The 56,955-nt window shown below is 37.6% G+C and carries 65 protein-coding genes and 3 pseudogenes (1 of these 68 cut by a window edge); 30 read left to right on the forward strand and 38 right to left on the reverse strand.

The annotated features are described in order from the left end of the window. Window positions 1-50: 50 nt before the first annotated feature. From L6410_RS09245 to L6410_RS09265, 5 genes and pseudogenes are all read right to left on the reverse strand, one after another. The gene (locus tag L6410_RS09245) at window positions 51-1,010 is read right to left on the reverse strand and encodes an ROK family glucokinase (protein ID WP_237395382.1); all 960 of its coding nucleotides are present in this window, start codon (window positions 1,008-1,010) and stop codon (window positions 51-53) included. A gap of 12 nt (window positions 1,011-1,022) precedes the next feature. Next, a complete protein-coding gene (locus tag L6410_RS09250) occupies window positions 1,023-1,937 on the reverse strand; it encodes a sugar phosphate isomerase/epimerase family protein (protein ID WP_237395383.1) in 915 nt (304 codons plus the stop codon). A gap of 31 nt (window positions 1,938-1,968) precedes the next feature. After that, window positions 1,969-2,745 carry an HAD family hydrolase gene (locus L6410_RS09255; protein ID WP_237395384.1) on the reverse strand — a complete coding sequence of 259 codons (777 nt, stop codon included), beginning with the start codon at window positions 2,743-2,745 and terminating at the stop codon, window positions 1,969-1,971. A gap of 12 nt (window positions 2,746-2,757) precedes the next feature. Then, a complete protein-coding gene (locus L6410_RS09260) occupies window positions 2,758-4,638 on the reverse strand; it encodes a PTS sugar transporter subunit IIABC (protein ID WP_237395385.1) in 1,881 nt (626 codons plus the stop codon). Between the two features lie 438 nt (window positions 4,639-5,076). Further along, window positions 5,077-5,535 (reverse strand): annotated as a pseudogene (locus tag L6410_RS09265) (ATP-binding protein); the annotation flags it as partial. Window positions 5,536-6,272: 737 nt separating this feature from the next. Here L6410_RS09265 and L6410_RS09270 point away from each other — a divergent pair. Next, a complete protein-coding gene (locus tag L6410_RS09270; protein ID WP_162841060.1) occupies window positions 6,273-6,434 on the forward strand; it encodes a hypothetical protein in 162 nt (53 codons plus the stop codon). Between the two features lie 213 nt (window positions 6,435-6,647). Here L6410_RS09270 and L6410_RS09275 read toward each other — a convergent pair whose 3' ends face one another. From L6410_RS09275 to L6410_RS09315, 9 genes and pseudogenes are all read right to left on the reverse strand, one after another. Further along, the gene (locus L6410_RS09275) at window positions 6,648-8,777 is read right to left on the reverse strand and encodes a heavy metal translocating P-type ATPase (protein ID WP_237395386.1); all 2,130 of its coding nucleotides are present in this window, start codon (window positions 8,775-8,777) and stop codon (window positions 6,648-6,650) included. A 19-nt stretch (window positions 8,778-8,796) separates the two neighbouring features. Then, window positions 8,797-8,934 (reverse strand): annotated as a pseudogene (locus L6410_RS11030) (CopY/TcrY family copper transport repressor); the annotation flags it as partial. 8 nt (window positions 8,935-8,942) lie between these two features. Beyond that, window positions 8,943-10,385, reverse strand: coding sequence for a multicopper oxidase family protein (locus tag L6410_RS11035; RefSeq protein ID WP_272877325.1), 1,443 nt, complete (start codon window positions 10,383-10,385; stop codon window positions 8,943-8,945). A 17-nt stretch (window positions 10,386-10,402) separates the two neighbouring features. Then, entirely contained in the window at window positions 10,403-10,852 is a 450-nt protein-coding gene (locus tag L6410_RS09290; protein WP_018381135.1) for a CopY/TcrY family copper transport repressor, read from the reverse strand. Window positions 10,853-11,309: 457 nt separating this feature from the next. Then, entirely contained in the window at window positions 11,310-11,648 is a 339-nt protein-coding gene (cadX, locus tag L6410_RS09295; protein WP_000711078.1) for a Cd(II)/Zn(II)-sensing metalloregulatory transcriptional regulator CadX, read from the reverse strand. A gap of 12 nt (window positions 11,649-11,660) precedes the next feature. Next, window positions 11,661-12,275, reverse strand: a complete 615-nt coding sequence (locus L6410_RS09300; RefSeq protein WP_237395387.1) for a CadD family cadmium resistance transporter — start codon at window positions 12,273-12,275, stop codon at window positions 11,661-11,663. Window positions 12,276-12,316: 41 nt separating this feature from the next. Beyond that, a complete protein-coding gene (locus L6410_RS09305; RefSeq protein WP_236659596.1) occupies window positions 12,317-12,565 on the reverse strand; it encodes a CpXC domain-containing protein in 249 nt (82 codons plus the stop codon). 674 nt (window positions 12,566-13,239) lie between these two features. Beyond that, the gene (locus L6410_RS09310; protein WP_237395388.1) at window positions 13,240-14,064 is read right to left on the reverse strand and encodes a protein kinase domain-containing protein; all 825 of its coding nucleotides are present in this window, start codon (window positions 14,062-14,064) and stop codon (window positions 13,240-13,242) included. A gap of 83 nt (window positions 14,065-14,147) precedes the next feature. Then, window positions 14,148-15,038 carry a cation diffusion facilitator family transporter gene (locus tag L6410_RS09315; RefSeq protein ID WP_024383347.1) on the reverse strand — a complete coding sequence of 297 codons (891 nt, stop codon included), beginning with the start codon at window positions 15,036-15,038 and terminating at the stop codon, window positions 14,148-14,150. A 100-nt stretch (window positions 15,039-15,138) separates the two neighbouring features. Here L6410_RS09315 and L6410_RS09320 point away from each other — a divergent pair, with 100 nt between their 5' ends. After that, a complete protein-coding gene (locus tag L6410_RS09320) occupies window positions 15,139-15,909 on the forward strand; it encodes a MerR family transcriptional regulator (RefSeq protein ID WP_018368558.1) in 771 nt (256 codons plus the stop codon). A gap of 177 nt (window positions 15,910-16,086) precedes the next feature. Here L6410_RS09320 and L6410_RS09325 read toward each other — a convergent pair whose 3' ends face one another. From L6410_RS09325 to L6410_RS09355, 7 genes are all read right to left on the reverse strand, one after another. After that, complete coding sequence (locus L6410_RS09325) at window positions 16,087-16,779, reverse strand: PHP domain-containing protein (protein WP_181460275.1); 693 nt, start codon at window positions 16,777-16,779, stop codon at window positions 16,087-16,089. Window positions 16,780-16,811: 32 nt separating this feature from the next. Then, window positions 16,812-17,105, reverse strand: a complete 294-nt coding sequence (locus L6410_RS09330; protein WP_024391377.1) for a DUF5960 family protein — start codon at window positions 17,103-17,105, stop codon at window positions 16,812-16,814. Further along, window positions 17,098-17,460, reverse strand: a complete 363-nt coding sequence (locus L6410_RS09335) for a hypothetical protein (protein ID WP_024391376.1) — start codon at window positions 17,458-17,460, stop codon at window positions 17,098-17,100. The genes L6410_RS09330 and L6410_RS09335 overlap by 8 nt, the downstream gene beginning before the upstream one ends. Beyond that, window positions 17,460-18,875, reverse strand: a complete 1,416-nt coding sequence (locus L6410_RS09340) for a Y-family DNA polymerase (protein ID WP_024391375.1) — start codon at window positions 18,873-18,875, stop codon at window positions 17,460-17,462. The genes L6410_RS09335 and L6410_RS09340 overlap by 1 nt, the downstream gene beginning before the upstream one ends. Before the next feature lie 4 nt (window positions 18,876-18,879). Next, complete coding sequence (locus tag L6410_RS09345; protein ID WP_024391374.1) at window positions 18,880-19,566, reverse strand: LexA family transcriptional regulator; 687 nt, start codon at window positions 19,564-19,566, stop codon at window positions 18,880-18,882. 234 nt (window positions 19,567-19,800) lie between these two features. Beyond that, window positions 19,801-20,595: an MBL fold metallo-hydrolase gene (locus tag L6410_RS09350; protein ID WP_237395390.1), complete on the reverse strand. Its 795-nt coding sequence runs from the start codon at window positions 20,593-20,595 to the stop codon at window positions 19,801-19,803. A 147-nt stretch (window positions 20,596-20,742) separates the two neighbouring features. Continuing rightward, a complete protein-coding gene (locus tag L6410_RS09355; protein ID WP_024391372.1) occupies window positions 20,743-21,081 on the reverse strand; it encodes a helix-turn-helix domain-containing protein in 339 nt (112 codons plus the stop codon). 608 nt (window positions 21,082-21,689) lie between these two features. On the opposite strand from L6410_RS09355, the gene L6410_RS09360 reads away from it, so the two are divergent. The 19 genes from L6410_RS09360 (at window position 21,690) to L6410_RS09450 (ending at window position 36,667) form a co-directional block, all read left to right on the forward strand. Then, the gene (locus tag L6410_RS09360) at window positions 21,690-21,929 is read left to right on the forward strand and encodes a hypothetical protein (protein WP_237395391.1); all 240 of its coding nucleotides are present in this window, start codon (window positions 21,690-21,692) and stop codon (window positions 21,927-21,929) included. Between the two features lie 30 nt (window positions 21,930-21,959). After that, a complete protein-coding gene (locus L6410_RS09365) occupies window positions 21,960-22,253 on the forward strand; it encodes a hypothetical protein (protein WP_000588994.1) in 294 nt (97 codons plus the stop codon). A gap of 41 nt (window positions 22,254-22,294) precedes the next feature. Continuing rightward, window positions 22,295-22,741 carry a hypothetical protein gene (locus tag L6410_RS09370; protein ID WP_001151271.1) on the forward strand — a complete coding sequence of 149 codons (447 nt, stop codon included), beginning with the start codon at window positions 22,295-22,297 and terminating at the stop codon, window positions 22,739-22,741. Beyond that, window positions 22,738-24,405, forward strand: coding sequence for an FtsK/SpoIIIE domain-containing protein (locus L6410_RS09375; RefSeq protein WP_237395392.1), 1,668 nt, complete (start codon window positions 22,738-22,740; stop codon window positions 24,403-24,405). The genes L6410_RS09370 and L6410_RS09375 overlap by 4 nt, the downstream gene beginning before the upstream one ends. Window positions 24,406-24,635: 230 nt before the next feature. Beyond that, window positions 24,636-25,871, forward strand: coding sequence for a replication initiation factor domain-containing protein (locus tag L6410_RS09380; protein WP_095456119.1), 1,236 nt, complete (start codon window positions 24,636-24,638; stop codon window positions 25,869-25,871). A 12-nt stretch (window positions 25,872-25,883) separates the two neighbouring features. Next, window positions 25,884-26,120, forward strand: coding sequence for a hypothetical protein (locus L6410_RS09385; protein WP_000418738.1), 237 nt, complete (start codon window positions 25,884-25,886; stop codon window positions 26,118-26,120). Further along, window positions 26,117-26,590 carry a hypothetical protein gene (locus L6410_RS09390; RefSeq protein ID WP_237395393.1) on the forward strand — a complete coding sequence of 158 codons (474 nt, stop codon included), beginning with the start codon at window positions 26,117-26,119 and terminating at the stop codon, window positions 26,588-26,590. The genes L6410_RS09385 and L6410_RS09390 overlap by 4 nt, the downstream gene beginning before the upstream one ends. A 19-nt stretch (window positions 26,591-26,609) precedes the next feature. Then, the gene (locus tag L6410_RS09395; RefSeq protein WP_017648206.1) at window positions 26,610-26,882 is read left to right on the forward strand and encodes a hypothetical protein; all 273 of its coding nucleotides are present in this window, start codon (window positions 26,610-26,612) and stop codon (window positions 26,880-26,882) included. A gap of 9 nt (window positions 26,883-26,891) precedes the next feature. Continuing rightward, window positions 26,892-27,155, forward strand: coding sequence for a hypothetical protein (locus L6410_RS09400; protein WP_237395394.1), 264 nt, complete (start codon window positions 26,892-26,894; stop codon window positions 27,153-27,155). 13 nt (window positions 27,156-27,168) lie between these two features. Continuing rightward, window positions 27,169-28,113 (forward strand): conjugal transfer protein, encoded by a 945-nt coding sequence (locus tag L6410_RS09405; RefSeq protein ID WP_237395395.1) that lies wholly within the window; start codon window positions 27,169-27,171, stop codon window positions 28,111-28,113. Beyond that, on the forward strand, window positions 28,110-28,328 hold the full coding sequence (locus L6410_RS09410) for a TcpD family membrane protein (protein WP_000175077.1): 219 nt from the start codon (window positions 28,110-28,112) through the stop codon (window positions 28,326-28,328). Before L6410_RS09405 ends, L6410_RS09410 begins: the two co-directional genes overlap by 4 nt. Window positions 28,329-28,337: 9 nt before the next feature. Beyond that, entirely contained in the window at window positions 28,338-28,754 is a 417-nt protein-coding gene (locus tag L6410_RS09415) for a TcpE family conjugal transfer membrane protein (RefSeq protein WP_000348517.1), read from the forward strand. Further along, window positions 28,738-31,236 carry an ATP-binding protein gene (locus L6410_RS09420; protein WP_237395396.1) on the forward strand — a complete coding sequence of 833 codons (2,499 nt, stop codon included), beginning with the start codon at window positions 28,738-28,740 and terminating at the stop codon, window positions 31,234-31,236. The genes L6410_RS09415 and L6410_RS09420 overlap by 17 nt, the downstream gene beginning before the upstream one ends. A 48-nt stretch (window positions 31,237-31,284) precedes the next feature. Continuing rightward, complete coding sequence (locus tag L6410_RS09425; protein ID WP_000141834.1) at window positions 31,285-31,473, forward strand: hypothetical protein; 189 nt, start codon at window positions 31,285-31,287, stop codon at window positions 31,471-31,473. Then, entirely contained in the window at window positions 31,466-32,077 is a 612-nt protein-coding gene (locus L6410_RS09430; protein WP_181460291.1) for a Fic/DOC family protein, read from the forward strand. Before L6410_RS09425 ends, L6410_RS09430 begins: the two co-directional genes overlap by 8 nt. 66 nt (window positions 32,078-32,143) lie before the next feature. Then, a complete protein-coding gene (locus L6410_RS09435; RefSeq protein WP_237395397.1) occupies window positions 32,144-34,045 on the forward strand; it encodes a DUF4013 domain-containing protein in 1,902 nt (633 codons plus the stop codon). Window positions 34,046-34,047: 2 nt separating this feature from the next. After that, window positions 34,048-35,151, forward strand: coding sequence for a CHAP domain-containing protein (locus L6410_RS09440; protein WP_095456127.1), 1,104 nt, complete (start codon window positions 34,048-34,050; stop codon window positions 35,149-35,151). Between the two features lie 19 nt (window positions 35,152-35,170). After that, window positions 35,171-35,437 (forward strand): helix-turn-helix domain-containing protein, encoded by a 267-nt coding sequence (locus L6410_RS09445; protein ID WP_001196078.1) that lies wholly within the window; start codon window positions 35,171-35,173, stop codon window positions 35,435-35,437. Between the two features lie 12 nt (window positions 35,438-35,449). Further along, on the forward strand, window positions 35,450-36,667 hold the full coding sequence (locus L6410_RS09450; protein ID WP_237395398.1) for a site-specific integrase: 1,218 nt from the start codon (window positions 35,450-35,452) through the stop codon (window positions 36,665-36,667). Between the two features lie 106 nt (window positions 36,668-36,773). Here L6410_RS09450 and rpsI read toward each other — a convergent pair whose 3' ends face one another. The 7 genes from rpsI to rlmB form a co-directional block, all read right to left on the reverse strand. After that, window positions 36,774-37,166 (reverse strand): 30S ribosomal protein S9, encoded by a 393-nt coding sequence (gene rpsI, locus L6410_RS09455; RefSeq protein ID WP_002942223.1) that lies wholly within the window; start codon window positions 37,164-37,166, stop codon window positions 36,774-36,776. Window positions 37,167-37,185: 19 nt separating this feature from the next. Beyond that, complete coding sequence (rplM, locus tag L6410_RS09460) at window positions 37,186-37,632, reverse strand: 50S ribosomal protein L13 (RefSeq protein WP_024391353.1); 447 nt, start codon at window positions 37,630-37,632, stop codon at window positions 37,186-37,188. A 230-nt stretch (window positions 37,633-37,862) separates the two neighbouring features. Further along, window positions 37,863-38,288, reverse strand: coding sequence for a GNAT family N-acetyltransferase (locus tag L6410_RS09465; RefSeq protein WP_272877336.1), 426 nt, complete (start codon window positions 38,286-38,288; stop codon window positions 37,863-37,865). A gap of 96 nt (window positions 38,289-38,384) precedes the next feature. Continuing rightward, entirely contained in the window at window positions 38,385-38,561 is a 177-nt protein-coding gene (locus tag L6410_RS09470) for a hypothetical protein (RefSeq protein WP_237395400.1), read from the reverse strand. Window positions 38,562-38,646: 85 nt separating this feature from the next. Then, window positions 38,647-39,510 carry a DegV family protein gene (locus L6410_RS09475; RefSeq protein WP_024391351.1) on the reverse strand — a complete coding sequence of 288 codons (864 nt, stop codon included), beginning with the start codon at window positions 39,508-39,510 and terminating at the stop codon, window positions 38,647-38,649. Further along, window positions 39,507-40,028, reverse strand: a complete 522-nt coding sequence (locus L6410_RS09480) for an NYN domain-containing protein (protein ID WP_024391350.1) — start codon at window positions 40,026-40,028, stop codon at window positions 39,507-39,509. Before L6410_RS09480 ends, L6410_RS09475 begins: the two co-directional genes overlap by 4 nt. Continuing rightward, a complete protein-coding gene (rlmB, locus tag L6410_RS09485; protein ID WP_024391349.1) occupies window positions 40,029-40,757 on the reverse strand; it encodes a 23S rRNA (guanosine(2251)-2'-O)-methyltransferase RlmB in 729 nt (242 codons plus the stop codon). 134 nt (window positions 40,758-40,891) lie between these two features. Between rlmB and L6410_RS09490 the strand changes: the two genes are divergently transcribed. Then, window positions 40,892-41,281, forward strand: a complete 390-nt coding sequence (locus L6410_RS09490) for a DUF1761 domain-containing protein (RefSeq protein ID WP_024391348.1) — start codon at window positions 40,892-40,894, stop codon at window positions 41,279-41,281. Window positions 41,282-41,303: 22 nt separating this feature from the next. Here L6410_RS09490 and L6410_RS09495 read toward each other — a convergent pair whose 3' ends face one another. Next, window positions 41,304-43,295 carry a KUP/HAK/KT family potassium transporter gene (locus L6410_RS09495; RefSeq protein ID WP_237395401.1) on the reverse strand — a complete coding sequence of 664 codons (1,992 nt, stop codon included), beginning with the start codon at window positions 43,293-43,295 and terminating at the stop codon, window positions 41,304-41,306. A gap of 157 nt (window positions 43,296-43,452) precedes the next feature. Between L6410_RS09495 and L6410_RS09500 the strand changes: the two genes are divergently transcribed. Beyond that, window positions 43,453-44,412, forward strand: a complete 960-nt coding sequence (locus tag L6410_RS09500; protein WP_024392623.1) for an aromatic acid exporter family protein — start codon at window positions 43,453-43,455, stop codon at window positions 44,410-44,412. 257 nt (window positions 44,413-44,669) lie between these two features. Beyond that, on the forward strand, window positions 44,670-45,257 hold the full coding sequence (locus L6410_RS09505; RefSeq protein ID WP_032512129.1) for a cadmium resistance transporter: 588 nt from the start codon (window positions 44,670-44,672) through the stop codon (window positions 45,255-45,257). A gap of 74 nt (window positions 45,258-45,331) precedes the next feature. Here the strand turns inward: L6410_RS09505 and ltrA are convergent. Further along, window positions 45,332-46,608, reverse strand: a pseudogene (gene ltrA / locus L6410_RS09510) (group II intron reverse transcriptase/maturase). A gap of 593 nt (window positions 46,609-47,201) precedes the next feature. On the opposite strand from ltrA, the gene L6410_RS09515 reads away from it, so the two are divergent. From L6410_RS09515 to L6410_RS09530, 4 genes are read left to right on the forward strand one after another with little or no spacing between them, the layout of a single operon-like run. Beyond that, window positions 47,202-47,387: a hypothetical protein gene (locus tag L6410_RS09515; protein WP_024404060.1), complete on the forward strand. Its 186-nt coding sequence runs from the start codon at window positions 47,202-47,204 to the stop codon at window positions 47,385-47,387. Next, entirely contained in the window at window positions 47,368-47,718 is a 351-nt protein-coding gene (tnpB, locus tag L6410_RS09520) for an IS66 family insertion sequence element accessory protein TnpB (protein ID WP_024407179.1), read from the forward strand. The genes L6410_RS09515 and tnpB overlap by 20 nt, the downstream gene beginning before the upstream one ends. Window positions 47,719-47,768: 50 nt before the next feature. Continuing rightward, the gene (locus L6410_RS09525) at window positions 47,769-47,975 is read left to right on the forward strand and encodes an IS66 family transposase (protein WP_105126552.1); all 207 of its coding nucleotides are present in this window, start codon (window positions 47,769-47,771) and stop codon (window positions 47,973-47,975) included. Next, a complete protein-coding gene (locus tag L6410_RS09530) occupies window positions 47,929-49,281 on the forward strand; it encodes an IS66-like element short variant transposase (RefSeq protein WP_172006064.1) in 1,353 nt (450 codons plus the stop codon). The genes L6410_RS09525 and L6410_RS09530 overlap by 47 nt, the downstream gene beginning before the upstream one ends. Window positions 49,282-49,692: 411 nt before the next feature. Here L6410_RS09530 and L6410_RS09535 read toward each other — a convergent pair whose 3' ends face one another. From L6410_RS09535 to L6410_RS09565, 7 genes are all read right to left on the reverse strand, one after another. Next, window positions 49,693-50,823 carry an ABC transporter ATP-binding protein gene (locus tag L6410_RS09535; RefSeq protein WP_024392618.1) on the reverse strand — a complete coding sequence of 377 codons (1,131 nt, stop codon included), beginning with the start codon at window positions 50,821-50,823 and terminating at the stop codon, window positions 49,693-49,695. Between the two features lie 109 nt (window positions 50,824-50,932). Beyond that, window positions 50,933-51,787 carry a helix-turn-helix domain-containing protein gene (locus L6410_RS09540; RefSeq protein ID WP_024392617.1) on the reverse strand — a complete coding sequence of 285 codons (855 nt, stop codon included), beginning with the start codon at window positions 51,785-51,787 and terminating at the stop codon, window positions 50,933-50,935. Between the two features lie 301 nt (window positions 51,788-52,088). Then, on the reverse strand, window positions 52,089-52,277 hold the full coding sequence (gene rpmB / locus L6410_RS09545; RefSeq protein WP_001140948.1) for a 50S ribosomal protein L28: 189 nt from the start codon (window positions 52,275-52,277) through the stop codon (window positions 52,089-52,091). Between the two features lie 202 nt (window positions 52,278-52,479). Next, window positions 52,480-53,118 (reverse strand): tRNA (guanosine(46)-N7)-methyltransferase TrmB, encoded by a 639-nt coding sequence (gene trmB, locus L6410_RS09550; protein ID WP_024392616.1) that lies wholly within the window; start codon window positions 53,116-53,118, stop codon window positions 52,480-52,482. Continuing rightward, window positions 53,115-53,909: a cell cycle regulator CcrZ gene (ccrZ, locus tag L6410_RS09555; RefSeq protein ID WP_024392615.1), complete on the reverse strand. Its 795-nt coding sequence runs from the start codon at window positions 53,907-53,909 to the stop codon at window positions 53,115-53,117. Before ccrZ ends, trmB begins: the two co-directional genes overlap by 4 nt. Before the next feature lie 49 nt (window positions 53,910-53,958). Next, complete coding sequence (locus L6410_RS09560; protein WP_237395402.1) at window positions 53,959-54,999, reverse strand: ABC transporter permease; 1,041 nt, start codon at window positions 54,997-54,999, stop codon at window positions 53,959-53,961. Then, complete coding sequence (locus L6410_RS09565; RefSeq protein ID WP_024392614.1) at window positions 54,996-55,730, reverse strand: ABC transporter ATP-binding protein; 735 nt, start codon at window positions 55,728-55,730, stop codon at window positions 54,996-54,998. Before L6410_RS09565 ends, L6410_RS09560 begins: the two co-directional genes overlap by 4 nt. Before the next feature lie 62 nt (window positions 55,731-55,792). Here L6410_RS09565 and L6410_RS09570 point away from each other — a divergent pair, with 62 nt between their 5' ends. Next, window positions 55,793-56,206, forward strand: coding sequence for an HIT family protein (locus L6410_RS09570; protein WP_024392613.1), 414 nt, complete (start codon window positions 55,793-55,795; stop codon window positions 56,204-56,206). 1 nt (window position 56,207) lies between these two features. Beyond that, window positions 56,208-56,510, forward strand: coding sequence for a hypothetical protein (locus tag L6410_RS09575; RefSeq protein ID WP_024392612.1), 303 nt, complete (start codon window positions 56,208-56,210; stop codon window positions 56,508-56,510). 141 nt (window positions 56,511-56,651) lie between these two features. Here the strand turns inward: L6410_RS09575 and lytR are convergent, their stop codons facing one another. Further along, window positions 56,652-56,955: the 3' portion of a glycopolymer--peptidoglycan transferase LytR gene (gene lytR, locus L6410_RS09580; protein WP_024392611.1), read on the reverse strand. Its footprint extends 872 nt past the window's final position; 304 of the gene's 1,176 nt are visible here — the last part of the coding sequence; its start codon lies off the right edge, out of view — the gene reads right to left on this strand; the stop codon is at window positions 56,652-56,654.

The raw sequence follows: 56,955 nt of genomic DNA on the forward strand, positions 1-56,955 counted from the left end.
TTATTAAGTATATTAAAAGCTGAGATCATATCTTCTCAGCTTTTTGAATATTATTTTCGAATCACAAGTGATGCTGCCCCTAAGACACCTGCATCATTTCCTAAAGTTGCTAACTTAATTTTTGTAGTTTCCTTCATGCTAGGAAAAGCGGTTACCTTGAAATACGTTTCTACTTGACTACGAAGAAATTCTCCTGCCGCAGACACACCGCCTCCTAAAATGATACTTGATGGATTCAAAATGTTAGCAATATTTCCTGCTGCTGTTCCAAGATAATCACAAACTTGATTAACAACTCGTTTACCAAAAGGATCCCCTGCTTCAGCAGTCTGAAAAATATCTTTACTTGTTACTGCTAGGCCTTCATCAATATCTCTTTTCAATTGTGAATTACCAGCAAAACTCTCCGACATCTGACGAGCCAGTTTCACAATACCTGTTGCAGATGCGACAGTTTCTAGACACCCCTTATTTCCACAAGTACAAGTAAATCCATCTTTATCTACTCCGATATGCCCGATTTCTCCCGCGCTACCAAGCAGACCATGGAGTAATTGACCATTTGCTACAATACCTCCACCAACACCAGTCCCAAGCGTAATAAAAACAACGTCCGGTTCATTATTTCCTGCTCCACGCCACTGCTCCCCAAGTGCAGCAACGTTCGCATCGTTATCCAAGTACAACTCTAGTCCAAATGCTTTATTAATTTGATCTCGGACAGGTTGTTGTTTTTTCCAATTGAGATTAAATGCACCACTGACGGTCCCATTTTTTCTATCAACAGTACCTGGAGTTCCCATTCCTATGCCGACAAAGTCTTCAGTTGTAAGACCATATAACTCTAAACGATGCTGTATCGAACTAATAATATCTGGTACAATTCGACTCCCCTCCTCGGAAATATCTGTTGCAATACTCCACTGTTGAAGAATTTCACCTTCCAGACTAACGATAGCCATTTTAACTGTCGTTCCACCTAAATCAATACCAATGACTTTTTGGCTCATTGAATCCTCCCATCAAATAACAAAATTACGTAGGTATTTTGTGCTCAATGTAATAGACTTCTTAACATCATCGTAACTCTTCTCAAAAGCCTTGTCTTCTACCTCGATACAAGAAAATCCATCATAGCCAATATCAGTTAATGCAGAGACATATTTTCCCCAGTCCACATCTCCAAGTCCTGGTAATTTTGGACTCATGTATTGAAGTGGCGTTGCCATAATACCTACATCCTTAAGTTTATCTTTGTAAAGCTTGATGTCTTTATAATGAACATGGAAGATTTTATCTTTAAATTCATATAGCGGTGCAATGTAATCAATCTGTTGCCATACAAAGTGTGATGGATCATAGTTGAGACCGAGATTGTCAAATGGAAGGGCTTCAAATACTCGACGCCAGATAGCTGGTGTTGTCATCATGTTTTGTCCCCCTGGCCACTCATCTTCCGTGAAGAGCATTGGGCAATTCTCAATAGCGATTTTAACTCCCTTATCCTGTGCATATTCCAAGATTGGTGTCCAAACTTTCACCGCTTCTTCGATGTTTGCAGAAACAGTTTTACTTGGCATACGTCCAATGAAGGTTGTCACCATGTTGACTTCAAGGAGAGCTGATGCATCAATTACTTTATATAAATGGTCAATCACTTCCTTGCGTTTTTCCAAATCTTCATCTAATGGATTTGGATAGTAGGCAAGAGATGAAATTTCAATCCCTTTACCAGCGGCATAATCTGTCAGCTCATCAGCTTCCTCAGCTGTTAGGTTAGCTACATCGATGTGAGAGACACCAGCATAGCGTCGAGCTGCTTTCCCTTGTGGCCAGCAAGCTACTTCCACACATTCTAATCCATTTTCAGCAGAAACATCAATCAATTCTTTAAAATCTGATTGGTCCAAAATCGCTGATACAAGTCCTAGTTTCATAATAGTATCCTTCTTTCTTTTTAAATGAAATTTATATTAGTTCCAATTTTTGTAAAGCTACGGCAATACCATCTTGGTCATTACTGGCTGTTACCATATCCGCAACAGCTTGAACTTCTTCTGAGGCATTTCCCATAGCCACTCCTATGCCAGCTGCTGCTAGAATTTCTTTATCATTCATTCCATCACCAAAAGCAATGATATTATTTTGTGAAATTCCTAGTTTCTCAGCTAATTCCAACACCGTTACAGCTTTTGACATATCTTTATCAATTATATCCACACAATCATCGAGCCATCGGACAAAACGTAGTTGAGGGAAATTTTCTTCAAACGTACCATCTCGATCGGACTGATAAAAGCCTAAGCCTTGGTAAACATCAACTTTTTCAATAAAATCAATCTGGAAATCCAAATCCTCTTTTCCTAAACCATGCATGACTTTTTCAAACGTTTCCGCATGATTGTCTGTCACACGGGCCATCTGATCTATACCGGTTACAGCCAAATCCATCCCAGAAACTTCCATAAAAAACTGTAAATCTTTCATTAGTTTTCTATCCAATCCCTTGTTGATAAGTCTTTCATTTTCATGAAAAGCAACAGCACCATTACAGAGAACGTAAGTGGATAGTCTTAGTTGATCAATAATATCTTGGACCAAAAACCGACTACGTCCTGTTGCAATGGTCACTATATGCCCATCTGCCTGTAGTTTTTGAATCGCTTTAATCGAGGTTGGCAGGATTTGGTTGCGAGAGTTTAGTAGAGTACCATCAATGTCAAATGCAATCAATTTTTGGTTCATAATCCCTTCCTCCTAATCGTCGTAGACGCTATCATCAAAGCCAAGCATCCATGTAGCTACAAATGTCACTACAATGACCACAATAATAGTGATAATAGCTGAGATAAAGTTACCTGAAGTTCCATCTGGATTCATAAAGATTGGCAAAGTGAAAAATGATGGCGGCGCAAATGAGAAAATCTTAATTTGGAAGATAATACAACAAATCGCATTCGCTATACAGCCAATAAACGTAGCATAAAGTGGCCGTTTCATTTTTACTGAAATACCATATAGAGTTGGTTCCGTCACACCTCCAAAGAATGCGGTGAGTCCACAGCTAATCGCCAAATTCTTAAGTGTTTTATTTTTTGTTTTAAAAAATGTAGCCATTGCAACTGCAAATTGTGAAAAGTTCATACCGATAAACGCTACTAACATCATATTTTCATAACCCAAAGTCTCAAGATTTGTCAAAATAATAATAGGGGTCAGAGCAATATGCATCCCTGTCATAACCATAAAGGGAGCAATGCAACAAAGAATTAGTATCGCTAGCCATTCAGCATGCCCTCTCAATAAATTTATTATCCATCCTAATCCTTCTCCCATCATGTAACCAGCAGGACCAGTTATAAGAAGTGTTAGTGGAATCATAATCATAATGATGAGTAAAGGCTTAACAACGTAGCGTAAGGATTTAGGTAAATATCTATTAATAAATTTTTCAACTAGTGATAAAATCCAAACACTTAGAATAATTGGTAGTAAACTAGAACTGTAATCAATAGCAACCACAGGTAGATTAAATAAAGAAACTTTTCCACCTTGTGTCACGATATTAGCTAATGTAGGGTGTAACAATATACCAGCAATAAAGAGGGAATAAATAATATCTGTTCCGAAACGTTTTGCACAAGAATAAGCTAGAAAGAATGGTAGAAAGTAAAAAACTACATTTGCAGCATATTCAAATATCACATATGTTGAATTTTGATTATCAATACCCATTCTTGTAAATAATATTAGTGCTGCTGATAACAAACCACTTCCCATAATTAATGGTACTACCGGACTAATGACATCTGATAATATATTTAATATTTGGCTAATAACATTGCCTTTAGGCTGACTTCCTCTTTTTTCTTTGTCTATATTTTTAAAATGATATAACTTTTGTATGGTATCATACACGTCATTTACAGAATTTCCGATTACGAGTTGTAGCCCCCCCATAGCTTCGACAACTCCCAGAACACCTTTTATATGATCTAGGGCTACACGGTCTATTTTTTTTATATCAACGAATGTGACACGTAAACGAGTGGCACAATGACCAATAGTTCGAATATTATCAGCACCACCAAGCGCTGAAATAATTTCTCTTTCTAGTTGATTTTCTCCTTTTTGCACCTCAATCTTATCGGAGATTTTATCCTCAGCCTTTCTCTCAAGCCTTAGAACGAGTTGCCCAGCAACTACATTTTCACCTAAATTGTGTACTTCTATTTTTTCATAATCTGGAGTATTCAAAATAACAACAGGAATAACGGTGTCAAAACCCGCATTTTCTAAAGCTGGTTTATCAAAAACCATCAGTAAATCGCCTTTTTTGACAATGTCACCCTCTTTAACCTGTTCGGTATAGTGTTCCCCCTGTAGCTGAACGGTATCGAGTCCTATATGAATAAGGACTTCACAGCCATTTTCACTTAAAAGTGAAATAGCATGCTTGGTTGGAAAAATATTGACAATTTTTCCATTAAATGGTGCATAAACTCTCCCCACAGAAGGTTCGACCGCCACCCCTGATCCCATCATTTCCTGAGAAAAGAGAGCGTCTTTAACATCCTTCAACGGTATTATCTTCCCACTTGCGACACTAACTAATTCTTCGAATTCCTTAACGTCCATTGAATTTCTCCTTGCATTTGATAAGTTCATTATCTCCTAAAATAGCATTAGTATCATTAGATTCTTAGCACAAAGACTGTCGTTTTTTTAACATTTTTATTGTATAGGTTGCTAAATCAATAAAAAAATAGCAATATTCAATAGTTAATTCTTGTTATGTATGAAATGCTAATCAAGAAATTTCTTTTTAATTCTTCACATATGTTTCTAGCAATGATATGATGTCAATCACATTTTCACTTATTAATAATATAAAGAAATTTACTGAAATCGACAGCAAATTTGACATATTCACAACTGATTTTTGAAATAAAGTTAAAAATAAAAAAGTGGTTATCGACCTGATTGTTGATATCCACTTTTCTATATCCTACTGTATTCTACTGCGTTCTACTGCGTTCTACTGCGTTCTACTGCGTTCTCAGTATAAAGTATAATCTATTTTGAAGCAAGATTGTAGTATTGATTTTTGTCATTTTTACTATTGCCATACCATTTCAAGACTCCTTGATCTTTCAATTTTTGCAATACTTTTCCTATATGACGTCTGCTTCTACCAGTCAATTCAACAGCTTTTGCGGTTGTCATTTTATTACCTGAGTTATACATATAGTGGACAATCAGTTGCTCATCTGCTGTTAATTCACCAAAATCAGAGAACTGCTTTTCTAGACTGTCTCGTGTACGTAGATGACGACTAACAATATTATTTTCAAGTGTCAGGACAACCTTATTCCCTGGTTCTGAGTATTTAGGTTCATGGAGAAAGGCAGATTCCATCTCCGAGTAGATACGTTTCACCCCTTCATTCATCTCACGAACCCAACCAAACTCTGTCAAAGTTCTAGCAATGCGAGGGTTTCTCGAAAATCGTTCATGCTTGATGTTTTCATAGGTCCCCATTTTCATCACGTATATCTTCATCAGGAACATCAATTTCAAAAAAATAGTTGGTAACATCATAAAACACTAAGGTTCCAGTTCGATTCGTTAATTGGCTAACTTCTTGATGTAAGTGCTGTTGAATTTCTGATTGAAAGGTATTTAAGAAATCAAGTGACCGATAGACTGAATTATATGGAACATTCCAATCTCCGAATAGGGAAGCTTGGTGATAGAAAGTTTTATATTTACTTCCCGGATTAAGAATTCGTTGAAAAATTAGAAGTTTTATGGCTGTTGGTGCAATCGCCTACCGTAATCTTAAAAAATAATGGTGTGAATTTGGTGTGAAAAGCGGTGTGAACTTTGCTAAAAAATATCAAAAAAACACCCCATGGTGTGAACCATGAAGTGTTGTAATACTGTATTGTAGCTGGTTCTTAACGTTTAGAGAACTGGCTAGCCTTACGTGCTTTCTTAAGACCTGGTTTTAAAAACTTTTGTTGGAATTAATTTCAAAAGCTTTTAATATCAACGTTTTCACGGGTTTTCAAACCTCAAAATTTCATCCAATTTCAACTAATTTCATCAAAATAAGGTAAATTTTCAAGTAAAATAAGCAAAATCGAACCAGAAAATACAAAAGTTTACCTTATTCTTGATTCTAGAAAATGAGAACAGCTAGAAGTATTCACTTTTAATTTTCATACATACCATGTATAATATAGTTGCAAAATTGGGAGGCGTAGCTAATGAATTTTCGACTGAATATCAGTACTAAGCAAGTTTTTAAAGGGGAACTTAATAAAGAAACCAGCATTCTCAAAGCTGAGCCAACTTTTGACTTTGACATAGAGTTAAAAAGTGCTATGAATCAATACGATGAATTATTAAAAGAATTGGCAGATAGATAAAATGTTCCCACTAAACGCATTTGACATATTCACAGCCGATTCTTGAAATAGAGTCAATAGTGAAAAAAAGTGGTTATCAACCTGTTTGTTGATAGCCACTTTTCAATATTTACTAAGTTCTGTTCCACAGTATACGACTACTTATCTTCTGAATGTATTAAAACATATAGAATTGTATCTTGATACTTTAATGAGTTTCAATCATTCGATCTGTTAACCGTTATTTTTTGGATCTAAACTTAATAACATAGCATTAATGGCGACGATGACTGTTGACACAGACATTAGGATTCCTCCTAATGCAGGGCTTAATGTGATACCAATAGGAGCCAAAATTCCTGCAGCTAGAGGGATAGCTATAAAGTTATAACCAGCTCCCCAAAATAGGTTTTGTTTCATTTTACGAGTTGTTTTGTGTGCTAATTCAATGAATGATTCAATATCTCCTGGATCGGATTGAGTCAATATGACATCAGCTGAATCCAATGCAACTTGAGTTCCAGCACCTACAGCTATACCAACATCTGCTAAGGCAAGAGAAGGAGCATCATTTACACCATCACCTACCATGATAACTTTCTTTCCTTCATCTTTAAGTGTTTTAACTAACTCATATTTGTCTTGTGGAGATTGATTTGATCTATATTCAATACCTAAATCTTCTGCCGCACTTTGAGCCGCTTTTTCATTATCACCTGTTGCCATAATTGGTTGAATATTGTTCTTTATAAGAGCTTTAATTAACTCTTTACTCGTTGGTTTTAATTCGTCCCCTAAAGCTACAGCACCAATGGCGTCATCGTTTTCTACTAAGACACTAAGAGTTGCTCCTTTTGGAATATCCATATCAAGATTACGTCCATAGGCTTTTTGACTGATTAATTGGTAACGGTGCCCACCTGCTTTACCCTCTACTCCAGCACCTGAAATCACATCAATTGAATCAAAAGATGCTGGACGTATATCTTGCTGCTTAGCGAAACTTATAATTGATTGAGCAATCGGGTGGCTAGAGCCTCCTTCAATACCTGCCAGTAAGGCAATGATTTCCTCTTTATTATATTTGTTATTAAAAAGTTTAACGTCTAATACTTTAAACTCACCAGTTGTTAAAGTACCTGTTTTATCTAAAATCATCACATCTGCATCTGGAGCTATTTCTAAGGCTTGGCGGTCTTTCACTAGTAACCCACGACTGGCTCCTAAGCTTGTGCTACGGGCGGTGACCAATGGAATAGCCAGACCTAATGCGTGTGGACAAGCTATAACTAATGTCGTGATAGTAAAGATAACTGCTGTTGGGATATCTCCAATAACCATCCACACTACAAAAGCTATTAGTGCGACAATGATCGCAATATAGAAGAGCCATCCTGCAACCTTTTGAGCAATATTTTCTGCTCTGGAAGGCTGACTTTGAGCTTGGCTGATTAAATTCTGAACTTGAGAGATGAAGGATTGATCACCTGTCTCATTCACTTTAATATAAAGAACCCCTTCTCCATTTGTTGAGCCTCCGATTACTTCATCGCCAGGACCTTTTTTAACTGCTTTTGATTCTCCAGTCAAAAGAGCTTCATTTACACGTGATTCGCCACGCTCGATAGTTCCGTCTGCTGGCACATTTTCTCCGGCTTGAACACGAATTAAATCACCTACCTGTAAGTCAGCAACTGGACGTATTTCAATTGAATCATCTTCTAACACAACGTGAGCATCTTTTGGTACCAACTTAGCCAATGCTGCTTGTGCGTCTCCTGCTTCTCCAATAGCTTTCATCTCAATCCAGTGACCTAATAACATGATTAATAATAATGAAGCAAATTCAAAGAAAAAGTCCATCACGTGTCCACCCGTTACGTAGGTAATGATAACAGCATAAATACTGTATAAATATGAAACACTTATACCTAAAGAAACTAGAGCCATCATTCCAGGTTCTTTTTGTTTAAATTCGTCAACTGCGCCTTGATAGAATGGACGTCCACCATAAATAATTAATATAGTAGATAAAATAGCTACTACAATATCAGAATATGGAAAAGTAAACTGGAATGGTAGGTCAAACCCAGCCATAGGGGATAAGAGCATAATAATGATTCCTAGTGGCAATGATTTTAAGAAAAGTTCCTTAAAGTTACCGTGATGATGGTGTTCATGCCCTCCGTGATGCCCACTGTGGTCATGCCCACTGTGCCCGCTGTGATCATGCTCAGCATGATGTTCTTGATGTTGATTCTTATGGTCTCCATGTTCTTCCGTGCTTACGTGCTCATGTTTTGAATGATCCATGTCGCCATGATTATGGTGACAGTGGGATAAATGTTTGTTGTTATTGTTCATTTTAAATTCCTCCTTATTCTTAATGATGATGTAAATGACACTCGCATTGTCTTTCTGGACAATTGCAATCCACTTCTTCTACTGCGAAAGATTTTTTTATCTCTAATATTTTTTCTAGTCGATCTATATCATCGAAGCTTAAGACATGATCTTCAATATTATTTATTATTCTACTTTAATTTGTCCCATCATACCTGCTTCTTCATGTTCAAGAATGTGACAGTGGTACATATAAGTACCCTTCTTATTAAACTTAACTATAAGTCTTACTTTTTCGTTAGGCTCAATATATACAGTATCTTTCCATCCGCTCTCCTCTGGAGAAGGCGCATTACCGTTTCTTGATAGAATTTGAACCTGTGTGCCATGAATATGGAATGGGTGTCCCATTTCATGCATCATAGATCCTGGGTTTGTAATTTCCCAAATCTCTGTATCTCCAAGCCTCACTGTTTCATCAATTCTATTCATATCAAACTTTTTACCGTTTATTGATACCATGTGACCCATACCTTGAAGCTCAAAACTTCTTATCTTAGTAGCTTGTGTTTCTGACATTCTTTCTATATTCGTTAAAGTGCTAGGTACTTCAGTATCATCTTTCCCATCGCCTTTAACATTAAAGGTCATAATGGCTTCCTTATTACTCATAAGTGATAGCTGCGTTCCCTTTTCATACTTTGAAAAGTCCACTATTATCTCTGCTCTTTCCCCAGGTGATAACATAATATTTCTCTGGCTAACCGGTTTTTCTAAAAATCCACCATCAGATGCTATTTGATAGAATCCATCTCTATTATCTAACTTCAAATTAAAGTTACTTGCATTAGCACCATTAACTATTCTAAATCTCATCTTGACTCTATTAACCTCTAAATTAGGTTTAATAGCTCCGTTAACTATGATAGTATCCCCTGTTGCTCCATCCATCATATTTGTATTATAAATAAAACTGCCGTCCTTGCCAAAGCTTCTATCTTGAATTACTAAAGGTATATCATTTACTCCATATTCCTTAGGAATATTTAAGCTTTTTGATACTTCATCATCCACATAGAATAGTCCTGCTAAACCTTTATAAACTTGGGTAGCAGTATTTCCTCCAAAGTGCGGATGATACCACAATGTTGCAGCCTGTTGATTTACTGTAAAACTAGGCTCCCAAGTTGTTCCTGGTTCAATTCCTTGATGAGGGCCCCCATCCTTTTCTCCTTCTACCTCTAGTCCATGCCAGTGAACTGTAGTTGCTTCTTTTAGCTTGTTATTTACGTGCACATTTACTTGCTCACCTTTACTTACTCTGATGACAGGGCCTAAGAAACTTCCGTTGTAACCCATAGTTCGTGTCTTGGTATTTGGTAAAAATGAAGTTTCTCTTTCTTGAGGTTCTAAAGTAAAATCCGCAATATTAGGATCTGGATTTTTATCCTCTAATAGTGGTGGTATAGGAAGTGTACTTTTTGTTTTACTTGTTTGAATATCTATATTAACTGCACTCTGGTTTATTTTAAAATAACTAATCATTGGTTCTAAAAGTGTAATATATCCAACTGCAGTTAATACGACTGTAAGTCCAATACCTAATAACATATGTTTATTCTTACTCATTTTTATTCCTCCTTATGTTAATGATGATGTAAATGACACTCGCATTGTCCTTCTGGACAATTGCAAGCCACTTCTTCTACTGCGAAAGATTTTTTTATCTCTAATATTTTCTCTAGTCGATCTATATCATCGAAGCTTAAGACATGATTTTCAATGATGCTTCCTATTACATTTCCAACTTTCTTATTGCAAATACGGTTAAAAATATCTTCTGCATAATCCCTTACGGCTTCTTTCTCTACAATATTGGCAGTGTAAATAAACTTTCTACCTTCTTGCTCTGTATTTAGTACGCCTTTTTCAACTAATCGACCTAAGATCGTTTTGATAGTGGATTCTGTCCAGTCCATTTTTTCTTTCAATACAGAGATGACTGTTTTACTAGTTACTCGATCATTTGCCCAAACTACACGCATTACTTCCCATTCAGCATCTGTGATAGAAGTATTAAGTTCTATTGTGCTCATTTTCCTTTCCTCTTTGTCGTTTACAAATGTAAACGAATGTGTTCAAAACAAGTCTACTATTGTAAACGAAATTTGTCAAGTCTTTTTATTAAATTCTCACTTTTTGGGGTCAGTCCCTTAAAACTGAAAGTTTTAAAATGAAATTAGCCATCTACCTATACTGTGAGATGAAGGCTACGACTCATTCTGATAAGTCATCGATTTCATTTGATGACAGGTTTGGAGCTGTTAGGCAAATTTGCCAAGGCTAATCATAGCCTTGCTTTAGCCCAAAAAAGACATCCAAGAGATTTCTCTTGAATGTCTGTAAACGCTGATATAATCGTAGGTCGCTTTGCTTTAAATTATACTTTTTTCTTAAACATTTGATACGAGTAGGTATTTCTTGTGAGTAATTTTCATCAAAAATTTCATATATAATCTCCCTATAATCATGGAAAAGTAGTAAAAATAGTTGTTATCCTAGTTGATTAAAAAAATCTCTGATTTCCTCATCTTTTATAAAATAATATATAATTTTCCCCTCTCTTCTAGTGTCCAAGATGTTTTGATTGGCTAGTTTACGAAGATGGTGGGAGGCAGATGCCATACTGAGATTTAATAAACAGGCTATATCGCAGACACAGAGTTCTTCGACGGCAAGGAGATAAAAGATGATATTTATCTGTTTATTATCGGTAAATTTTGATAAAATGCGAAGTGATTTTTGGACTTTTTCCTTTTCAAGGTAGTTCGTTGCGGTTGTAACATTTTGTTGATTTATAACATCCACTTGACAGATACTATCTTTTTTCATAATTTTTTTCTCCTAGCCTAACACAGCCCATAGCATGTCAAAGCTGTTGTTTTCAATCAGGATATACATCCCCAATCCTAAATAGACAACGGCAATAAACCATCTGCTATATTTTTCCAAAGTTTCTCCAACAGAAGGGACTTGTGACAATTTTTGGGCAGAGAAAACCAAGAGAAAAATCATGACTAAAAAGGTAAGTAAAGCCACTATCAAATTTGCTAAATTTAAGGTAGTAAAATATGGGACAAAGACACCAATATTGTCAGCGCCACAACTTGCAAAAGTAATCATAGCGACTAGAAAAATCAGGTTTTTATTGTCTTTTCGCAAACCATCTTTTGCAATAGCTTCTCCATCAGAATCTCCTAAAAGCAAAACTTTGAGGCCTAGGAAAATTGGAATCAAACCGAGCAAACCTAAAATCTCTTTACTAGGAATATAATCTAAGACAAATGCAAAAAGCAAACTTAGCAATATTAGACTAACAGAGCCTAGAAATTGTCCTAAATAGATGTTAATGATGTCTTTTCTGCTTTTTCTTTTGGCAAAAAATAACATTAGGATAATAAGTAAGTCTACGGCTGTCCCAGAATACAGGATTATTGAAGTAACAACATTTTGAATCATAAAATACCTCATTCAAATATATTTTTGAATGTATTTTAACATTAAACTTTGTAGATGTCAAAGAGGTCATACTGAATAATTATTTTTTGTTCTTCATCTACTACGACTGTTGGGTAATCAATTAGCACCATATGGTTACAGTTATGGCAGGTAAATTTAAAGAAATCCCAGTCCAAAATAGCAGAAACAATCTCAGGGGGCTTCACCGCATAAACCCTATCAAATCTTTCAAAAGTACTTTGTTTTCCGCAATTAGTGCAGTTTGTTTTTATTAAAAAAATTGTTGTCATTCTACTTTTCCTCTTCATCATTATTAAGTAAGCAACTTGCTCTCACTTATTATATTCACAATGCAAAATAAATTTTGGAATTTTTTTCAAAAAAAGTTAAATTGTATCAATTTCAGAACTCACACTTCAATCGCCCATTCTGGAGATATTAAAGGTGGGTACGTTTCTATTCCCACAAACTCCTTGTCAATGGAAACAAACACGTACCCACAGGGTAAATGGAAATAGAAACTGAAATTTTCTAGCTATTACTTCTACTCATTCCAAAAATTTTCTCACTCTGATACTTCCCCACCATAAAGCAAAAAGCCTTGGTTTCAAGGCTTTTCAGTATCCCTTTCGTTCCAATGTTTCTAGGCTTTTACGAGCAGAGCAACACACTCGACGTGTGCTGAGAGCTTTCTTCTATACTAATAGACGAAAGTGAGTAAAAGTGATTTTAGAATTATACTGTGGAACGAAACAGTAGTCCTAGTATTGACTATCTTTCTAAAATCTCTTCAATAAGCGATTCTCCCCCTCTAGCTAATAATTCCTGAATTTTATCCTATGTATGAAATCAATTAACTTCATAGGTCACATGCCTTAGCATATCTGCTGCAATCTCATTTATTGGGTAAGGATAGTTCCCCTTCAATATCTGATAAGAGAGATTTGCAAATACATCCGCATCTTCAAAATCTTTTAGAAAAACTCCTATAGCTTGAATGGACCGATTGAATCAACTTTTTACCCTGTTCCTCATCAATTTGCATAAAGCGCAACAACGCTCTTACAAGAACACTACCTTTAAAGATACATTTTTTACACAAGTTCGCACCTGTCATTTCATAGATATAGCTCTCAACATCAGAATCAAAATCCCTGCTTTCGATCTTATCCCAAATCATTGTCTCAAAGTTTTCAGCTGTTCTAATATGGAACCACCTATTTAGGTAATTTAACATATCAATTGCATCGTCATATCTATAGTCCGGATTAAGATTTGGAGCTTTTTCACTTACTGGACGCAAGAAGTACGAAAAGTCTTCTGGATTTCTCGTCATTACAAAGTTAATAATACATCCTAATGGAAAAACATCACTTCGTTTATCAGCATCTTTCAATAAAGTTAGTTGCTCGGGAGCACAATAGAAAAGTTCCCCAAAGGACGCAGTACCCATAGTTTGGTGGGAAGTTAGAGTATTTAGGTTCTTTCCTAATCCAAAATCAGCTAGTTTTATGATATTATCCACAAAGAAAATATTTGTCGGGCTTAAATCTCGGTGTAGGACACCTCTTTGGTGAACGAGGGAGATTGTATGCACAATTTGTCGAATAATGTTTATTTTAGACTTATCACTTAAAGAACTCGCTTTTACAAAATTCTCTAATGTACTATCAGCTCTCTCCATAGTATACGAACAGCTATCTAGGTCAAAATCATATACACGAATAATACCATTGTTCTTTTTAGAAAGTTGATAGACTTTGGATAATCTACTCAAAACATTATTCATGAAAATCATAACTTCTCGCTTATTCCAAAGTTTAGGTAAAGTTTCCTAACCATCATCTTTATAGTTAATAATCACATATATTATTATTGACTATGATAATGTTGATGTGGCTGTGTTCTATCTTCGATATGACAATGACTATCTATGCATGCTTCACCTACACGCTCCAGTTCGATGTTCACATGTTTGATACCTTGTAATTTTAAATTTTCTCGAATGACTTTTTTTATATCACTTTTATCTTTATTTAGCACGATATGCATCATTGCAAGAGCATTAACACCATCAAGTGTCCATACATGTAAATGGTGGATACTTTCAACCCCATCAATCGCTAACACATTTGAGATAATCGCATCAACAGGCATATTAGTTGGCGTTTTTTCCAACAAAACATCAATAATCTGCTTACCATTTTTTAAAGCATTAGACAATACAAACGCCGATACAGCAACTGACATTAAGGGATCAATAATAGTCATATTGGTAAATTTCATTATAATTGCCCCTAATAGAACGACTAGCCATCCCAATACATCTTCAAGCATATGTAAATTTACTGCTTTTTGATTAAGTGACTCGCCTGACCTTGTAAAATAAGTAGCGCCTGCATTCACTGCTACACCAACGATGGCAAAAATAATCATACCGTCATAATGTACATCCACAGGTGTCGCGATTCGCATGACACCGTTATATAAGGTGATTATTGAACCTACGACCAATACTGTTGTTGTCACCAAACTTCCTAATACAGAATATCTACTATATCCAAATGTATAAGCAATATCTGGTTTTTGCTTACTTTTCTTTTCTAATAAATAAGAGATCGCAATACTGATGGCATCACCTAAATCGTGTATGGCATCTGATATAATTGCTATACTCCCTGTCAATAGTCCGCCAAGTATTTCAAAAATTGTAAATGATAAATTTAATAGTAAAGCTATCAAAATATTTCTTTCAGTTTTCATTAAGTACAACTCCCTTCAAAAATGAGCTAGAAATTAGATAAACATTTTGGTATACTTGTAATATAAACTATACCTTTACGGTAATGTCAAGAGGAATTTCATGAAATCTTTTTTAACAATCGGTCAACTTAGTAAACTATCGAATATACACATTAAGGCTCTACGTTACTATGAATCCATTAATATTTTAGAACCAACATACATCGATCCAAATAACTCATATAGGTACTATTCTCATGCTACCGTCCTATATGTAAAAACTATTAAAATATGCGCTGACTACGGGATTCCACTAAAGACATTTCGTCATTTTATCAACGAAAAAAATGAAATACTAATGGATGAAATACTGCAGTTAGCACAAAAAATTATAGAAGAAAAAGAACAGACTCTAAAAAAAGATAAAGCCCATATAGAAGATTTTAAATTGCAAATTAAACTATCAAAGCAGTTAGATCAAACATCTCACTATCATATGGAAACTAATGATGAGGATTATCTATTAATTCCTTTCGAAGGGGAGATGCTATCTGATGATTATTATGTTAAGATAAATGATATACTTACTGCGTTATCGTTGTCGTCAGCAGCTTTCAATCAAAGAGTTGGATGCTATTTTAAAAGGAGTAAAGATTCTTGGATACAGTATTTAGCTTGCAAAATAAAGCATTTTTCTAATCATAAACTAGAAAATACACTCTGCCTAAAGGGGGCTCATGTACACGGAGAGCACATCACAAAGGAAAATATCATTCAAAGGATTAATGAGCTAAATACCGATCAAGATATTCAAGAAATACTAATCTTAGAAACTATCGAAAGTCCTTATAAGTTTACTAACCCTCACTTAGAATTAAGATATTTTTTATGAAACGATTACACCTCTTCTCCTATTCGATATAACCATGCACATTATTTAATCTCAAAAAATCTCAACTCCGAAGTACTCCAAGAAGTCTTGGAGACAATTGACATTTGTAAAAAATGGCAAACTACCTACCACCTTTCTTATCACTATCGGAGATACTGGCGAAAGGTTCTTATCCGCCTAAGAACGAAGGGAATACTTTTTAGAGACCAAAGAAGTTTGTAAACTATTTGGTAATAAAATGATGCTGATGAAAATCAATGTATCTAATATTTCTAGACTGGACTTGAAAGAACCTTCATTGACACTCACTAGATTATAATCAAGCCAATCCTGCATAGTTTTAAATTTATTATCTGGGAAAGCTATCAAAACATGTACTCGATCTGCACAAGAAATTTCCACTCCATTTATTACTTCAATATACTCTTTACATTTATTCTGAGATAATTCAGATACTAATTTAATAGCAGTTTTTAATTTTTTTATACCTAATATGGTATTATGGTCTGATACTACAACCACTGATATGTTTTCATTGTAAAGATTTTGAACAAGCGTTAAAAATGAAATCTTTTCTATTTCACTATCAAATCCACTATCAAGGTAGTTTTCATATAAAATCTTTTCATGTTTATCTGTCTTAAATAATTCATTCGGAAATATTTTTTGATTTCTAACCTCTTCAATATAGTCATCAATGGTTAAATTATTCCAATCATTTTCTGGTAACTCTTTCCATCTTTTAAATAATCTATAATCATGGGATTCTGGAGTATGTACATGAAACAAAGTCTTACGATAACTTCCAAATTTATTTTTTTCATCACTAATTTTTCTATATGCATGTTTTGCTTCTAAATTATTTTTCATCTCTCTCTCTTTTATGATTTTCCATATACTACTTAGATACTAGTAGTACATTGACCAGTATATCTAAACTTACAAATATTTTTATTATCTGAATCCAAGGTGACCTGAAAATAGAAATAATGGTCTCGGCCATCTACAGATTTTTGCTTATTGAGCCTAAAGTAATTTTTATGAGATAAAGCCATAGACAATAGAATATCATCAATGATAAAAGTTAATGGCGTGTTATCTGCTGAGTAGCGATAAAAATCTTCTTCAAATTTGATGTAGCTCTCTGAAAAATAATCTATCTGTAGCTTGTCTTTGTAAAGCTCTCTCCTATTCATCTTCTCCTCCCTCTACTAATTGAATATCTAAAATAGCATTAACGTTAATCAAATGAAATCGACTATCTGATTTAACCACTATTTCATCTTTGGATATTTCTGTCACCTGTCCTTGATAGGTGACTTTTTGATTATCTTTTTTTACGTTAAATTGACCTGTATGCTGACCTATGTAGAGTTGTGAGATAAGAGTTAGCTTGTCGAGCAAGCTAAGTTCATCTGTAAACTGTATTTTGTGTTTTTCTTCATCCAATGATGTGGTATGTTCTGACAAGAAAAAGCCCATCCACTTCATCATACCACGGTCTTGGTGTTCTCTTGCTGATTGAAAAGGTAAGTAACTTCTATCTATCACTAGTTTAATCCGTCCAATCCTCCTGCTGAGTGACCACCAACCAATTTACTTCTAGCTATTACTCGTGAACCTTCTGATAAAGCATTAGCTTTCAATAAAGAAGTAAAGCCAAATTGTTGTCTGATGGTATCAATCGCTGATTGGAGTTTTTCTTCTTTCTCAATTTTTTCAATATCATCAAATAGAGAGATAAGTCCGAAGGATTCGTCTACTAATTGAGAATAATAAACGCTGACACTTCTAATAGCACCAGAACTATATTTCTTATGAAAAAGGGACAAAACATAATTTTTTAGCGTTTCTGTCTGATTAGTAGGTTCAATCTTCATCTGAGCATGAATACTCTTCTTATTCTCACTACGTGAATATCCCACTCCTATAGAAACACAGGTAGTCTTCTTACCTACTTTTCTGAGCCTTACAGCTACTTGTTCAGCCATTTCAGAAAGAACTATTTCAATCTCTCTCTGTATGATATAGTCCCTTGGTAAAACCTGTGAATTACCTATCCCATTTGATTTTGGTTTGTAGGGTTTGTGGACATTACTTTCATCAATCCCATTCGCATGAAAAAAGAGGTCAACACCATTAACGCCTAAATGAGCTTTAAGAATATCTGGATTACTATTGGCCAACTCTTTGATAGACATAATACCTAGTGCATTGAGGCGCTTTTTCATCCGACTACCAATCCCCCAGAAGTCTGTCATTTCTGGAATACCCCAAACCTTGGTTTCCACATCTCCATAAGACCAATTGGCACGCATGGTTTTTGTCTTTTTGGCTTCATTATCCAAAGCCAATTTGGCCAATAGAGGATTACTGTTTGACATACCAACCGTTGAATAAACTCCTGTCTGTCGAAAAATATCATGTTGTATCTTACTAGAAATCATATCCAATTTAACTTTTCGCGACAAGTTCTTATCAGGTACAAAATAATTGAGTGAGCCTGTCAGGTCAATAAATCCCTCATCGATCGAATAAGGAAGAATATCTTCTGGACTACCATAATTTTGTAAAATATGTTGAATTTCTATATTTTTTTCTATGTATAAACTCATTCGAGGTGGAACTATAAAAGTCACCTTTGCCCATTCTTCAATATAACGGACATATTCTGGCGTAATCTCAATTCCCTGTCGCTTGGCATTATAGTATGAAAACTTTCGGGTATGAATATCAAAAGGCAAATCATACACTCGTCCTACATTACTTTTGCCAAAGACTTTTTTGAACATAGGTGATGAAGCTAAAATTAAACCATTAGAATTATCTGCTCTACTCATCACACACAGAGAAGTCTTTAAAGGGTGTAGTCCTCGCTTTACACATTCAACACTAGCATAAAAGGACTTCATATCAATAAAGGCAATATCACTTTTAGGCTCTCTTGAATAGTCAAAATAGCCCATGAGTTTACCCTCCCACTACTGGCATGAAATGACCTATGATTTTACCAACAATTCTTGGATTATCTTCTGCTGAGGCAAACATATCTGAATAATCAGGATTCAGGGACACAAGACGATATCCTTCATCTTCTAGATAAACTTTCTTGATATAGGCTCTCTCATTCCAAACGACAGCATAGACAGCACCATCATAATCAAAGCCTCCTTCACGAATCAATGCTACTTCGCCACTTAGATAAACAGGTTCCATGGAATCTCCTTTAATCCAAGTTGCCACGTCATATGAATAATCCTTTTCCGAAAAAACTTCAACCGATTCGGATTCACCATAAATACTTTCACCAATACCTGCTGAAAGGGCTACCTCATCAAGAACATGTATAGAATAGAGCTCAACAACATTATCCTGTTGTTGTACTGTCAAAAGGTCTTCTGCATAGTCTTCAACCTTCTCACGATTGATAGCATTGAGTTGTAAATAAGTTTTTACAATTTTATACTCTGATTCAAAATAGCTAGTAGGTACTCCTAAAATATCAGCTAACTTATCAATATTTTTACCATTTGGTTTTGTTTTCCCGTTCTCCCAAGTAAAATAAGATTGCCGAGAAATACCTAATTGACGGGCTATTTCCGCTTGGCTGATTTTCAATTCGGAACGCCGTTTTTTTAAAACTTCTGGTGAAAACATATTGCCTCCTATTTTTCTTTAACATTTAGTGACGGAATTTATTTTGAAAAGTCATTTCCAATACCACAATATTGTCAGTTTTTCAACTGACAATATTATATAAAAAAAGTGGACAATTGTCCACCAATAATTATATATTGCTTTGTTAAATCATTTAAACCTAATAACATTTATACCATACGCTTCTAAATTTCTTTGTCCAAGGGATTTAATAGGTAAATAATGACCTACTTTTTAGATTACTAAATTTTGACCACAGGATAAATAGTCTAGATTATTCATCTGTTTTGACATATATTTAAAAGCTTTTTTACCAGTACAATGGCAGGTGTAAAAGCGAATATTTTTGTAATTTTTTAGTCTCAATGCTAAATCATTTAATAGCTTAGAATTAACCGTTATTTTTGTCACTGGGTTAAAAAGATGAAAACCACCAATACAATAATTCGGATTATAGTTATTAGCTTTTTCTATAATATTAACAATACCTGAATGTCCACATCCTGTAAATATAACTTTTTCATTTTCTGAAATTAAGAGATTCTGCTCGTGATTAAAATTATCCCTTCCATTACTATCATAAAGAGATTCATTAGCTGTAGAATAAAATTGATTTTTATTTTCCACGGTAAATAGTGACAATTCCTCATCAATCCTAAAATCTCCATCTATTAGTTTAACTTGCGGGTGTAGAGATAAACGTTTATCAATTCCCACAGGAATTTTAATTCCCAAAACCTTAATATAATGCTGTTCAAAAGCTTGTCTTTGAACATAAACTGTTGCTATTTTATTGATTTCTAAAAAATTCTTCATAGCACCTCCATGGTCAACATGTCCGTGTGAAATAATGACAGAATCAACTTTTTTTAAGTCAATATTTCTTTTTTTAGCATTTTTAAATAAAGTTTGGTCGGGTCCTAAATCAAATAAGAGGTTGTGCTTTTTAGTTTCTACATAGAGTGACAAACCATGTTTAGCCTTCAAATCTGAAGTTGATACATTTTCTACTAAAGCTGTTATTTTCATATACTAGACTCCTAATTAATTTCTTTTCATTGTAACTACCAGATAATTCTAATTCTGAGCACTATTAATATTTTATTTTTTAATAATAATTTCTATACATTACTCAATTTTTACTCTTGAGAAATAGTCTATTATTTCTTATTAACATCAAACAATTTCTGACTTTTTTTTCATAAAATCAAGAAGTTCTTGCTTAAAAACTACTTTTTCTTCATCTGTCATATTAAGAGAAATAGTACGGTAAAGCATTTCAATTTCTGAAAGCTCTACTTCTTCACTTGACCGATAGTTTGTATTACCAACTAAGTAATCAACTGTAACATTGAAAAATGAAGCTAGTTTAGTAATAACATTTTTTGTTGGATTTGCTGATTCCATTTCCCATTTTGCATAAGCTTGTTGGGAAATATCAAATTTTTCTGCCATATCCTTCTGAGTTAAGTTAGCCTCTAAACGTAAGGCTTTTAAACGTTCTGGGAATCCCATGAGTAACCTCTTGTTAATTTTTTTCGTTTTTTTGATAAAAGGATTGACACTACAACTTTTATGTTGTATAATGTTTTTAACAACTTAAAAGTTGTATAGGTTTCAAAAAATAATAAGCATTATCCGAAACCAAACAATGTCCCTTGAAATCTCAATAAAAAATGTGCGTCTGACAACCAGAGGACTGACCGACAAACACACAATAAACTTCGTAACCTTATTGTATCACACCTGTCATAAATGTCAAGTCCGTGTACTGGTTGGAGATGGATTCTGCATCTATGTAGATATCCACACGCATATCGGACTTTAGCACTTTTCCGAATAGTAAAGTGAACTGGCTTTGCGACTAACGCATAAGAGAATCTTCGAGATACGAGTATCGGTCTGGCGGATTGGCTGGGAAAGCGATGGTAATTGATGCAATGCACCTTGCTAAACGTTGCCACCGTGAGAAAGAATGCTCTTCTTTCTCAACCAAATAACTATTGATGAAGACTTGCCATGACAAGACGGGAAATCTTCGAGCAAGTTTCATCTCTTAACACATAAGCTACTAGTCTGACATCGCCTTCTACTAGTAGCTTTTACTATTTAGAAAGGAAAGCATGACTTATTGTGAACAAAAACTAAAACAAATTTACATAAATTTTACCTTTTCATCAGGTGTCTATGGCTATGATAGCCACTTACTGAAGCTTTTATATCTAGACACTCTCGAACAGTTGAATATTCAGCTCAACCGTCTAAAAAAGGTACATTACCCACAGGGAGAATTAACTTTTTACGGGAACCACTATAGACGGTTGATTACACAATATTACTATTCTTATCAAGCTATGGCTTGATTTTTTTATAACTCTGAAAGGAATAACACTATGATTAAAGAAACACTCAAAATGAACCCAGATTTTATTGGCACTGCCATCTACGAAAAACAAGGAACTGCCCCACGTACTGTTTTTGGGAAACAAGGACAGTTTCAACGTCACGAAGTAGTCAATGAAAAGCACTTACAATTTTACGTGATTACACCTGCTACGGCTGAGGTCTTTGAAGAAGACGCTGAGGTTGAATTGGTTAATCCCATCTTCTACCCTGATAACATTAACGGACGTGACATGGCACCAGCTCTTAATGTATTTGCTGAAAAGATTGTCGTTAAGAAATAATAATCCCTAATACAAAATAGAAAGATACGAGGAACAATAATATGGCAAAAGTTGGATTGAAATTTGATAAAGTAGATATTACAGATAAGCGTTACTTGGACATTACCCCTGCCCTCAAAATTGATGAAGTCTTTGGTAAACTGACATGGCGAGGCATTAATGAAGTAGAACAAAAGTATGAAAATGACACTACCCAACCCCGTAACCAAGATGGAACTTACCCACAAATCCCAACAGGTGAAATCCTATCTACCAAGGTAGCGATTAAATCAAGCACCCAACACGGAACAGAAGAGTTCTCTATTATCGGTATGCTACCAAGTGAAATTGAAGCTCTGGGACTGAAATTCGGTGATGAGGTGGAACTTTCAGGTATCATTGTCACCTATTCAGCTGTTTCTGGTGGGGTTTATAAGCTCTTCGCACAAAGCATTGCCAAGAAAAATGCACCTGCACCTAAACCAGACCAAGGAAAGGCTAAAGAATGAGGTTTTGGCACAACCGAGGGCGGAGAGTACGAAAATACCATAAACATATTAGAGGGATAACGTTTGCCCTCTTCTACTTGCCATATCTCTTGGGATGTGGCTTTTTTCTTGGTCTAAACTATCAAGACCTGCTCAATCAGCCTATCTTCTATGGACTACTAACAGGAAGTCTATTACTCGGTAGTTTGGTGGTCAGCTTTATGCTCCAGCGCTACTGCTACAGTCATTTATTGGCTTTTTCTAAGCTAGATAGCCTACGCATTATGGCTAATTTTCTTCTTGAAAATGGCTATTACCTCTCTAAGAAAATCAAGAGAGATAATCAGACAAGAGAAAAGATTGTCCTTCCCAAAGTTTATCTTAAACAAAGTAAATTTGACCTCAAAGCGTCCTTTATCCTTCAAGGAAACAAGTTTCAAGATAAGTTCCTAACCTTAGGAAATACCCTTGAAATTCAACACGATGGCGATTTTACAGGTAAGAAATTCTCTAAAGGCTATGTGACTTACACTATTGCCATTGACCAATTTGCAGGTCGTCTCAACCTCTCAGAGGTCAAAATGACCAAGCAAGGCTTACGATTGATGAAAGATGTTTACTGGGATTACGTGAAGCAACCACACTTACTGATTGGAGGAGGTACTGGAGGCGGTAAAACGGTTCTCCTTATGATTCTTCTTTACGGACTAGCACCAATTGCAGATATTGATATTTGTGACCCAAAACAGTCTGACCTCTCTTCTTTTGCAGATGTCCCTATCTTTCAAGGGCATGTTTTTATAACGAAAGAGGAGATTATCACTTGTCTCAAGGACAACGTAGAAGAAATGGAGGAACGCTACCGCTATATGAAAAATCACCCAGACTTTGTAGCTGGGATGAACTTCTCTCAGTTTGGACTTCGTCCCAAATTCATCTTCTTTGATGAGTGGGCGGCTCTGATGGCAAAACTAGAAGGGAATTACCAACTTCAACAACAGGTCAATCAATACCTTACTCAGTTGATTCTGGAAGCTCGCCAAGCTGGTATCTTTGTCATTATGGCAATGCAACGCCCTGATGGTGAGTATATCAAAACCAGTTTACGTGACCAATTTATGAAACGTCTTTCAGTGGGACACTTAGAAGATACAGGCTACACTATGATGTATGGGGACGCCAATAAAAACAAGGAATTTAAGTACATTGATGAGATTGATGGAAAGAAGGTTATTGGACGAGGCTATATTGCTAATGCTGGAGAAATTGCACGAGAATTTTTCTCTCCTAATGTTCCATTTGACAAAGGTTTTTCATTCAAGGAAGCCTTTATAAAAATGTCACCATTAACCGATACGCCAGCCATTGCAGTATCTAATAAACAACCACAAATGGCTATTTTAGAACAACCATCTGAACAACTCATATTGGATTCTTATACCATATCAGAGGCAAAACAAAAATTAGACAAGACCTATGATCAGATTAAAAAAATGGTCAACCTGATTGAAAAAGACAACTACCATACATTTGAAAGACAAGGAGGAAAACTTATTTTCAGTCCTGATGACCTTTATGACCTAGAGGTCATTTTTGATTCAATGGACAAAAACAACTTGACCTATAAAGAGGCTGTGGAGGTGTTCTTTCAACCACTCAGCGAAACAGCGATTGGAGGGAAATAGCGCCCCGCCCCTGTGAGCGAGCCGTAGGCGAAGCGAACAGAGCAGGGCGGGTAAGGCGTTAGTTCCCTCTAATCGTTTTGATAACCCCCATATTCTAATAGGGGGGTAGAGATTTGAAAAATCAGCGAAGTAACACCTCCCTAGTCCTTGTGGGTCAAGGGATGACGTGATTTTGCCCCTGTACACTTTTTGTCTAAAAACTGTACACCTTTTGAAAAAAGAAAGGAGGAATTCCCATAGATGGTAAAACATTAAGGAAATTTAGAGCCAGTCTCGGCTTAAAACAAAAGGAATTTGCGGAATTAACTCAGATGAGTCTCTCAAGCCTAAAATCTTATGAAATAGGCAGACGAGAATTTACCTTGGAAAAGTTCAAGGAAATTAAAACACATTTGGGCTATTCCTTTAGCGATAGCTCCCATCCATTACGTTTGATGATTGACTATTTGCGTATCACTTTTAAGAATGTACACCATATCAAAGATTTCATAGAGACCTATCTCTATGTTAACTTTCAGGACTTTACTTCTCAGGAAACCAGTTTGATGACCTATAATCACCTTTACAAACGAGGTGACATTTGGCTCTTTGATTACTTTGACAAGGAGGAACGTGATAATTACCAAGTCACACTTCAACTTTCTGGACAGGGCTGTCGTCAAATGGAATTGATTTTAGAACGTGAGGGTATCACATGGCAAGACTTTCTAGCTAAAATGCTTTATGAACGAAGTGATATGAAAGTTACACGTATCGACCTAGCCCTAGATGAACTCTATCGTGGCAAATCTGAGGAAGCTAACCACTTCCACCTCTCAGATATGATTAACAAGGTTTATCAAAACTATGTGACCTTTGACCGCTTGAAAGTATGGAGTCATATTGGAGGAGGGAATTTAAGTACCTCATCTGATGAAGAGGAACGCCAAGGAATTTCCCTCTACTTTGGCTCTCGCAAGTCTAACATGTTTTTCAACTTCTACGAAAAGCGTTATGAATTTGCTCAAAAAGAAGGTATTAGCGTGGAAGAAGCACTTGAAATATTTGGGGTTTGGAATCGGTATGAGATCCGCCTCTCTCAAGGAAAAGCTCATCTCTTGGTAGAACATTTTGTAGAGGGGCAAGAATTAGGAAATCTAGCCCGTGGCTTAATCAACCAAGAAATGATGGTTTATAACGGTGTTGGTAAATACGGAGCCTATATCCCAGACCAGAAATGGCAAGAGATGTTTGGTTCTGCTGAACCGCTCAAATTGAGTATCAAACCAGAACCTTATTCCATTGACCGAACTGTCCGATGGCTTCTTTATCAAGTCTCAAACTCGCTTGCTTATGTAGAAGAGGCAGACAAAATCATGAATACAGAGTATCTGAAAATGATTCAAAACACAGGTAAACCAACAGAAAAGATGGAACATGAACTGAAATTTCTAAAAGAAAATTATCAACTGATGACAACAACGTAAAGGAGGAATATTATGGAACTATTTACTGCTCGCTCTCGTTATCGCTCAGAAGGCGTAACTTGGGTCTGGTATCGTAATGACGAAGAAGAAGTTTATTCTGAATTACAACTCAGCGAAGTTTTCCGTCTGATTCGCCAAGAATTGGATAAATTTATTGAACAAGGTATTCTAACCAAAGACCAAGCCTATGACCTAGCTAATGATTGGTTAGCATATGATGAATTTGTGGAAGGAATGATGTATGCATGATTGGTACCATTCGCATTATTCAAAATGGCAATTCAAAAGAGTTAGCTCATGTAGATTTGCTACGATTTGACGAAGAGGATATTCGACAACGATTGGCTGACAAAGGCTATCCCTATGATAGTGAGTTAGTAGTGGCTGGTATTCCTGATTGGAACATTGACACTCATCTAACCTTCCAAGAGATTCGGCTACTCAAACTGTGTTATGAAAAACTTTATGACCATGATGAGTATATTATTTCTTACCTACTTCAACACCATTGGAAAGTCTTAGATGTCATTTCAGTCTATTACAAATTTGCTAGTAAAGATGAGGTGGAAGCACTCAATCTTCTCCTTAAAGACTGTGATAAGACAGAAGTCATCAGGATATTCTACCAAGCTAATACTTGGATTAACTGTATTCAGGCTTACCTCTCATCAGGAGAGTTATTAAACACACCTAACGGCTTTTATCGAAAAGTCGGCTAAACAAAGAAAGTGGGACACTATGACACAAGGAAAACTCGAAAAAGATATTTTATCAACTGCCTCAGAACTTGGAACACAATTAGCTAGCTATCACTTAGAAGAGGCTTGGACTACCGCTGGGCGACTCCATAACTTACTCAAGTCAGAAGAAGTTATCCATCTCCCTGCCGACCAACTAGAAGCTATCCGAAATGAGCTTAAGGGTTATTACCTAACCAATGGTGAAGTCAGTCGCCTTCAAAAACAGTTAGCAGCTAAAGGACACAAACTCCAAGAACTATCAAATAAATAAGGAGGGCCAATGGAAATTGAAATGTTAAAACAAGATACAGGTGAGTTTAGAGCTCGCCTGTCTTATTTTGTACAGGAATTTTTAAAAGAAAACGAAGACCATATCAAAAATATGGTCAAAGGAGAGGTGTTTCGAAAGCGTAAAGAAATTACCCTTAGCCAAGAAGCGCAATACTACGACATAACATTTATTTTTAAAAAAGGCGGGCTAGTCAAAAAATCTAGCCTTGAAGTCATTGTTAATAGCGCTATGACCGCTAAAATTCAACTCTAAGAAAGGAGAGAAAATGTTACCTCAAAAACCAAAATTTCTTAAACGTATCAAGCCTAAAAAACGGCAAGAAATACGTGAAGTCAATCAAAAAACAATGAATTTTCTTTTCCTTGGTGGGCTAACGGTAATCATTGCCTTAGCAACTCTATCTATTGTTGCAAGTCTTACTCGCTCAAATAAGCCCCAGACAATCATCCAAGAGGTAAAAAAAGAAGATATCCTTATCAACTATCAACTGCAATATTTTTTAAATGATTATGTGAAAAGCTATTTTACATTATCTGATGATAGTTCAACTAAAAGTGAGCAAATTGAAAAACTCAATGGCTTTTACAATGTTGTACCAGAAACTAAAAATCAAGGACAGGTTCGCTCGACCACCGAACTCATCAGTGCAAAAATCCTGATGATTGAAAAAGACATTGCCACCTATCAAGTAACCTATACAACAGGTAAGGATAAAGAGAAACAGGAAATCACAACAGGTTTTGCGGTTCCCTTTGGTGAAAAAGACGGTGCTTATTTCATTTCAGGCTTACCTTGGTACGTACGTCTAACGGACACGAAAGCAATAGGATTTGATTCTAGTGATAGTGTTACACTCGTTGACGATACCGAAACTGACCAGAAGACAAAAGAAAAACGAGATGAGTTTCTTACCCTCTTCTTTACCAACTACACATCAAATCAAGAAAATCTTGACTTGATTGCTGATGACTTACTGGCTCTTGAGAATACAACATTTAAGAGCTTAGATTACAGTTACTATACCAAGGACGGTAAAACTATCACCGCTTATGCACAAGTCACATTTGAAATAGCTGGAAATACCCATAGTGAGAATTTCACCCTCACGCTTAGAAAAAAAGATCAGTCCTACTACGTTCAAAGACTTTCTCACACGATTAGTAAGGACTATGCCCAATCACACACAGAAAATACAGGAGAAACAAAATGACACTACAAAGTTTATTTGAATGGTTTGTAAATAACATCGGCGTATGGATTGTTGCTGGATTTGCAGGTTGGAAGTTCATTGAGGCTGTCCGAGACCAACGCATTGGACGAGCTATCATGTCTATTGCAATTGGTGGTGCCTCTTTCTATTTCCTAAAGAATCCTACAACCATTCTCAACTCGGTTGCCGATATCTTTTCTAAGATTTTTAGCTAGGAGGCAAATATGGATGGCGATACAAAAGATAAACACCTTTATTCTTACAAACAAGCACTCAGCCAACCTTATTGGATTCAAAAAATCAATGATGACTTCTCCCTACAGTCACCAATCAAATTCTCACGTATTGTTTATGCTGTCACCATCTTTTCTATCCTCTACTTCCCTTCGGAAAAAATACTTTCTTTTCTTCCTTTGGGACTAAGACTAACGCTATCGGGTATTATAGCTTGGGTCTTCTCTGAGACCCTCGCTAACCTGATAATTGATGGAAAAGCATTTATCTTTTATCTCTGGGATTATCTCAAATTTTACTTCCAATATGGTATGAGACATGAATCTATCTACTTAAATAAAGGGATTATATACAAACGTCCACAAGCTATCACAAAACGAAAGGAGACACATGAACTATCAAAATAACATTTGGGACATCAAGGATAACCTTATCCTTCGTAAAGACGGCTCCGTCTTTGCTATCTATCAAATCCCCTCGAAAGTCATTAATTCTGTTGATGGCAAAACAAAGGAAAAACACAAAGACCTTGTTTATACCGCTCTTAGTCACCTTAGAAATTATCACGACTTTGAAATTCGTATGATTCCAATGGATTTAAACCTCTATGGGCGTTACAAGAAATTAGCTTTAGATATTGATTGGGATTCAGAAGTTGGTGACCTTGCTGACTACATTCTCAGTAAAACTATTGACCATTTAGAAACTGATATTGGACAACTCTATGAGTATCAGTATTATATTCTAGTCCCTTTAAAGTCTTTAATGATTTCCATGGACTTAAAATCTGTAGTTTATGAGGGCTACCGCTCCTCACGTAACTTGGTACTGAATACTTTTGGTATTGGAGAAACGGTTCCTGTTAATTGGGCAGAAACCTATCGAAATCAAAAAGAAGTCCTTGAAAACAATCTCTCCCTCCTTAATGCAAAACCACTAAGCACAAAAGAGAATATTTTTCTCCATCGTCTTCAATTTATGAGAGGTCAATTTTACAATAAAGATGCTGAAATTGCACGAGTAGAAAATTCCATTGAAAACCTTGATGAAACTAATATCGAATTTGAGCATGTGAATATCATTAAATTGAACAACATGGGAGAAACGTCATATGTAGCTATGCTTCCAATCAACGGTTTACCCGAAAACATGTCTTACATTCATCTTCAAGAAGAATTACAAGCTATTCGCTTTCCTGTGGAATCAGACTTTAAAATTCAATTTTCTCTTCCAAAAGGTGTCTTTTCACTTCTAGGTAAAGCAAAGCGAGCAAGACAACGACTGAAAAATACTATATCAGAAGCTGAGGAAGTTGAAGATGTCCAAAAAGGGTCTGTCATTAAAAGTAAATTCTTACTAGAAGACTTGCAAGGAAAATTTGATAAAGACGAACCTCTAGTAACTTATCTTCATACCTTAACTATCACGGCTTTTACTTTAGAAGAACTAAAAGCCAAATATGAACTCCTATTTGCCACGCTAAATCAGCTGTCTATTGAGGTGGTTAGATCCAATGCAGACCAAGTTTATCTTTTCTATAAGAATAGAATGACTGAAACGCTTGACCGTGAAGATAGAAATTTCCTACAATCCATGTCACTTAAAGCTTTCTGTGAAAATCTCTTCTTCATGACTAAGAAAATTGGAACAGACATCGGCTTTTCAATTGGACGGATTGATAATCAAATTGATTCTTGGCAAGGAGACTATAAAAAAGCCATTGAGGCATCTTCTACTCCTGTCTTTACAAACTTACTTCAAGCCAATAAGTTAGGAGTAAAGGATAAGTCAACCAATAACCCACATGTTGCAATTATAGGTGAAACAGGAACAGGAAAATCCTTCCTCACAAAACTACTCTTCACTTATCACTCTTTCCTTAAAACCAAAATTCTTTATATTGACCCAAAAGCTGAAATGCGTAAACAGTATGAGAAAGTATTGAAAGAACATCAGGAAAAAGGTGATTTCAAAGAACTTCAAGATTATATCCAATCAATCAACTTCATCACGCTGGATGCTAGGGATGAAAATAATCACGGTGCCTTAGACCCTCTTGTTTTTCTTAAAGGTCAAGAAGCCCGTGACCTTGCGGACTCAATGATTGACACTTTGCTTGGTAAGGACAATAGTCTCAGAATCCGTAATGCCTATCTTAAAAGTCTAGATAAGTATCTAGCCAAACGAGAACGTGGAGAAAAAGTTGGTATGAAACAGGTCTTTCAGGACTTGATGAAACACTCAGATACCAGTGTTCAAGAGGCTGGAGATTTCCTATCAACGGCTGTTAATCAATCTATTTTAGCTCTTTGTTTTTCGGATGGTCAAAATGAAGGTATTTCCGTTGATTCGAAAATCACTATCCTAGAAATTAACGGACTTAACCTTCCAAGTGATAATCGCAACGTAGATTTGACTTCTGATGAAAAGAAAAGCCTAACCATCATGTATGCTTTAGGTTACTACTGCACCAAATTTGGAAAACAAGATAGGACTATTGAAACAATTGAATTTTTTGATGAAGCATGGTTCTTTAACTCTACTACGGTTGGAAAACAAATTCTCAAGCGGATGAAACGGGTTGGACGTTCTGAAAACAACTTCTTAGTCTTCATTACGCAATCTGTCTATGACTTATCCAGTGAAGAAGATGGAACAGGTTTTGGTTCAGTATTTGCTTTCCTTGAAGACACTGAAATTGATGCCGTTCTCGACTATCTCAAGATTCCTAAAACGGACACGACCAAAGAATGGATTGGTAACATGACCATGGCTCAATGTATTTATCTTGATACCTTTGGACGTAAAGAACGGATTACTGTAGATGGGATGTTCCCAGAAATCACTCAACTCTTTAATACAGTTGAAACAAAACTTCAAGCAGTATGAAGCATAGATATGGTATAATAGACTTATAAAAATAAAGGAGACTTCCGTATGACGTTTGATATAAACAAAGAAGAATTGACAATCATGGGTGTTAAATTTGATAATTACGATGATTTCAATGCCGTATGGTACGCGGTTGGCTCTTCAATGATTGAAAATTACCAACCCACAGTTCAAGAAATTGAACATTTTAAAGCTTATATTACTAATAAGCGAAAGGAATTAAAACTTGGATAGAAATAGATATGAAGGCTATGAGTATATTGACCCAGACAGTCTCTATACTTATCCAAATTCAAGTGTACTAAAAAATAAACAAGGAATCACCGACCCTGAAAAAGCCAGTCTAAATGAGCATATTCTGACAACTGAACGTATTTTGGACTTAAACCTTAATCCTATTATGGTATATTCGGTCAAAGATATTCTAGCTATTCATAGATACATTTTTCAAGATACCTATGAATGGGCTGGCAATTATAGACAGGTTAATATTTCAAAAAGTGGAAATGCTTTTCTACCTATTCAGTCCTTTGAATCGGGTGAAATGTACCTCAATAGCCTAATAACTGAATTTCATGAGAAAGCAAATTCAAGGGATGAGCTGATCACTTCTCTTTCAAAAATTTTAGATAATCTCAACTACTTCCATCCTTTCAGAGAAGGTAATGGCCGTACTCAGAGGGAGGTTATTAGAGTTCTAGCATTTTCAAAAGGCTTTATGGGACAAATTGCTCCTGAAATAAATGCAGAAGTTTATAATCTCTATATGGATGGAACAGTATATGGGGACCTTGAAAAATTAGAACAACTTTTTGATAAGATATTAATTAAAATTTAATATTCGATACTAGCACCTCAATCAAGGTGCTTTTTTCATACCCAAGTCATAATAGAAAGGAGACCAATGAAACACAAACGAGTAAAACTCTTATCGATTATCAGTTTATTTGTTAGTTCTCTCATCACAAGCATAACCGTATCTGCTTCTGATGTTGATTACACCTATGTCAAAGATAACCTATCCCAAATTACAAGTAAAGTTTGGTTTAAAGACTCATGGTTTGGTTTAGATACTGCTATGCTATACCTTATCAATAAAATGGTGCAGGCTGTCTTCTGGGTGGCCAAATTCTTTTTTACCATTTTTGCGTCAATTTATGACAAATTAGTAGAATCCCCTGAACTTTTTGCATCCTATGTTTCTGATATTATATCAGCTACTGCTTCTATTTTTAAAAGTCTAGAAGGTGTTCTACTTCCACTGGTTGGAGCAAGCATGGCTACCTATCTTGCCTATGTTTACTTTGTCAAGCATGGGTCATTCTTTAAGACCTTGATAAGACTATTACTAGTCTTCGCTTGTTCCATTTTGTTTTTCTCTAAGTACAGTGATGGTACTTATGTTGTCACACGATTTTATACGAATACTACTTCTGTCACAACAAACCTCTCTTCGACTGTTACCAAAAGCCTAACAGGAACGAAACTCACCACTCCAAGTTCTGATGGTGCTTTAACAGAATACGCCAAGTCTGCTATTTGGAATCCTTACAGCTATATGAACTCTGATACCGCCGATACTGACAACGGTTTTTCTTTAACAGATGAAGAACTGAAAAGCTTAGTTGATTACAATGATGGTGATGATGATTTCAAAGTCTCTAACGGCGATAAAGAAACACCCATCAAAGATGTCGCTGGTAGTGAAGATGACCCAAAAAACTCTATGCTTAAATCCAATTGGGGAGCTATGTTCTCCTATGCCATAGTAGCAGTTCTTGAATCACTCCTCATGGGCTTAATTCTGATTTTCTTTGCATTAATGCAATTTGTTTTAAACGTCACGCTACTCATTCTCTTAGTCTTTACACCATTTGCCTTAATCTTTGCGATGGTACCAACATTTGAGAATATCCTCTTTAACATGACTAAGAAACTAGGCGGAACCATTATTCTCTCTGGTCTGATGACCTTACTAGCAACCATTGCCCTCTACTTTAATAACATTCTAACGACCATTACTACTGCTATCGGTTTTGAAAATATGATTGTGGGTTATGTATTAAAGGCTATCGTATTAGTTATCCTATGGAAAAAACGAGACTACTTCTTGTCAATTTTGACAGCTAATCGCATCCGCCATATTTCTAACCGCTTTACTCAACGTATTGATAAAGCTGGGCGAAAGCTCCAAGATAATACATTGGGACGTGTCCAAAAGAATACACAAGCAAAATTGGCTGTTGCTGGCAGTGTTTTAGCTGGTTCAACTATCCTTGCCAAAGAAGGGTTGAAAGCTAAAACCAGACAAGTATCTAGTACCACCTATCAAAATACTGGTCAAGCCATTTCAGATTCTCTAGCAAAGTCTAAAGCCAAACGAGCTGAACAGCATGGTGAAAGTTATGACCTTGCCTTTAAGGAGGCAAAAGCTCAACAAGCACACCGAAGTGAGCAAATGTCATCTACTTTCCTTAACCTCAGACGTGGATTAAAAAATGCAGAGTATGGAATTTACTATGCCAAGTCAGTCGCAACCAATGATGATCAAGATAAAATCAAGGCGAGTGAGGCACGCAACCGCTCTGAGGAACTCGGACAAGCTATTCAAGAAAAACGAATACGAGTATCTCAACTCCGTCAATCTGCTCATAACCAGAAGTCTAAAGAAAGACTTCAAGAGCAACGCAGAAAGCGTCAAGAACGTCCTGTAAGCCATTTTAAACACTATCTCGAAAAAGAGAAAGCCATGCGTGACCAGCTATCTCATTTACAGCCAAAAACATTTAGAACTCAGGAGGTGTGAACATGAAAACAATCAAACGATTTAGCCTTCTGAGCATCCTATTAGCACCACTTTTAGCGGTGCTTTTTCTTTTTGTAGGGGCTAGTTCATCCATCTCAACTAGCTCTGCTTCTACAGTTAATGGTTTGACTTATGTCGACCATTGGTCTGATGGTGACGCTTATACCCATAATCTGTTAAGCCATCGTTATGGGATTACCGCTGAACAATTAGATGGCTTCTTAGATTCTACAGGAATCGCCTATGACAAGAACCGTATCAATGGAAAATTCCTACTAGAATGGTCTCAAAAATCTGGCTTAGATGTCCGAGCGATTGTGGCGATTGCTCAGATGGAAAGCTCCTATGGAACTGCTGGAGTTGCCACTAAGTCAGGTGCTAATATGTTTGGCTACGGTGCTTTTGATTCAAACCCTGACAATGCCACAAACTTTAATGATGAAACTGCCATAGTGGCACTAACCAAACAAACCATCATTAATAATCGCAATGAAACCTTCAAAATCCAAGATGAAAAAGCTCAAAAGCATGCCAAAGGAACACTCAATGTAGCTAGTGACGGTGGAGTGTACTTCACGGATACTTCTGGCTCAGGAAAAAGGCGAGCCGAAGTTATGGAAAAGTTGGACAAATGGATTGACGACCACGGAGGAACACCAAAAGCACCCCAAAATACTTCTAAAACAAGAGATGGAGGCGGAGTTACTTCTGGAGATATACCAGCAGGTTATAGCTTAACAAAAGCCATTAATACCTCTGGATATAGTGCAGGCACTTATCCTTGGGGACAATGTACGTGGTTTGTCTGGAATCGTGCGAAAGAGCTTGGAATCACCTTTGACCCTTATATGGGGAATGGAGGAGACTGGAAACATAAAGTAGGCTATACCACAACAAGCACTCCTACTGAACATAGTGCTGTTTGTTTTTCACCGGGACAAGCAGGTGCAGACTTAACCTACGGACATATCGCCTTTGTGGAGCAGGTGAAATCTGATGGAACTGTTCTGATATCAGAATCAAATGCACAAGGCTTAGGAGTCATCTCTTACCGAATATTTGACGCCACAACCGCCAAACAATTGACTTATGTGATTGGAAAATAAACAAGGAAAGGAATAAGCTATGCAAGTTATTTTACAAGAAGAACAAGTGACTGAAATTCAAAATCTTGTCAGCCATATTATTGAAGATGAAATTGAAAAATTTAGAGAAGATAATGGGGTGAATAGTCCATTTCTTAACAAGAAACAAGCCTGTACCTATCTAGGGGTATCTAATAATACGCTAGATACATGGATAATCCGTGGTTTACCAACCATTCGAATTGGAAAAACAATCCGTTTTGACAAAGGCGAAATTCGTAAATGGATGAACCAATTGCAGAACTAGAAAGGTCTTATTATGGCAATTAAAAAATTGAAGACAGGAAGCTACCAACTGAAACTTTATATCCCACATGATATGCAGAAAAAGCTAGGCATGGGACAATACTATGTCAAAAGATTTAAAACGAGAAAAGAAGCTAAGTTGGCAGAATCTGAAGTCCTACTCAAAATTTCTGATTTACGAGCTGGACGTGATGTAAACTTTGCGCAAAACGAAATGACATTCAAAGAGTTCTATGATCATTACTGGCTTAATGCCTATAAAGCTGGTCAGACTACAAATACCAACACTCCACCTGTTACTAGTACAGTTTTTCAAACTGAAAACATGTTTCGATTACACATTCTCCCAATGTTTGGCAAGTACTCACTAAAATACCTTATGAGTAATAAGCAATTAGTTCTGAACAAACTTACCAATAAAGCGAATGAATATGCCAACTTTAAAGTCATACGGAGCTATGTCAACTCCGTATTTGATTGGGCAGAGGAATTAGAAATGATAGAGGGAAATAGATTGAAAAAAAGTATTAGTCGTATAAAACCTGTTAAAAAAGTACAAATTGAACGAGAAAAAGATGAGGAGGAGATGTACTTGGATGGGCATGAATTATCTCAATGGTTAAATGCCGTTGAAGAAGACCTGATTAATGGCGACCTTACCTATATGGATTACACCCTTTTCTACACAACCTTTTTGCTTTCAGACAGGAAATCTGAGACTTATGCTCTTCAATGGAAACATATTGATTTTGTTAACAATAAAATTTACATTGTTCAGGCTCTAGATAGGTTTGGTAATGTCAAAGCTACCAAAGGCGAGAAAAAGACAAGTTTCATTGTCTCTAAACTTCTAATGACCATTCTTGAAAAATGGAAAGAAGAACAAAAAATAATACTTAAAAGATACAAAATTCGGCAAACTAATAAACAGTTTGTCTTTACTTACGAAGACAGAAAAGGACGTGTCAATCAAAGACTTCATATTGATTATCTGAACTATAGAATGAATTCTGTAGAAAGACGTCACCCTGAGCTAACTCACGCTACACCTCATATGTTACGTCACACAGGAGCTTCATTAGCTAAATTGGCAGGATATTCACTTAGTCAAATTTCAGAAGCACTAACTCATAGCGATTCTGAAACAACAAAAGGCTATATTAATGTCATTGAAACAATACCAAAAACAGTTGGAGAAATTGCTTTAGAAAATCTTCCTAAAAACCAATAAGGCAAATATCAGGCAGTTTTTCAGGCAGTTTTTTAATTTTTGGTCAAAAAAAGACACCCAAGAGAGAACTCTTGAATGTCTTGAAACGTTGATATATCGCTGATAATTAACGTTTTGAGAATTGTGAAGCTTTACGAGCTTTCTTAAGACCTGGTTTCTTACGTTCAACCATACGAGCATCACGTGTAAGAAGGCCTGCGCGTTTCAATGAATCGCGGAAGTCTGGGTCTACTTGAAGCAATGCACGCGCGATACCGTGACGGATCGCACCTGATTGACCACCGTAACCACCACCGTTCACGTTAACGAAAACGTCGTATGAACCTTGTGTTGAAGTTACTGCGAATGGTTGGTTGATAACCAAACGAAGGTCAGCGTGTGGGATGTACTCTTCTACATCTTTTTTGTTTACTGTGATTTTACCAGTACCTGGGACCAAACGTACGCGTGCAACCGCGTTTTTACGACGACCAGTACCTGTGTATTGTGCTTGTGCCATTTAGATTACGTCCTTTCCCTTAGATAAGACCTGAAATATCAAGTACTTCTGGTTGTTGTGCAGCGTGAGTGTGCTCGCTACCCACAAACACTTTCAATTTCATGCCTTGTGCACGACCAAGTGTGTTGTGTGGAAGCATACCTTTAACTGATTTTTCAATCAAACGAACAGCGTTTTTAGAACGCAATTCACCAGCTGTGATTGATTTCAAACCACCTGGGTGCAATGAGTGAGTGTAGTACACTTTATCAGTTGCTTTTTTACCAGTCAATTTCACTTTCTCAGCGTTGATGACGATAACAAAGTCACCAGTATCAGTGTGAGGTGTGAAAGTTGGTTTGTTTTTACCACGAAGAACGCTAGCAACTACTGCTGAAAGGCGTCCAAGCGGTACATCAGTAGCGTCTACTACATACCATTTACGTTCAACTTGGCCTGGTTTAGCCATAAATGTTGTTTTGTTCATGATTTCTCCTATACGAATCGTTTTTGTTTACTAGGCGGATGTTCCGTTCCGCGGGTATTTGGAAGGTTCCGGGGCCTTTCAAATGGGGTAAACAATACCGTCTACCATTCTATCAAATATGGTGGTTCTCGTCAAGTTATTTTACTTTACTTTTTTTATTTTTTGACCAATGGCAGAGCTTTGAATCATGTGAGCGATTGCAGATGAATTTTCCAAAACAAACAGTCGTTCTACTCCCCTAATTGACCTGGAAGTACCAATTTTTCCTTAGGGGAAAAAGTCTGATCAAATACTTGCAATTCAGCTTCGTTCACCTCATAACCTGGCGGATCTGTAAACCACCAGTCCCGGCCATCTAAGGCTTCTGGTTGGAACAACTTGACCAAGAAATAATCAGCTTCTGGGTCCTCCTGATAGCGAATGCCGACCTCCTTACCCTTAAGAAAGCCAAATCGACTGTAGTAATCAGGAAAACCTGTAATGGCCACCATGACTGCTCCGCTATTTTCCGCTAAAGCCAACGAATGCTCTAACAGTGCCTGACCGTAGCCTCGGCCTTGCTGATCTGGCGAGATGCTAAAGGGACCAAAGGTCAGACTGGGCAGGCGAGCGCCGTCTGCTGCGATCTCCGACGCCACATAGAGGATATGCCCCACCAGCTGACCTCGGCTTCCGCCACTCTTTTATGACGTGTTTTTGCTTTCGTAATTGATGCACAATCAGATGCTCCGTCGCACTCAGATAATAGTCCTTCAGTTTACTTTTAGTACAAGGCAACGAGTTGCAGACAGTACTGGAGTACGGCAAAACGAGTTAACGATGTAATAAAAGATAAACTGACGGACGAAAGACATTCCAAAAAGCCTCCGTGTTGGCTCCTCAACTTGGCGGTAATCTCTTTCTTCTTCTCTTCTGATGATTAGTGACATCTTATCTCCTTTTGATTGTCCTATTCTGCAATAGTTCGCTGCCACACAAAAAGGAATACATCTTTGCAGAAGTATCCCTTAGAATCTAGGCTCTCATTTCTGTCCCAATTGATAAAATAGCTAAGACTCCTGTCCCTGTATGAGTCGCAATAACCGGTCCTAATTCTGTCAATAGAACATCAGAAACACGGTCGTCTTCCAATAAACTAGATTTGATACTTTCTGCAGCCTCTCTATCACCCGTATAAGCAACCATGATTGTAGAATGATCCAAGTTGTCCAAGGTCAGGTTCAGCATTTCTTTGATTCCTTTTTTACGACCACGGATTTTAGCTATTGATTCTAGTTTTCCATCAGCATTGAGCGAAATGAGGGGCTTGATATTCACTAAACCACCGATTAAACCTGCAGCTTTGGACAGACGACCACCACGCACTAAGTGTTGTAAATCATCAACTAAGAGATAGGTCCGTAAGCGCGGCACCAAATCTTCTACGATTGCCTTAGTTTCTGCCAAAGTCTTACCCTCAGCACGCGCCTCAACGGCCTTCATGACCAAGTAGCCTTCTCCAATGGTCGCCGCCTTCGTATCAATAATGGAAATCACTGCTTCCGGGTATTGATCCAATACCATATCTCGTGCAATGACTGCACTCTGGTAGGTCCCTGAAAGAGCTGCTGAGAAAGCGAGATAAAGTACCTCTTGACCTTCCTTGACTGCCGCCTCAAAAACTTCTTCAAACTGACCAACATTGACCTGACTGGTTGTAGGTTGACTGCCAGAAGCCATTTTCTCCAGTAAATCTGCTGAGGTCAAGCGGTTTTCACCGACTGTTTCATAGGTTACGCTGTCTAGGTTAATGGTCAAACCAAGCACGGTCACATCGTTTTCTTGGACCCAGCTGATTGGCAAATCCGATGTCGAATCGGTTACGATTGTAAATGTCACTCTTTCATTTCCTCCATCATTTCTTTTAAGGCTTTAAAATTCCCATCTGACCAGGGATTGAGCCGTGGGGTGTAGAGTTCTACCTGGTCCACAAACTTGTCCAAATCCTTTTTGATTACATTTGTCCGTTCTTCTAGCTCACGCGCAGAGACTCGTAAGGCTCCCTGTGAAAAAACAACCCATTGCTCATTTAAATCACTCGTTGCTACCGAAACCTGTTTGCGAAGATTACTATTTAACTCTGCACTCAAGCATTCAATATAGCTATCCGCCGTTTCTTCCTCTTCAGTAAACACAACTTGAACATTAAATTCATCATAATGCTGACGACTTCCAGGAACATGATGAGCATCAAAAACGCAAATGATGTCTATATTCTCAAATGAAGCATAGTGGGAAAGAATGCGAAGCAAGGTTGTTCTTGCGGCATCTAAATTACCTTTTTTGAAATCTTGTTTCGTTGATTTCCAAAAAGCAATCATATTATAACCATCAACAAGCAGAATCTTTTCTTTCATCTATAGTTTCTTCCGAAATACTTCGTACATCAGCACAGCAGCTGCTACGCTGGCGTTGAGAGATTGGACATGGCCCTTCATAGGAATAGTAATCATCTCATCCACCTGCTTTTTGATATTGCTGGAGATTCCCTTGCCTTCGTTGCCAATAATAAGAGCTAGTTTACCAGCTGTATTCCACTTGTGGCTTGGGGTTCCATTCATATCGGTACCAAATACCCAGAAACCAGCTTCCTTGAGCTTATAGAGGGTTTGGCTAAGATTGGTCACTCGGGCGATTGGGACATGAGCCACCGCACCTGTTGAGGTCTTTGCCACAACGGGCGTCACGCCAACTGCTCGGTGTTTGGGAATGATGATACCCGCTACCTGAGTCGCATCTGCAGTCCGCAAAATCGAGCCCAAGTTGTGAGGATCTGTCAGACCATCCAAGATGAGAATGAGAGGATTATCTTCTGCTTCAGCTTTTTCCAAAATCACCGATAGGTCCGCATAGGCAAACTCAGAGACTCGTAGGACAAAGCCTTGGTGAACGGCACCTTCAGTCATGTCAGACAGAGTCTTCTTCGGCGTCCAAGAAATCGACACCTTTTTCTCTGCAGCCAGTGCCTTGATTTTTTCTACATTTTTTCCGCGCAAATCATCCTGAATGTAGAGTTTGTTGCCGGTGTTGGCCTCCAAACTCTCCACTACAGCATGTACGCCATATACGATATCATTTTGTTCCATAAGAGTATTATAGCATAGGTTTTCTAAAAAAGGAGTTTCTCTTTGTAACAGCCGAGAACCCTTGACTCAATCTTAAAACCATGTTATTCTTAATCATGTTATTCGTCCGTACAATCGGAAGAAAAGGAGATATTATGACACTACTATTTGGAATTGTGGCAGGCGTGATTGCCTTTGCTATTGGTGGTTTGTGGTATGGTTTGATTTTCCGTGATGCTTGGATTGAAGCCTCTGGCATTGATATGGCAAAGGTTGAAGCTGACCGTCAAGCTGGGAAAAACGGTCAAAAAGAAATGATGATTTCTTTAGCAATTGAAGTTGTTACAGCCGTTGTTGTAATTTTCTTCATCAAAACTCTTGATGTTTCACCACTACATGCGGCTGGTGGCATGGGGGTAATTGCTGTACTTGCTTCATTGAAGAACTATGTTTTTGAGCAACGTCCAATCAAGCTAATTCTTATTAATGAAAGCTACAAATTAGTCTGCTACTTGGTAGTAGGAATCATTGCTTTATTTACTTAAATAAAAAAGTTCTCTGAAAATTTCAGAGAACTTTTTGCTTTCTTTCTCGAATTGGTAACGGCCGAACATCTGACAGAATGATAGGAATTCGCTCTACTGTCACTTCAGAGAATTGCAAACCAAACCAACGAACTGGTGATGCAGTATAACGCTTAATAAATGCTTTCACACCTAAAATAAAGCGATCAAAGCCATTTAGTTCAGGTGAGTTTGCCATCATTTCTTCTATAACAACAAAACGAAAATCGCCAATCTGTTTCTCATCTTGGAGACTATACACTTGCTTCTGCTTAGGAATCCTTCCTTGCTTCATTAGATCTCCAACAATTGTTCTCAAGTAGCGCGAAACATCTTGTCTAACCCTAAATCCTAAATAAAGATCCACCTTAATCAAAAAGTTTGTATCCATGGTATCAACAGCATATTCTTTTGTGTATGGTTGATCGGTTACATGGACACGTACAAACCAGTATTGATTTGCCCTTTTCGGCTTTTTCTCCAAAATTGAGTATAAAATAGAATGATTGACGAAATGTCCTTGTAAATGTCTACTGAGATAAACTAGATTACTTGCATATAAAGGTACACTTGTATCCTGTGACAAGGCTTGTAACTGATTTATATATTTAGTTAGAGGTAACCAATTTGTATAGTGAGATAAAATTTGGTTGCTTTTGTACCAGACAAACATGAGGAGTAAAATGAGTAAGGAAATAAAAACAACTACATACCCGCCATGAATAAATTTTACAGCTGACGACAAGAAAAACATCCCTTCAATGGACAAGAAGAATGCTAGACCCAGATAAGCTTGCCAGGGCTTAACACCCGATTGTCGCACAAACTCTGTTAATAAAATAGAGGTCATTAACATCGTCACAGTTATCGCCAAACCATAAGCAGCCTCCATTTTTTCTGCACTCCTAAAATAGAGAACAATAAGGGAGGTTGTCATCCAGAGAAGCCAATTCAATCTAGGAATATACAATTGACCTAAATTCGCTCCAGGATAGGTGATTCGTAATCTAGGAAATAATTTTAAACGCATTGCCTCAGAAACGAGCGTAAACGATCCAGAAATCAAGGCTTGCGAAGCAATGATAGCAGCCAGAGTAGCCAAAATCACAGCAACCATACTAAATCCTTGAGGAACACTCGCGAAAAACGGGTTTAAAGTAGTGGCCTCAGTTTGGTGTGATAAAATCCATGCCCCTTGGCCAAAGTAAGACAGTAAAATAGAGACTTTTACAAATGGCCAACTGACATAAATATTCCCTCTTCCTACATGTCCCAGATCCGAATAGAGAGCCTCCGCACCTGTTGTTGCCAGAAATACTGAACCCAGAATGAAGATACCTTCCTTATTTTCAGGACTCATTAAGAGGGAAATCGCATAGAGTGGGTTGAGGGCCTTAAAGACTTCTAAATAGGAAAGAGTATTAAACAAACCGACAAGTCCTAAAAATAAGAACCATACAAACATAATCGGTCCAAATACCCTACCAACAAAACCAGTTCCAAAACGTTGAATGCTAAACAATGCGGTCAATATTGCTAAACTAGTTACAATCACAATTGATTCGCTTTGATAAAAGTTTTCCAGCAAGGGAACACTGCGCAAACCTTCTATAGCCGATGTAACCGTTACAGCTGGTGTCAAGGCTCCATCAGCCAACAAAGTAGATCCACCAATCATAGCCGGAATAATGAGCCATTTCGCCCTTTTCCTTACAAGTGTATAAAGTGAAAAAATCCCGCCCTCATGATCATTATCTGCTTTTAAGGCAATCAAAACATATTTTATCGTAGTGATGATAGTGAGCGTCCAAATAATTAATGAAATAGAGCCAAGAATAAAGTTCTTATTAAGGTCACCTATGCCACCTTGACCTTTAACCAAAGCCTGCATGGTATAAAGGGGACTTGTACCAATATCTCCATAAACTACCCCGAGTGCAATTAAAAAACCAGCCTTAGTAGCGCGTTCAAAGCTTAAACTATCTTTTTGAGTCACTTTTCTATTCTCCTATCACAATCAACACAGTATAGCACCGAATGACGAGAATAGCAAGAGCATTTCGAAAAACGAAAAATTTCTAACAACTCCAATTAGTATCACGAACGTATCGGATTATGATACAATAAGGCTATCAATTAGAAAGTATATGATTATGCCCCTGCTACACAGAACAATTAAACTTATTTTGGCAACTGTTATCTCTATATATTTAGCGGATTGGCTTGGATTGGCTTATGCAACTTCTGCTGGTATTATCGCAATCTTAAGTATTTTGGACACTCGAAAATCCAGTTTTAAAATGGCCCGTAATCGTCTCTACTCTACTTTATTAGCACTTACGATTGCAACCATCACCTTCTATCTACTAGGCTTTGAAATTTGGACTTTGGGAATATACCTTGCTATATACGTTCCAACTGCCTATCATTTCCGATGGGAAGCAGGTATCGCTCCTGCAACTGTCCTCGTGACACACTTAATGCTCGAATCAACTCTTTCTATCTCACTTTTAAGCAATGAAATGGGCTTGTTTCTCATCGGAGCAATCACCGCCCTTCTGTGCAATCTCTATATGCCCTCACAAGAACAAGTGATTGAGGATTATCATTTACGCGTTGAAGACCAACTAAAGCAAATCCTCCTACGCTTTGAACAATTTTTAATCGAGGGTGACGGCAGAAATGAAGCAACACTGATTAATGAGCTAGACCAAATGCTTGACGAAGCATTGAAAGTCGTTTATTTAGAACGCCACAACCAAGTCTTTCAACAAACAAATTATCAAGTCCATTATTTTGAAATGCGGTCTGCACAAAGCAAAATATTACGGACCATGGCAACCAATATCAATATGTGTTTACTGGAAGCCCGAGAGAACATCATCCTAGCCAGCCTCTTTGAGCGTACAGCCCAACAACTCAGCAGAGAGAATTCAGCAAAAGAATTGTTATTGGATATTGAATTATTCCATGCAACCTTCAGAGAGCGACCTCTTCCTCAAACTCGAGAAGAGTTTGAAACCAGAGCTATCCTTTTCCAACTCCTGCACGATATGGAGCATTTTATCCAACTCAAAGTCGATTTTTACCAAGCTTATTCAGAAAATAAATGACCTAATCATTGAAAGATCTACTATGTTTTACTTTTACTTATCAAAATTAATGTGCCTCTGTGTTTTGAACCTAGATTGATCATTTAACACTTCAATCTAGGACTTGTTGTCACCTACTCATATTTTTGCAAAATACAGTCAGTAATTTCTCAATAAGTTGCCTTTATTGCGATTGAATAGCTATTGCATAAAAGCACTCTACTTGTGAATACAGATTTTTAGGTAAATTCAGTCAACAATTTTAAATCGGAGGAACCATGATATTATTTATATCTGCAATTATTCTTAGTATTTCAACAAGTATTGACTACTTGCTTCTTTTAGTAATCCTCTTTTCAAAAGCTAAAAATAGAGGCGATAAACAACACATCTATCTGGGTCAATTACTTGCAAGTTTCATCCTGATAGTATCTAGCTTTATCATCAGTCAATTCGCCAATTTACTACCTTCTGAGTGGATGATTGGCTTACTTGGAATCTTCCCAATTTTTTTGGGAGTTCGCATTCTATTTGAATCTGAAGATGACGTTCAAATCTCAGACAAAACAATAGGAGTCCTATCAGTTTTACTCCTTTCATTAGCATCTGGCGCTGATAATTTAGGGATTTTCTCGCCCTATTTCACAACCTTAACAATGCCAGAATTTATCGTAACAGCTGTCATCATTTTGTTGGGGACAACCGTTATTTGCTTTATCGCAGAGGCTTTTGGCAGTCTCTCTCTTATCTCTGAATTTGTTGAAAAATACGAGCGTATCATTCTACCATTAGTCTTTGTTCTCTTAGGAGTCTATATTTTGATCGAATTCGGTACGATAAATTATTTACTCGCTTTTTTTCATTAAGTGTTCTTAAATTGAGTAGGGACTAAGACTAGTCCCTCTCACACCACCGTGCGTGCCGTTCGGCACACGGCGGTTCAACTAACTTTTAACGCATGTCGTTTTAGATAATAATCTAGGCAAGAAACCAGTCCACGTTTAGCGAGGACTGGTTTTGATATGGCACGTTTCAGTACAGACCTCTGAGCCACTAATTGATAATGGTCTCCCCAGCCAGATACTTTATCCGCTATCCACTTCGGCACTCCTAATTTAAGAAGTCCCCATAATCGCCTAGATTTCTTCTTCCATTGTTTCCAGATAATAACTCTTATTCGAGTTCTTAGTCGTTCATCAATGCTTTCCATGACTGATTTCATGTTCGTCATAGAAAAGTAGTTTATCCAACCTCGTATGACCCAGTTTAGTCGCTCAATTCGGCTGTCTAAGTCAATACTCCACTTACGGGCCGTTAGTTTCTTGAGTTTTCTCTTGAAACTCTGTACGCTATCCTGGTGCGGACGGCTTTTCCAGCCCTCAGATGATTTCCAGAACCCAAATCCTAGGTACTTCAATTTGCTCGGTCTCACAATCTTGGTCTTGGTCATATTGACTTTCAAACCTAATCGTTTTTCAATATAACGACTAATTGAATGCATCACACGTTTAGCCGCCGCCTCACTACCAACTGTGATGACGCAGTCATCTGCGTAGCGAACAAAGCGAAGTCCGCGATTTTCCAACTCTTTATCTAGCTCATTAAGCATGATATTGGACAGGAGCGGTGATAGGTTTCCTCCCTGTGGCGTTCCAACTAGTGTTTTATGCCGTTGTCCGTTGATGACTACACCTGAATGAAGGTACTTACGAATCAGAGATTCTGTATCCCCATCTTGGATAATGTTATGAACAAGCGACATCAGTCTATCTTGAGGAACGGTATCGTCAACTTCTCAAGGTCTATGTCCACTATCCACTCATAGCCGTCATTAAGGTATTCTAATAACTGGATAACGGCATGTTCGCAGGACCGATTGGGTCTGAATCCGTAGCTCTTATCAGAGAAATAGGGTTCGCAGATGGGACTAATGACTTGGACAATGGCTTGTTGTATCATTCTATCCATGACCGTTGGGATGCCTAGTTGGCGAACTCCGCCGTTAGGCTTGGGAATTTCAACTCGTAAAACGGGCTGTGGTTTGTACTTTCTCTGCTTTATGAGTTCTTTAGTTGAACGCCAGTGTTTGCGGAGATAGTCATCTATTTCGTCAATGGTTACGCCGTCAATTCCTGCTGAACCTTTATTGGCTCTAACTTGATTGTAAGCATCCAACATATTTGAACGGGATAGGATATTATCTAATAACTGTGACATGTGCGTATTCCTTTCTTGTTTCGGTGTCTGTCGGATATCTTATATTGATGAACTTTCTTCTAGTCAATACGTGACCGCCTCCAGTTCTATCAGACCATTCTTTACAGACACGAGTGAAGTAGGTATACTTCGGTTTGACAGCCTTTATTTTCAATGTCAAACTTTCAACAGTCACTCCCCTGACTGTTGAAATATTCAGCCCTTCGCTCCGTTTCCATTACAGAAACTTCATCGCTACTATGACCTCGGCTGAGAGTCTGCCCCAGCCATTGTTGTCCAACTAAGAATGAGTTGATGACAACAATAGGCGAGGGTACTTCTCATGATTCGTTGTTACTACGTCTTTTTGACGCCCATGAGACCTCACGGGATAAGTTGTACATCTTTCCTCGTTTAGACAAGATATGAGGACGTAAAAGGTCTAAGTGAAAATAGGAATTCTGACGAAGAGTCCAGTGACTCTAGGAGGAATTATCTTTTTCACACTGACCTTAGTCCGAATTCAATTACACTGTAAGCGCCCCATAACAAGGTACCTATCCAATCATTCACTCCTCCAGTATACTGTAATAAAAAAACTGGAGGATTTTTTTATGTCACAACCCATTGTCCCATTGACTGTTCCCAAATCACGACGCTTTAAAAAGAAAAGTAGAAATGAGATTCTGATGAAAATTCGTCTCGAAAAAGTAGAACTCACTTTCTTTCACTCTATCAACCAAGAGGTATTGGAAACAATCTTGGATAAGGTACTGTTCTATGACAATCCGGCTCAGTGATTTAGGTCAAGTCTATTTGGTTTGCGGGAAAACAGATATGCGTCAAGGGATTGATTCTCTCGCCTACCTTGTCAAAAGTCAATTCAATCTGGATCCCTTTTCAGGTCAGGTCTATCTCTTCTGCGGAGGTCGAAAAGACCGGTTCAAAGCTCTTTACTGGGATGGACAGGGATTTTGGTTATTGTATAAACGTTTTGAAAATGGGAAATTGACCTGGCCAAACAATGAAGAGGAGGTTAAAGCCCTCACTTCCGAACAGGTGGACTGGCTCATGAAAGGTTTTTCTATCAGTCCAAAAATAAATGTTTCAAAAAGTCGTGATTTCTATTGAAATCATGGCTTTTCTTTGTGTATAATAAGACAAAAAGAAGGAGATTGGTTATGTCATCACTAGAAAAAATTATTGAAACACAGTCAAAAACGATAGAGATGATGGCTAATGAACTCACTCTCCTTCGTGAACAGGTTGAGTATCTGAGACAGAAACTCTACGGAAAATCATCAGAGAAGGTTGTGTATCAACCCGGTCAGCTGAGCTTGTTTGGGGAGGAAAGTCTCCCTGAAGAAGAAGCTGACTTACCCAGTTGAAACAGAAACGATTACCTATAAACGCAAGAAAGCTAAGGGAGTTCGTCAGGCTATTTTTAGTCAGTTCACTCCAGAGATTGTTCATCACGAACTGCAGGGTGAAGACTGCACTTGTCCAGACTGTCATGGACAGTTGAAAGAGATTGGTTCTACTGTTCAACGACAAGAGTTGGTCTTTATTCCCGCACAATTAAAGCGGATTGACCATGTTCAACACGCATACAAGTGTCAGGCATGTAGTCAGAAGAATCTAAGCGATAAGATTATCAAGGCTCCCGTTCCTAAGGCACCTTTGGCACACAGCTTGGGTTCGGCTTCTATTATCGCCCATACTATTCATCAGAAGTTCAATCTTAAGGTGCCCAATTACCGTCAGGAAGAGGACTGGCATAAGCTTGGTCTGCCAATCAGTCGGAAGGAAATAGCCAACTGGCACATCAAGTCTAGTCAGTATTATTTCGAACCAATTTATGACCTGTTGCACGAGAAATTGTTGGAGCAGCCTATTCTTCATGCGGATGAGACCTCCTACAAGGTCTTAGAAAATGATAGTGAGTTAACCTTCTACTGGACCTTCTTGTCTGGTAAGCATGAGAAAAAGGGTATCACCCTCTATCATCACGACAAACGACGGAGTGGCTTAGTTGTGGAGAAATTTCTTGGGGACTATGCGGGCTACGTTCATTGTGACATGTGGAGTGCTTATCGTCAATTAGACAAGGCTCAGCTGGTTGGCTGTTGGGCTCACGTCAGACGAAAGTTTTTTGAGGCGACTCCTAAGAAGACCGACAAGACTTCATTAGGAGCCAAGGGATTAGCCTATTGCGACCGCCTATTTGCCTTAGAGAATGACTGGGCTGACTTGTCTAGCGAGGAGCGACTGCATAAACGCCAGACAGAGTTGGCTCCCTTGATGGACGAATTCTTTGACTGGTGTCGTGAGCAATCTGTTTTGCCAGGCTCCAAATTGGGCACTGCAATAGAGTATAGCCTCAACTACGAAACCACTTTCCGAACCGTTCTCTCGGACGGTGACTTAGTCTTGTCTAACAATATGGCTGAGAGGGCAATGAAGACCTTAGTGATTGGCAGAAAAAATTGGTTATTCTCTCAGAGCTTTGAGGGAGCCAAATCGACAGCTGTCATTCTGAGTCTTTTGGAAACTGCTAAACGACATGGCCTTGATGCAGAAAAATATATGACCTATCTTCTAGAACACTTACCTAACGAGGAGACGCTCGCAAAAAAAGAGGTGCTAGAGGCTTATTTGCCATGGAAGGAAAAAATTAAAAGAGCATGTAAATAGAAAAAGGTTCCAGAGTCGACAGGACTTTGGAGCCTTTTTCAATATACTTTGTTATTGGGCGCTTACATTACACTCGTGATTTACGCATATAGGTTACGACTACCTTTTTGGACTTTGGTGCTTGAAGCCACCTTATCCGCTATATACGCCTTTGTATCACGTTTCTGTTCGTAGCGCCACGATTTCGCTATCCCTTCCTCTGACGATCTTGGTTTCTAGCGTCAGACTTAAAACGGTCTCTCCCCAGACCGTTTTAATCCGCTACCTCGCGATAGTCAGGATTGGGAGTCGCTATTGGGTTCACCGGTAGCGGGTGCCCACGGAGGACTTTCACCTCAGATGTACGACATGCCCGTCGTACTCAAAAAATACCCCGTCAGTGACGGGGTATTTTGATGCCATCAATCATGATTAAACGATTGCTTGGTCTGTTTCATCATTAAAGAAATGTGCTTTATTGAGGTTGAAAGTAAGACGAACTTTTTCACCTGGATTGTGGTAATCACGCGCATCTACACGAGATACAAATTCTGTATTTCCAACTTTAGAATACAACATTGTTTCTGCACCAAGAAGTTCAGATACTACAACTTCAGCTTCTACGATAGATGATGGATAAGTATCTAATTCCAATTGAGAAGCTTTAATGTCTTCTGGACGGATACCCAATGTAAATGACTTACCATTGTAGCCTTTTTCTTCCAAGTGTTTGCGACGACCTTCTGGAAGATCTACTTTGAAACCATCTCCGATAAGGACACCATCTTGAAGGGTAACTGTAAAGAAGTTCATAGCAGGGCTACCGATGAAGCTAGCAACAAACTTGTTAACTGGATGGTTGTAAAGTTCTTCAGGGCTACCGATTTGTTCAATACGACCGATTGTACCTGTACCTGCTTCGTTCTTCGTAGCAGACATGATTACGATACGGTCTGCCAATGTCATCGCTTCTGTTTGGTCGTGCGTTACGTAAATAGTTGTTGCACCAATACGACGGTGAATTTTAGCAATCTCAGTACGCATGGATACACGAAGTTTCGCATCCAAGTTTGACAATGGTTCGTCCATCAAGAATACTTTAGCATCACGGACGATAGCACGACCCATGGCAACACGTTGACGTTGACCACCAGAAAGATCTGCAGGTTTGCGTTGCAAGAATTCAGTCAAACCAAGGATTTGCGCTGCTTCTTCAACACGTTTTTTGATTTCATCCTTGCTGTATTTACGCAATTTAAGACCAAAAGCCATATTGTCAAATACAGTCATATGTGGATAAAGCGCATAGTTTTGGAATACCATAGCGATGTCACGGTCTTTTGGAGCAACGTCGTTCATCAATACGCCGTCAATGTATGCTTCACCTTCTGTGATATCTTCCAAACCAGCAATCATACGAAGAGTAGTTGATTTACCACAGCCTGAAGGACCTACGAATACGATGAATTCTTTATCTTTAATATCTAAGTTAAAGTTTTCAACTGAGTAGTGTTCGCTATTTGGATATTTTTTATAAATGTTTTTTAAATTAAGTTGAACCATGTTCAAGCCTCACTTTCTTTGATAGTTATATTGTAAATGAAAGCGTTTTTAAATGCTAGGTCAAGTTGAACAAAAAGAAAAAAATCTTTTGTACAACTTGCACAAAAGATTAAATACTGATTCCCAAGATAGCCTGATGGCAAATAGCTAAATCATTTAAATCTTTCAATTGAAGACCTGTCATCTCCTGCCATTTATCAAGCCGATATTGCAAAGTGTTTCGGTGTATGTAAAGTTTCTGAGCTGCTTTTGTTAACACTGCCCCTTCTTCCCAAAGAGCCTCAACGATCGCTTCCATCTGTTGGTTTGAAATCAACTGCCTCAATCCCGATTGTAGCTGAGGGTAAGACTGCCCGCTCCACAAATACAGATAGCTAAATGTCAAGAGGAAGGATTGTTGATGACCAGCACACCACTTTCTAAACAGATCTTGCTCAGCTTGAACTAACAGTGGCCACTGTGACTCTAGCCATTCAGGCCACAACTGACCAAGAAAAATAGTCATACGAAGTCCAAAATCAAACTCCATAGTGGCGAGCGTGTCTCCTAAAATTTCTCGAACATCCAACAAGGTCGATTGGTCTAAAATAAAAATATGATGGTTAGACTCCGGAGAATAGCTTGCTTGAAGATTTGGTAATAGTTGCTTCATCATATCCAACCAAGCCGTTTGCCCCTCCTGATCAATTGATGACCAAATATGTACATGAAGGACTTGCAATAGGCTAAAGGTTGTTGGTCGAATGCCGTCATTTTCAAAATAGGATTGCCAAGGAGAACGAGCGTATGTTTCTGCTTGATTCTGCAATAGCTCAATCAACAGTTTCTCCCTTTCAGTCAATGTCATCCTATCCAAAGAAAAATAGCCCATTCCCGGCACATCAATGGTAACATCATCTCCATTTGCGTTTCTTTCGTTCCATCTCCCCTGTGGGAAAAAGGCTAATACACTGTCTCTATCCATTGCACTTCCTCTCTATTATTTTGGAAAAGGATTGCTACCCATACTTTCCATCACCATTCCTACTCTTTAAAAATCAAAATGCACCATTGGCAAGCGTCTTTGATGAATGGAATCGGCAAAGAACCCGACCATTAACCATTGAAAAAAGCGATTGCCAACAAGCCATTATTTCTACTTTCGATTTTCATTGAATATAACTCTATTATCCTTCAAAAGCAACACAACGTCAAGATTCAACCTACATCTCCTTATGTCAAAACATGATAAACGAAATAAAAAAAAGCCTTACGGCTCTTTAATATTATACACGTTCAACTTTACCTGATTTAAGTGCACGAGCTGATGCCCAAACTTTTTTAGGTTTACCATCAATCAAAACAGTAACTTTTTGAAGATTTGGTTTAACTGCGCGTTTAGTTTGGTTCATTGCGTGTGAACGGTTGTTACCAGATACAGTCTTACGACCAGTAAAATAACATACTTTAGCCATTGTATATTCCTCCTCATTTGATCAAATATTACGGATGTGCTAGCACCACATACCATACTAGTCTACCAAAAAATAGAGTGGTTGGCAAGGATTTTTTTTAATATTTTACAAGGGCTACTGGCAACATCGACTTTTCATCAGCTATTACTTTATTGAAAATCAATAGGACATCTAGATTTAAAGACAGCTCTAAAACAACAGATTATTGAAAAATAGCCTCAACTCGGTAAATGACCTGACCTTTGTTTGAGAATTTTTCCTCATACTCAGTCATAATATTGCCTTCTAAGCCGTCCGCATGTAAGTCTAACCAAACCTGCTTCAATACCATACCGTACTGTGAAAAGCTAGCCAAGCTATACTCAAACAATCCACGGTTATCCGTTTTAAAATGAATTTCCCCACGTTCAGGTAGTATTTCTTTATAGGTGTCCAAAAATGTCTTATAGGTCAAGCGACGTTTCTCATGACGTTTTTTCGGCCATGGATCAGAGAAATTTAAGTACAATCTATCAATCTCTGCTGGCGCAAAATAATTTGTCAAACTTGAACCGTCTACTTGCAATAACTTTATATTCGGTAAATCTGCTTCCAGAACTCGATCCAAGGCATAGCTTAGAACGGTCATCTGAATATCAATCCCAATATAGTTCACATTTGGATTTTGTGCAGCCATTCCTGTCACAAAACGACCTTTTCCAGACCCGACTTCAATGTGAATAGGGTTATGATTCCCAAAAATTTCTGCCCACTTCCCCTTACATTCTTCCGGATTGGAAATAACAAACTGAGGATTGGTTGCTAAGAGCTCACTAGCTCCCTTTCGATTTCTAACTCTCATATATCTTTCTTGAAACTCTGACGAAATTGACGCAGAGCATATATTTCTTTGTTTGCTGCCAGCACGTTGTAGCTTTCAACATGCTTCACAATTTGGTTTAAATACCCAAGCTGACCATACCAATAGATCTTACTGAGTACGGTTTGATTGTATTTGTACCCATATGCTTGAAGCCATCCTTTCCACTCATGACGCGGAATATAATGCGTTAACAGATAAGCAACATCTAACATACGGTCCGTCAAACAAGCTGTTTCCCAGTCAGTCAAGTATACTAATCCACTCGTTGTTTCTACCCAGTTTGTATGATGTAAGTCACCATGGACAAAAGTAGCTACTTCTTGACGGAAATTAGGTAAATGATTTAACAAATCTTGACAAATCGATTGCAAATATGTGTTTTGTGCCAATCGAGCTGGCGCTTCTTTTTGCCAACGATGTACCAAATCCTGTGGTTCCATATAAGTATAATTCATCTGAAGAGCCTGATTCAACAAAATACGAGAATAGTGCATGCGCACTAGAATCTGACGCACCTGTTTACTCCCCATATCTTGACGTTCTAACGTCCTACCATTCAGCCACTCCTGCTCAACCCTATGCCCCATACCTGCCTCACGATTTGCTGATAAAATCGGTGGGGTAATTTGTTCCCGTGCCAAAACTGAAACAATAGGAGGCATTTCATACTTCACAAACACTGGCGTTCCGTCTGACCGTTGGCCTTTGAACGCCTTGCCACTATTCCCTGCAATAGACTGTAATTGTAGCCCACTGGTATCAAACTGCATGCCATTCCTCCTTGAAAAATTCCTTACTATTTTACTAGTTTTCAGCTATTTAGTCAATCAATTTTTTTAATTTGGCTGGTAAATATCCCTCTTGCAAAAAAATCCCAACCAACAGTAATAGCACCACCATTATACTCTCTTTAGAGAAAAGCAGAGCTAAACTCACTTCGATTCCTAAAAGTCCGTAAAGTACAATACGCAGAACCTTTTGGAAACCACGCCTTTTTTCATCTTTTCCCAACGGATATAACTGAGTCAAATATTGATAATCATAATGCCTGAAGAGCCCTAGCAACTGGAACAAGAGTAAATAATGAAAAATGAGGACCAAGCCAATTGACAACCATGATTCGTCAATCGCAACCAATGATAAGATGGCTAACAAAAGCAAGCGCAATGCTAAGGCTAAGTAATCCCCTGCCCTCATAAAAGCACGTAGGTACAGATAAAACCACGTTTGTTGATCATGCACAAGGCGCAATATCCCATTTAGATAGGTTCTCGGTTTAACAGATACACTAATTCCTTTCACAGTGGTAAACAGGGAAAAGAAACGCAAAATTGACTGTTTTCTCTTCTGCTCATCCTGAATGGCTTTGGACCAATCCAACACTCCCTGTGACTGATATTGTGCCATTTGGTGCTTGACTAGAATGTATTTTAGCCCCAACAACAAAAGGATATAGCAAACAATCATCCAAACAGCTAAACCCAACATTAAGTAAATAGGAACCAATAACATTTGTACCAGCACCTGAATTCCAGACCAGAGGATATAATTCCGTCTAGCTGCTACATGGATAATTTGTAGAACTTCTTTTTCCTTTGGTAAAAGGAAAATCTCATCTGCCTCTTCCAAATAAGTGGCGATTTTCCCAGAAAATAACACCAACAAACTGACCACTAGAAGTAGCAAATAGATTGGCAGGGAGTTTTCAGGGAAATTCAGTAGTAATTGCCGATATTGCAAGCTTAAAAAGCCGATAAATACCATTAGCACTAACACAAAATGGTCATTCAATACATAGCGCAAATACTTGGAACATTTAGTTAGGAAGTCCCTTCTGCGTTGTTGAAATACTGCCTTCATCTGGCCACTCCTTCTTGTGTCAACGCCAGATAAATTTCGTTGAGACTTGCACCTTTCATGTTAAAGGCATGTTGCAATTCCTCTAAATTCCCTGTCGCACGAACCTGCCCCTGATGTAAGATAACAAAAGAATCACACATTTTCTCGGCTGAGTCAAGAACATGAGTAGACATCAGAATTGAAGTTCCTTTAGCTTTCTCCTCTTCTAATAGGTTTACTAAGTCCGAAATCGCTACAGGATCCAGCCCTAAAAACGGCTCGTCAACAATCAACAAACTCGGTTCCACCATGAAAGCACAGATAATCATAACTTTCTGTTTCATTCCCTTAGAAAAATGAACAGGGAACCAGTCCAACTTTTCATCCAACCGAAAAATCGTTAACAACCCCTGAACTCGACTCCAGGCTTGATCCCAAGTCAAATTATAGGCTAAAGCTACTACCTCTAAATGTTCCTTAAGCGTCAATTCCTCATACAAGCTAGGTGTTTCAGGGATAAAGCCAATTTTCTTCCGATAATTCTCCGCATCCTGTACAAGACTTTTCCCATCAATTAAAATTTCTCCCTGATAAGGAGTCAAAAGGCCAATAATTTCCTTTATCGTCGTTGATTTCCCAGCACCATTCAATCCAATCAAGCCAACTAACTGACCATTCTCAACAGTGAAAGATACATCTTTCAATACGGGAATATTGATGTAGCCTCCTGTAATATTTTTTACTTCTAACATACATTTCTTCCTATAATTTGATATAATTATTATATCAAAAATTCTAGAAAGAGGTTGTCATTATGTCAGATTGTATTTTTTGTAAAATTATTGCTGGAGAAATCCCAGCTTCTAAAGTCTATGAAGATGACCATATCCTTGCCTTTTTAGATATCACCCAAGTCACCAAAGGACACACTTTAGTTGTTCCTAAGAAACACTACCGCAATATGCTTGATATGGACGCAGAAGCAGCAGCTACACTCTTTTCTGTCATTCCTACTATCTCCAGTCATTTGAAGGAGACACTTGGTGCTAATGGCCTAAATATTGTCAATAATAACGAAGAAGTGGCTGGTCAGACTGTCTTTCATACCCATATCCATCTCTTACCACGATACGATAAAGAAGACGGACTGGAAATCCATTTCAAGACCAACGAACCTGATTTCCCAGCATTAGCCCAGCTAGCGCAAAGCCTCTATTTAGGAGAATAAGATGAAACTTAGCAATATAATAGTGGCTGTAGGTGCTGCCAGTGCAACCTTTCTTGCTATTACCAACCGAGAAAAAATTTCAAAAGAAGTCAAGGAGACACAACAACTCCTGACTGATATTCAGACCAGCAAATCGAATATCCAGCATCAACTAGCCATTATCCAAAGTTTTCAAAAACCTTTGCAAGAATTAACAGCTGATCTCCAGTATAAAACACGCATCTACCAACAAAGTATAGCAGGCAACTTACAAGAGATCAAAACTATCCAAGAAAAATACGCTTCAAAAGACCCCCAAAAATAATAGAAATCTGGGTAAAAAGTCTTAATACAAAAAAATAGCTTTGAATTACGTTATCAAAAACGTTGATTCAAAGCTATTTTTGTTATGCAAATTTAAATCATAGTGAGTTTTGCCCGATTTCTTTAACGATAGTATCTGAGCTTATTCCCCTTCTGAACTATAGGTATCTGTAGTTGTGGCTTCTGAATTCATCTCTGCTGTCGTATCATATGTGGTCGAATCTTCAGTTGACGTTTGGACCCAAGGACTTGCTTCAAGCACCAATTCATTTGTATATGCATTATATACATTAACTGGACTTGGAAGGTACATCATACTTTCATTCACTTGAACATTTGTCACTAAATCAGTAGCAGTTGGTTGCCCAATCGATGCTTTCAAAACATTTTGCATTTCCAACAGATGCTCACTAGTAGGCAATTGATAGCTGAGTTCGTTAATCATC

This window comes from Streptococcus parasuis, from assembly GCF_021654455.1.
In the GTDB taxonomy this organism is placed as follows: domain Bacteria; phylum Bacillota; class Bacilli; order Lactobacillales; family Streptococcaceae; genus Streptococcus; species Streptococcus parasuis.

Excerpts from the sequence above, each read along its gene's own strand:
- L6410_RS09245 (WP_237395382.1), bottom strand. The coding sequence starts at position 1,010 with ATGAGCCAAAAAGTCATTGGTATTGATTTAGGTGGAACGACAGTTAAA.
- L6410_RS09250 (WP_237395383.1), bottom strand. The coding sequence starts at position 1,937 with ATGAAACTAGGACTTGTATCAGCGATTTTGGACCAATCAGATTTTAAA.
- L6410_RS09255 (WP_237395384.1), bottom strand. The coding sequence starts at position 2,745 with ATGAACCAAAAATTGATTGCATTTGACATTGATGGTACTCTACTAAAC.
- L6410_RS09260 (WP_237395385.1), bottom strand. The coding sequence starts at position 4,638 with ATGGACGTTAAGGAATTCGAAGAATTAGTTAGTGTCGCAAGTGGGAAG.
- L6410_RS09270 (WP_162841060.1), top strand. The coding sequence starts at position 6,273 with ATGAATTTTCGACTGAATATCAGTACTAAGCAAGTTTTTAAAGGGGAA.
- L6410_RS09275 (WP_237395386.1), bottom strand. The coding sequence starts at position 8,777 with ATGAACAATAACAACAAACATTTATCCCACTGTCACCATAATCATGGC.
- L6410_RS11035 (WP_272877325.1), bottom strand. The coding sequence starts at position 10,385 with ATGAGTAAGAATAAACATATGTTATTAGGTATTGGACTTACAGTCGTA.
- L6410_RS09290 (WP_018381135.1), bottom strand. The coding sequence starts at position 10,852 with ATGAGCACAATAGAACTTAATACTTCTATCACAGATGCTGAATGGGAA.
- cadX (WP_000711078.1), bottom strand. The coding sequence starts at position 11,648 with ATGAAAAAAGATAGTATCTGTCAAGTGGATGTTATAAATCAACAAAAT.
- L6410_RS09300 (WP_237395387.1), bottom strand. The coding sequence starts at position 12,275 with ATGATTCAAAATGTTGTTACTTCAATAATCCTGTATTCTGGGACAGCC.
- L6410_RS09305 (WP_236659596.1), bottom strand. The coding sequence starts at position 12,565 with ATGACAACAATTTTTTTAATAAAAACAAACTGCACTAATTGCGGAAAA.
- L6410_RS09310 (WP_237395388.1), bottom strand. The coding sequence starts at position 14,064 with ATGAATAATGTTTTGAGTAGATTATCCAAAGTCTATCAACTTTCTAAA.
- L6410_RS09315 (WP_024383347.1), bottom strand. The coding sequence starts at position 15,038 with ATGAAAACTGAAAGAAATATTTTGATAGCTTTACTATTAAATTTATCA.
- L6410_RS09320 (WP_018368558.1), top strand. The coding sequence starts at position 15,139 with ATGAAATCTTTTTTAACAATCGGTCAACTTAGTAAACTATCGAATATA.
- L6410_RS09325 (WP_181460275.1), bottom strand. The coding sequence starts at position 16,779 with ATGAAAAATAATTTAGAAGCAAAACATGCATATAGAAAAATTAGTGAT.
- L6410_RS09330 (WP_024391377.1), bottom strand. The coding sequence starts at position 17,105 with ATGAATAGGAGAGAGCTTTACAAAGACAAGCTACAGATAGATTATTTT.
- L6410_RS09340 (WP_024391375.1), bottom strand. The coding sequence starts at position 18,875 with ATGGGCTATTTTGACTATTCAAGAGAGCCTAAAAGTGATATTGCCTTT.
- L6410_RS09345 (WP_024391374.1), bottom strand. The coding sequence starts at position 19,566 with ATGTTTTCACCAGAAGTTTTAAAAAAACGGCGTTCCGAATTGAAAATC.
- L6410_RS09350 (WP_237395390.1), bottom strand. The coding sequence starts at position 20,595 with ATGAAAATAACAGCTTTAGTAGAAAATGTATCAACTTCAGATTTGAAG.
- L6410_RS09355 (WP_024391372.1), bottom strand. The coding sequence starts at position 21,081 with ATGGGATTCCCAGAACGTTTAAAAGCCTTACGTTTAGAGGCTAACTTA.
- L6410_RS09360 (WP_237395391.1), top strand. The coding sequence starts at position 21,690 with ATGACTTATTGTGAACAAAAACTAAAACAAATTTACATAAATTTTACC.
- L6410_RS09365 (WP_000588994.1), top strand. The coding sequence starts at position 21,960 with ATGATTAAAGAAACACTCAAAATGAACCCAGATTTTATTGGCACTGCC.
- L6410_RS09370 (WP_001151271.1), top strand. The coding sequence starts at position 22,295 with ATGGCAAAAGTTGGATTGAAATTTGATAAAGTAGATATTACAGATAAG.
- L6410_RS09375 (WP_237395392.1), top strand. The coding sequence starts at position 22,738 with ATGAGGTTTTGGCACAACCGAGGGCGGAGAGTACGAAAATACCATAAA.
- L6410_RS09385 (WP_000418738.1), top strand. The coding sequence starts at position 25,884 with ATGGAACTATTTACTGCTCGCTCTCGTTATCGCTCAGAAGGCGTAACT.
- L6410_RS09390 (WP_237395393.1), top strand. The coding sequence starts at position 26,117 with ATGATTGGTACCATTCGCATTATTCAAAATGGCAATTCAAAAGAGTTA.
- L6410_RS09395 (WP_017648206.1), top strand. The coding sequence starts at position 26,610 with ATGACACAAGGAAAACTCGAAAAAGATATTTTATCAACTGCCTCAGAA.
- L6410_RS09400 (WP_237395394.1), top strand. The coding sequence starts at position 26,892 with ATGGAAATTGAAATGTTAAAACAAGATACAGGTGAGTTTAGAGCTCGC.
- L6410_RS09405 (WP_237395395.1), top strand. The coding sequence starts at position 27,169 with ATGTTACCTCAAAAACCAAAATTTCTTAAACGTATCAAGCCTAAAAAA.
- L6410_RS09410 (WP_000175077.1), top strand. The coding sequence starts at position 28,110 with ATGACACTACAAAGTTTATTTGAATGGTTTGTAAATAACATCGGCGTA.
- L6410_RS09415 (WP_000348517.1), top strand. The coding sequence starts at position 28,338 with ATGGATGGCGATACAAAAGATAAACACCTTTATTCTTACAAACAAGCA.
- L6410_RS09420 (WP_237395396.1), top strand. The coding sequence starts at position 28,738 with ATGAACTATCAAAATAACATTTGGGACATCAAGGATAACCTTATCCTT.
- L6410_RS09425 (WP_000141834.1), top strand. The coding sequence starts at position 31,285 with ATGACGTTTGATATAAACAAAGAAGAATTGACAATCATGGGTGTTAAA.
- L6410_RS09435 (WP_237395397.1), top strand. The coding sequence starts at position 32,144 with ATGAAACACAAACGAGTAAAACTCTTATCGATTATCAGTTTATTTGTT.
- L6410_RS09440 (WP_095456127.1), top strand. The coding sequence starts at position 34,048 with ATGAAAACAATCAAACGATTTAGCCTTCTGAGCATCCTATTAGCACCA.
- L6410_RS09445 (WP_001196078.1), top strand. The coding sequence starts at position 35,171 with ATGCAAGTTATTTTACAAGAAGAACAAGTGACTGAAATTCAAAATCTT.
- L6410_RS09450 (WP_237395398.1), top strand. The coding sequence starts at position 35,450 with ATGGCAATTAAAAAATTGAAGACAGGAAGCTACCAACTGAAACTTTAT.
- rpsI (WP_002942223.1), bottom strand. The coding sequence starts at position 37,166 with ATGGCACAAGCACAATACACAGGTACTGGTCGTCGTAAAAACGCGGTT.
- rplM (WP_024391353.1), bottom strand. The coding sequence starts at position 37,632 with ATGAACAAAACAACATTTATGGCTAAACCAGGCCAAGTTGAACGTAAA.
- L6410_RS09470 (WP_237395400.1), bottom strand. The coding sequence starts at position 38,561 with ATGTCACTAATCATCAGAAGAGAAGAAGAAAGAGATTACCGCCAAGTT.
- L6410_RS09480 (WP_024391350.1), bottom strand. The coding sequence starts at position 40,028 with ATGAAAGAAAAGATTCTGCTTGTTGATGGTTATAATATGATTGCTTTT.
- rlmB (WP_024391349.1), bottom strand. The coding sequence starts at position 40,757 with ATGGAACAAAATGATATCGTATATGGCGTACATGCTGTAGTGGAGAGT.
- L6410_RS09490 (WP_024391348.1), top strand. The coding sequence starts at position 40,892 with ATGACACTACTATTTGGAATTGTGGCAGGCGTGATTGCCTTTGCTATT.
- L6410_RS09500 (WP_024392623.1), top strand. The coding sequence starts at position 43,453 with ATGCCCCTGCTACACAGAACAATTAAACTTATTTTGGCAACTGTTATC.
- L6410_RS09505 (WP_032512129.1), top strand. The coding sequence starts at position 44,670 with ATGATATTATTTATATCTGCAATTATTCTTAGTATTTCAACAAGTATT.
- L6410_RS09515 (WP_024404060.1), top strand. The coding sequence starts at position 47,202 with ATGTCACAACCCATTGTCCCATTGACTGTTCCCAAATCACGACGCTTT.
- tnpB (WP_024407179.1), top strand. The coding sequence starts at position 47,368 with ATGACAATCCGGCTCAGTGATTTAGGTCAAGTCTATTTGGTTTGCGGG.
- L6410_RS09525 (WP_105126552.1), top strand. The coding sequence starts at position 47,769 with ATGTCATCACTAGAAAAAATTATTGAAACACAGTCAAAAACGATAGAG.
- L6410_RS09535 (WP_024392618.1), bottom strand. The coding sequence starts at position 50,823 with ATGGTTCAACTTAATTTAAAAAACATTTATAAAAAATATCCAAATAGC.
- L6410_RS09540 (WP_024392617.1), bottom strand. The coding sequence starts at position 51,787 with ATGGATAGAGACAGTGTATTAGCCTTTTTCCCACAGGGGAGATGGAAC.
- rpmB (WP_001140948.1), bottom strand. The coding sequence starts at position 52,277 with ATGGCTAAAGTATGTTATTTTACTGGTCGTAAGACTGTATCTGGTAAC.
- trmB (WP_024392616.1), bottom strand. The coding sequence starts at position 53,118 with ATGAGAGTTAGAAATCGAAAGGGAGCTAGTGAGCTCTTAGCAACCAAT.
- ccrZ (WP_024392615.1), bottom strand. The coding sequence starts at position 53,909 with ATGCAGTTTGATACCAGTGGGCTACAATTACAGTCTATTGCAGGGAAT.
- L6410_RS09560 (WP_237395402.1), bottom strand. The coding sequence starts at position 54,999 with ATGAAGGCAGTATTTCAACAACGCAGAAGGGACTTCCTAACTAAATGT.
- L6410_RS09565 (WP_024392614.1), bottom strand. The coding sequence starts at position 55,730 with ATGTTAGAAGTAAAAAATATTACAGGAGGCTACATCAATATTCCCGTA.
- L6410_RS09570 (WP_024392613.1), top strand. The coding sequence starts at position 55,793 with ATGTCAGATTGTATTTTTTGTAAAATTATTGCTGGAGAAATCCCAGCT.
- L6410_RS09575 (WP_024392612.1), top strand. The coding sequence starts at position 56,208 with ATGAAACTTAGCAATATAATAGTGGCTGTAGGTGCTGCCAGTGCAACC.